This is a genomic window from Amycolatopsis sp. DSM 110486, assembly GCF_019468465.1.
GTDB lineage: Bacteria > Actinomycetota > Actinomycetes > Mycobacteriales > Pseudonocardiaceae > Amycolatopsis.
In genome coordinates, this window is sequence record NZ_CP080519.1 from 7525654 (window position 1) to 7582232 (window position 56579).

Sequence of the window (56579 nt, forward strand, 5' to 3'; positions counted from 1 at the left end):
GCAGGCGCCGCAGCTCGCGTTCACCGCGGCCGATGAGCTCCGTGCCGGCCAGCGTCGCCGACCCCGTCACCTGCGCGGCGGCGGGTTCGAGGCCGAGTAGCGACAGCGCGGTGAGGCTCTTGCCGCACCCGGATTCCCCGACCACGGCGAGGGTTTCGCCGCGGCCGACGGTGAGGTCGACCCCGCGCACGGCGTCACGCCCGGCGCCGAAGGAGACCTTCAGGTCCTGTACTTCCAGCAGCTCAGTCATGACCGGGCCTGCCCAACTCTTCGAGGGGGACTTCGTATCCGGTGCCGTGCTCGCGATGGTGCGCGGCGAGCTCGGCGGCGGTGGGGGTGGCCAGCTCGTTGTCGGCGACGACCGAGGCGAGCAGCGCTTCCAACGTGGCCACGCGGGCGGGCCGGCCCGACAGCCACGGGTGGACGGTGATCATGCACAGCGAGCCGAGCTTCTTGGCCGCCGCGATCTCGGCGGCCCAGCCGGCCAGCACTTCGGGTGTGGTCGTGGGCGGCCGCGGATCCCCGCCGACGTAGCGGTAGTAGGGCGCGTCGTCGGTGGCCCAGTCGACGGGGACCTCCACGAGGTCGTCGACGAGGTAGGGCCGGTCGTCACCCATGAGCGAACTGTCGTAGGTCAGGCCGAGCTCGTGCAGGACCGGGAAGACGTCAGTGGTCATGTCCCAGCTGGGGGAGCGGTAGCCGACCGGCCGTTCGCCGGTGATCGCGGTGAGCGTGTCCGCGGCGCGGGCCAGCGTGCGGCGCAGCTCGTCGCGCGTCAGGCCCGTCGGTGCTTCGTGGCACCAGCCGTGCAGAGCCAGCTCGTGCCCGCGAGCGTGGACCTCGGCCACCTGTTTCGGGTAGCGGTCGGCGATCCAGCCGGGCACGAAGACAGTCGCGCGCAGGTGCAGGTTGTCCATCATGGACAGCAGGTTGTGGATCCCGCGCCGCGGTCCGTAGCGCCGCTGCTCCAGCTCACCAACGGAGGCGGGCGGGTTTTCACGGGTGCGCCACAGGTGCGGTGACTCGCCGTCGAAGTCGAGCGTGAAGCACACGGCCGCGCGGGCGCCGCCGGGCCAGGGGTAGGTCACGACGTGCCTCCGGAGGGGGTGAAGTCGCCGGCGGTGCGGCCGCCGTCGACGTCGAGGGTGGTGCCGGTGACGAACGACGCGGCGCCGGAGCACAGCCAGAGGATCGCCGACGGAGCGTCGCCAGGCCCGGATGTGCGCCCGAGCGGGATGGCCCGGCGCATCTTGGCGACGTGCTCCTCCGGCAGTTCGCTGACCTCACTGCCGGGCGCGAACCCCGGGCCCACGCTGTTGACGCGGATCCCGGCTTCGCCCGTTTCGAGGGCGAGCGACCGGGTGAGCATCTCCAGCGCCGCCTTGCTCGCGGAGTAGACGCCGCCGGTGCGGGTCGGGCGTTTCGCCGCGCCGGACGACAGGTTGACGATGCAGCCCTGGGTACCGGTCGCGGTCATCGTCGCGATCACGTGCCGCGCCAGCTGGTAAGGCGCGAGGACGTTGACGGCGAAGATCGTCTCCACCGTCTCGCGCTCGGTGGTGGCGACCGGCGTGCGCGGGTAGATGCCGGCGTTGTTGACGAGGATGTCGGCTGTCGGCCAGCGCTCGTCGATCGCCGCGATGAGCTCGTCGACGCCGGCGCCGGTGGTCAGGTCGGCCACCGCCGCGTGCGCGCCGAGCCGATCGGCCAGCTCCTTCACCGGCCCGGGCCGGTTGTCGGACAACAACAACTCGGCGCCTTCGGCGTGGAACGCCTCGGCCGTCCACGTGCCGATCAGCCCGGCCGCGCCCGTGATGACGACGCGCTTGCCGGTGAACTCGCCTCGGTAGTCGGGGGTCATGCGGTCTGCCTCGCCATCCTGCGCAGCAGCCGCGGTCGCGGCAGCTCGGCGCGTTTCGCCGGGTCCAGTCGGTCGCGGGCCGCGTCGCCCAGCAGGTTCACGGCCAGCACGAGCAGGAACAACGCGATGCCCGGGAAGGTGGCGAGCCACCACGCCGAGGCGATGTACTGCTGGCCGTCGGAGAGGATCGAGCCCCACGAGGCGGTGGGCGGCTGCACGCCGAGGCCCAGGAACGACAGCGAGGCCTCGTAGATCACCATGAGCCCCAGCTCCAGCGTGGCGACCACAATGGACACCGGCAGCACCTCGGGCAGCACGTGCCGCAGCACGATCCACCACGCGGGCGCGCCGGTCGCCGTCGCCGCGCGGACGAACCCGCGGCCGCGGGCCTGGAGCGTCGCGGAGTGGGCGACACGGGCGTAGCGCGGCCAGCGCACGAGCGCCAGGCACACCACCACGTTGAGCAGGCTCGGCCCGAGCACCGCCACCACGAGGATCGCCAGCAGGAAGAACGGCACCGACAGCACGATGTCGACCACGCGCATGATCACCGCGCCGAGCCAGCCGCCGCGCCAGCCCGCGAGCACGCCGAGCGCGATGCCGACCACACCACCCGCCACGACGGCGCCGATCGCCACGAGCAGCGAGACCTGTGTGCCGTAGATGACGCGGGACGCCACGTCGCGCCCGAGCGCGTCGGTGCCGAGCCAGTGGTGTGCGCCCGGGGGCAGCAGCCGCTGCGCGAGCGTGACCTTGTCCGGGTCGGACGGCGCCAGCACGGGCGCGAACACCGCGACCAGCACGTAGATCGCCAGCACGACCAGGGGAATGACGATCGCTCGCCGCTTCACGCCGCACCTCCGTTGCCACCGGTGGCGACGCGCCGGTCGATCACGCCGTAGAGCAGGTCGGTGAGCAGGTTGATCACGATGTACACCGCCGAGGCGAACAGCACGATCGCCTGCACCACCGGGAAGTCACGCGCCGACACCGACTGGATCGTCAGCTGGCCGATGCCCGGCCACGCGAAGATCACCTCGGTCACCACCGCGCCGCCGAGCAGGTTGGCCAGCTCCAGCGCGGCGACCGTGAGCACCGGGATCGCGCTGTTGCGCGCGAGGTGGCGCAGCACCAGCCGCGTGGTGCTCGCGCCCTTGGCCCGCGCGGTGCGCACGTAGTCCTGGGACAGCTGTTCGAGTACCGCGCCCCGCGTCACCCGCGCGATCGCGGCCGCCGACAGCGAGGCGAGCGTGACGGCCGGCAGCAGCAGGGAAAGCGGCCCGTCGTACCCGGTGGAAGGCAGCCAGCGCAGCGCCACCGAGAACACCAGCACGAGCAGCAGCCCGGTCCAGAACGCGGGCATCGCCTGTCCGATGAGGACGATCGGCATGAGCACGCGTTCCTGCCACCGGCCGCGCTTGAGTGCCGTGACGACCCCGACGACCACGCCGAACACCACCGACAGGATCAGGGCGGCCACCGCGAGGTTCGCGGTGTAGGGCAGCCGCTCGGCGATCAGCGCCGTCGCCGGCCGGTTCTGCACGTAGGAGTACCCGAGGTCGCCGCGCACGGCGTTGCCGAGGAACGAAAGGTATTGGTGCCACAGGGAATCGCTCAGCCCGAGCTGCTCGCGCACCCGCTCGATGTCGGCCGCCGTGGCGCCCTCGGGTACGAGCAGCCGCGCCGGATCGCCGGAGAGGCGCAGCGCGAAGAACACGATGGTGGTCACGCCGAACAGCGCGAGCACGGCCTGGCCCAGCCGGCCCGCGACGTAGCGCGGGGTGGCCGGCAGGCTCCTCGTCCGCCCGCGGCGGGCCGGCACTGCGATCGCCGTCATGTCAGCTCACCTTCATCTGGTCGAGGAACAGGCTTTCCGACGCGTCGGGTGTCCACTGCAGACGCGAGTTCGCGCCGTACACCGCGTACGCCTGGAACAGGCCGATGCCCGGCAGGTCGCGGTTGAGCAGTTCGAACGCCTGCGAGTACAGCTTGGTCCGCTGCGCGGGGTCGATCGTCTCGCGCGCCTGCTCCACGATCTTGTCGAAGTCGGGGTTGCTGTAGGAGCTCCAGATCTCGCCGGTGTGGAACAGCGGGTAGATCACGCCGTCGGAGTCGAGGCACGAGCACGACCACTTGCCGAAGCGGATCGAGCCCCACTCGTGCGACGGGTCCTGCACCTTCTTCAGGTACGTCGCCTGGTCGCTGTTCTGGATCTCCACCTGCAGCCCCACGGCGGCGAGGTCGCCCTGGATCGCCTGCACCACCTGCGGGTCGAACGACGGCGAGGTCGCCATCACCAGCTTCGCGCCGACCGCGTGCGCTTCCTGCAGCAGGCGTTTGGCGTCCTCGGGATCGTGGCGGTTGTCCGGCAACGACTTGTCGTAGCCGAACGCCAACGGCGTGGCCATGGAGTTGATCGGCTTGGCGTAACCGCGCTGGAGGTTCTTGATCAGCGCGTCGTAGTCGATCGCCTCGGCGATGGCCTTGCGCACGCGGGGATCGTCGGTAGCCCCGCCCTTGATCGTGTTGTACGCGAGGTAGGCCACTCGCTCGGTGGGCGTGGACAGGATCGCCAGCGTCGGGTCGCGGCGGATCTGGTCCGCGGCGTCCGGCGTGAGCGTGGTCGCGAGGTCGACCTTGCGCGACTGCAGGTCGGCCACGCGGCTGGCCACGTTGGGCACCGCGCGGAACACGGCCGTGCGGATCTGCGTGGGCGGGCCCCACCATTTCGGGTTGGCGGTGAGCACGACCTCGGACCCCGCCGTCGCCGACTGGAGCACGAACGGGCCGGACCCGATCGGCTTCACGGCGAACTGCTTGTCCCCGACGCGCTGCACGTAGGCCTTCGGCACCACCGAGAGCGTGGTCAGGTAGCTCAGCAGGGTGGGGGAGGGGACCGAAGTGCGCACCACGAGGTCGCTGCCGTCGGCCGTGGCCTTGTCGATGACGGAGAAGTTCGCGTACTGCTGGCTGCCGAACTTCTTGTCCAGGATCCGGCTGATGGAGTACGCCGCGTCTTCGGCGGTGAGCGGGCTGCCGTCGCTGAAGGTCACGCCGGGGCGCATGGTGAAGCGCCAGGTGAGCGGATCGGTCTGCCGCCACTTCGTGGCGAGCCAGGGCACGACCGTGTTCGTCTTCGGATTCCGGCGCAGCAACTGGTCGAAGATGTTGCGGTACACCGAGTACGTGTCGGTGTCGTACTGCTTGCCGGGGTCCAGTGTGGACGGATAGTTGGCGGTGTCGATCGTGATCGTGCCGGGGCCACGGCCCTCGCTCGCCGGCTGGATGCCGCACGAGGCGGCGCCGAGAGCGAGGGCAGTGGCCAGGAGGAGCGCCGCACGGAAACGTCGTTGGTTCATGGGCTCGGTCCTGTCAGATCGGCTGCTGAGGTGGGGACATCAGATCAGATCCAATCGGTGCCGCGAAGGCCTGCGAGCAGAGTTAACGCGCCCGCAACGCACCCCGCGGCGGGATCGCGTCGGTCGTCGCCAGCAGCGGCGCGTCGACCTCCACGGTCTCGGGGTACTTGATGCCGGCGCCGGTGTTGAGGACCACGACCTCGTCGTCCTCGCTCACCCAGCCCGATTCGCGCAGCTGGTCCAGCGCCGCGAAGCAGGCTGCGCCCTCGGGGCAGACGAACGCGCCCTCGAGCGCGGCCAGCCGCCGTTGCGCGGCCAGCAGTTCGTCGTCGGTCACCGCGATCGCGGTGCCTTCGGTGGCCCGGACGGCGTCCAGCACGAGGAAGTCGCCCAGCGCCTTCGGCACGGTGATGCCGAAGGCGACGGTGTGCGCGTCGGGGAACGCGGTGCTTTCAGTGGCACCGGACTTGAACGCCTCGACGATCGGCGCGCAGCCGGTGGCCTGCACGGCGACCAGGCGCGGCAGGTCGCCGGAGATCCAGCCCAGCTCCCGCATTTCCAGCAGCGCCTTGTAGATGCCGATGATGCCGACGCCGCCACCGGTCGGGTAGAGGATCACGTCGGGCACGCGCCACCCGAGCTGCTCGACGATCTCGTAGCCCATCGTCTTCTTGCCCTCGAGCCGGTAGGGCTCCTTGAGGGTCGACACGTCCTGGTAGCCCTGGCGTTCGGCCACGGCGGCGCCGACGAGCTTGCCCGCGTCGCCGATCAGGCCGTCCACCCGGTACAGCTCGGCGCCGGCGGCCAGGCACTCCTTCATGGTGATGGCGGGGGCGTCGTCGGGCATCGCGATGAGACTGTCCATCCCGGCGCGGGCCGCGTAGAGCGCCCAGGCCGCACCGGCGTTGCCGTTGGTCGGCATCGCGACGCCGCGCACGCCGAGCTCGGCCGCGCGGGACACGCCCACCGCGGCGCCGCGGGCCTTGAACGACCCGGTGGGCACGAGGCCCTCGTCCTTCATGAGCAGCTTCGGCACGCCGGACTGCTTGCCCTGGTTCGGCAGCGGCAGCAGGGGAGTCAGGCCTTCGCCCAGGCTCACGATGTTGTCGCGCGAACGCACCGGCAGCACCTCGTGGTAGCGCCAGAGGCTGGGCTCGCGGCCCGCGATGTCCTCGCGCGTCACCGTTTCCCGCACCCGTTCCAGGTCGTACCGGGCGAGCAGCGGGGCGCCCGCGGCCGACGTGCCGGCCACCTGGTCCGCCTCGTACCGATCTCCGGTCCGGGAACACTCCAGGTGACTGAGGAACGAGAACGTCATGCCGCCTCCACGGGTCGGGTCGGAATCCCCGAGAGTTTGGATCCAAAACGGCGGTTCGTCAACCGGGTCCACCCTTCGGTATCGGTTCCGAAGCCTCTTCGGCCCTGCTCGGTCGCGCAGCGGTGATCATGGAAAACGCGTCGACGGAATGCGCGACCACGGCCTCGCGCACCGTGACCATGGCTGCGCGGAATGGTTGAACAGGCCGTGTCAATGGCGGGTAGCCGGAAAGTCAACATCACTGCTGACCTGCATCGATCGGTGTTGATCTGTGCGGACAATCACTCGGCAGTGACATCGCCGTGTCCGATTCGTAATGTCGAGGCCGCTTTGCGTGCGCCGTATCCCCCGAATTCGCGGCGCGCGTTCCCCGAGCGAAGAAAATGGTGCACCAGGATGTCCGGAAGACATCGCTACCGGTCGCTGTCGTGGCGGCTGCCAGTCGGGGTCGGCGTGTTCGCCGCACTCGGACTGGTGGCCCTCGTGTGGCTGACGGGCGCTATCCCGGGCGGTGGGCAGGTCTCGGCCGCCGACCGCCTCGCCCTCAGCGCCCCGCAGCCCGCTTCGAGCGCTTCGCTGTCCGGCGCCCCCACGCCGAGCAGCACGACGCCGAGCAGCCCGACCCAGACGACCCCCAGTACGACCCCGAGCACGTCGAGTCCCCGCATGTCGGTCGCGTCCCCGAAGCCGACGACGACGAAGCCGGTCGCGAAGGTCAAGCCGAACCCCCCGCCCGCGGCGAAGCAGACCTTGTCCGCCGGTAAGGCGTGTTCGTCCACTTTGGCCGGTGCGCAACCCAACGCGGCCCAAGTGGGCAACCACATCCTCACGAAGTTCAAGGTCGGCTCCGTCGGCGGCCGCGCCGGCCGGGCGGGTACGAGCGACCACCCAGCCGGTCTCGCGCTCGACTTCATGGTCGACACCGCGACCGGCAACGCGCTCGCCGCATACGTGCTGGCTCACCAGGGCGAGTTCGGCGTGACGTACGTGATCTGGCGCCAGCGCATCAACACCGGCAGCGGCTGGGACCCGATGGAGGACCGCGGCAGCCCCACCGCGAACCACTTCGACCACGTGCACGTGTCGTTCAAGGCCGGGGCCAAGGTGTCCGTCACCTGCTGAGCGGGTGAGCCGAACACCGGAAACGACAAGGGGTTTCCTGCCCGGCGTGGGCAGGAAACCCCTTGTCTCCCCACTGCGCGCCACGGGAAGGCGCGGCGGGGCACCGAGCCCCGTCGGGCTACGGGGTCGGCTTGCCCTGCTTCTCGATCTGCTGCTGGATCGACGGCCAGAACTGGTACATCTGCGTCGGGTACGGCAGGTTCGGGAAATACTTCTGGTACAGCTTGAGGAACGTGCCGTCGTTCGCGAGCGCACTGAGCTCGGTGTTGTAGGCGTCGAGGAACTTGGTCAGCTTCTTGTTGACCGCCTCGGCGCCCGGCTGGTCCTGCGGTGAGGTCAGCGCGACCTTGAGCTTGCCGGGGTGCTCGGTGAAGATCTGCCCGACGTGCGTCGAGCCGAGCACCATCGCGTCGAGGTTGCCCGCGAGCAGCTGGTTCACACCCGCGCCGTCGGTGGCCTCGGACACGAGCTGCGACGTGGTCATCTTCTTTTTCGCGAAGTCTTCCTGCGTGCTGTTCGCGCCGGCGCCCACGCGCTTGCCGGCCAGGTCCGGAATGGACTTCGCGGTCGAGCTCGCCGGGACCACGACCACGTTCTGGCCCCAGAAGATGGCCTTCGTGAAGGCCACGCTCTTCTTGCGTTCGTCGCTCGCCACCAGGCCCACCGACATCAGGTCGTACTGACCGCTGGTGAGACCGGGGAGTCCGGCTTGGACGGTGGTCGTCTTGTAGACGATCTTGAGGTGCATCCGGTCGGCGATGAGGTTGTTCAGGTCCACGAGCAGGCCGACCGGCTTGCCGCTGGCGTCGGGGGAGACGAACGGGTAGTCGCCCGCCGTGACCGCCGCCGTGATGGTGCCGGGCTGGGCGAGACCGAAGTCGTCGCCGGCCGCGGAGTCGCCGCCGCCGCAAGCGGTGACGGAGGCGGCGGTGAGTGCGGCGAGGCCGAGCGCACCGAGCGCGCGCCGCAGGGGAAGTCGGTTCATGGGTCTCCTTCGCCAGACCGAGAGGTGGGGAGAGAAAGCGGGGAGCGCTGACGATGGAGCGGAACTATAGGCTATAGAACTTCAGAACGTCAACGACCTGTAGTCACGGCTTCAGTACGGCGTCTCTGGGAAGATCAGTGCAGGTCGGAGGCGGTGCCGACGGCCGAGATCCGCTCGGCGAGTGCCGAGATCACGAGTCGGTACGCGTCTCCGGTGAGGTGCAGACCGTCCTCGTGGACCGGCGCTCCGGCGGCGACGAGCGGTGCCACCGCGGCGTCGGTGTCCACCGAGTTCGCGGCCGAGACGACCTCCCGCAGCACCTGCCGGTAGGTGTCGAGCACGGCGTTCGTACGCCCGCGCTTGCCGACGCCGTCGATCTCCTCGATCGAGGGCGGCAGGAACCCGATCAGCGTGGCCGGGGCGAAGGCGGCGGCGATCGTGCGCATGTTCTCGGCGTACGCATCGAGCTCCACGAGCCGGTCGGGCGCGCAGTCGTTGGCGCCGAAGGACAACACCACCACGTCGGGCTCGGTCTTGGCGATCGTGGCCGCGCGGCGCGCCCCGTCGTCGCTCTTCCAGCCGCCCGCGGCGCAGTTGAAGACGAGCACGTCGCCCGCCTCGGCCTCGAGCTGGTCGATGCGGGGCTTGGTGAACCGGCCCAGCATGCTGTCGCCGAACAGGACGATCGTCTTCACTCGTCGCCGCCTTTCACGCGGTTGACAATCTGGTACTTGTAGCTTAGAAAATACCAAAACTCGGAGGCGAGCCGGAAGAGGTGGAGCGGTGGCGCGTGACTGGACCCGCGCCGAGGTCGAGGAGCAGCTCCACGGCCGCAGCAACTGGGGCCGCTGGGGCGCCCACGACCAAGTCGGCGCCGTCAACCTGATCACCGCCGCCAAGCGGGCCGAAGCCGCGCAACTCGTGCGCACGGGCCGCTCGGTGTCGCTCAGCCGGCCGTTCCCGACCCGCCCGCACGTGGACAACCCGCGGCCGGCCTCGCACTACACGACCAAAACGCCCCGCGGCACCGGCGGGATCTCGGGCGACTACTACGGCATCGAGTACCACGGTGTCGCCTCCACCCACGTCGACGCGCTCTGTCACGTCTGGGACGAGCGCGGTTTGTGGCAGGGCCGCGACCCCGACGTCGAGCTCACCTCGCGCGGCAGCCGCTGGGGTTCGGTGGACCACTGGCGCGAGGGCATCGTCACTCGCGGGGTCCTGCTCGACGTGGCGGCCTTCCGCGGCGAGCCGTATGTGACTCTCGACCGCCCGGTGCACGGCGACGAGCTGGAGGAGATCGCCGAGGCGCAAGGCGTCTCCGTCGGCCCCGGCGACGCGGTGGTCGTCCACTGCGGACGCGACGCGTGGGACCGCGAGAACCCGCCTTGGGGCACCGAGGAGAGCCGGCCGGGCCTGCACGCCTCCTGCCTGACGTTCCTGCGCGACCACGACTGCGCCGCCCTGGCGTGGGACATGCTCGACCGGACCCCGAACGACGGGGGAGTGCCGTGGACCGTGCACGGCGCGATCTTCGCCTACGGGCTGGCCGTGGTGGACAACTGCGCGCTCGAACCACTGGCCGCCGCGTGTGCCGAGGAAGGTCGTCACGAGTTCCTCTTCGTAGTGGCGCCGCTCGTGGTCGAGGGCGGGACGGGTTCGCCGGCCAACCCGCTGGCGCTCCTGTGAGCGTGCTCAGGCCTCCAGCGCGGCGATCGCCCGGCGGCCGAGGCTGCCGAGCACATGCTTCTTCATGGTCCGCTCGGCCGTGCGGGCGTCACCCGAGATCACGGCTCGGGCGATCTCGATGTGCTCGCGCCGCACGCGTTCCTGGTCCTGCGGGGAGTCCGGTTTGGACTGCAGGCCGATCAGCCGGTAACGGTCGGCTTTGTCCCAGAGCCCGTCCAGCAGCGTCATCAGCAGCGGGTTGTGCGAGGCCGTGTAGACGCTGCGGTGGAACGCGCGGTGCACGAGCAGCGAGTCGAAGCCGGTGGACGTGCTCAGTGGCTCGAGGTCCTTGAGCGCCGACTCGATCGCCGCGATGTCGGCCTCGGTCCGGCGCGTGGCGGCGAGCTTGGTGGCCAGCGGGTCGAGGCGTTCGCGGACCTCGAAGAGGCTGCGGGCCTCCTCGGCGTTGAGCCGGCTCACCCGCGCGTCGCGGTGCGCGTCGATCGTCACGAGCCCTTCGGCGTCGAGCCGCCGCAGCGCCTCGCGCAGGGGAGTGGTGCTCACGCCGAGCTCGGCCGCGAGCTGCTCCTGGGAGATGGACTGGCCCTGGATCAGCTCGCCGGCCAAGATGCGCCGGCGCAGCTCCTCGTAGACGTACGCGTTCTTCGTGAGGGCTGGGCGGGGGTGGGTCATCGGCCTGACAATCTCTCTGGGCGGACAAAGGGGGACCGCAAGGATATCGGTCTCCCTCCCGCTCGGTGGGCAGGCTGTGGCCTGCGGCCTGCATCCTGTCGTGCCGGTTGAGGCGGCCTCGTGGTCCGCTCGCCCGGAGTTGTCGCATCACACAGTGTCAAACGGTGTCTTCAGGTCCTCGAATGAACCTATAGCCTATATCGTCTGCGTGCGTAGTGCACCGCTTGTGCCCGTCCCCGAACTCTGACCCGCCCCCGAACTCTGAGAGGCCCCGGCTGCCATGACCACCACCGAACCCGACTCGCAGGGAGCCCACTTCGTCGGCGCGACCCCGTTCTTCGCTTCCGGCCACGACCAGCGCCTGTCCTACGGGCTGTTCGTGCCGGAGGACCACACACCCGATGCCGCCCCGTTGCCGCTGGTCGTGGTGCAGCACGGCACGGGCCGCTCGGCCGAGCGCTACCGCAACCAGTGGGCGGACTTCGCGACCCGCAACGGGTGCGTGATCCTCACGCCGCTGTTCCCGGCCGGCATCGGCAAGCGGCGCGAGCTGCACAGCTTCAAGTTCCTGGAGTACGACGGGATTCGCTTCGACGAAGAGCTGCTGCACATCGTCGACGAGGTCGGCGAGGAGTTCAACACCGAGACCGAAACCTTCTTCCTGCACGGTTTCTCCGGCGGCGGGCAGTTCGCGCACCGGTTCTTCTACGCCCACCCCGACCGCCTCGCCGGCATCTCGATCGGCGCGCCGGGCCGCATCACGCAGCTCGATGACTCGCTGCCGTGGTGGCTCGGCACCGGGGGTTTCCGCGAGAAGTTCGGCATCGAGCTCGACCTCGCGGCCCTGCGCCGCGTGCCGGTGCAGATGGTGGTCGGCTCCGCGGACGTGGAGACGTGGGAGATCAACAACGCCGGCGGTCCGAACTGGATGGACGGCGTGGAGAAGACCGGCCGCACGCGCATCGAGCGCATCGAGACGCTGCGTGACAGCTTCGAGCGCAGCGGGCTCTCCGTGCGGTTCGATGTGGTGCCCGGGGTGGCCCACCAGGGCAGCTTGGTGATCCCCGTGGTCCAGGACTTCTTCGCCGGCCTGCTCGCGAGCCGTGTGAAGTGAGCACTTCAGTCGTTGACTATCTTGTCGAATCTGCTACCGTGAGCGCCACGTCACAGTTATAGTCTATAAGACGAACTGCCGGCCGGTACCGTCGCCGACCCCGCTGAGCCCGGGTCCGCGCGCACTCCAGCGGTCCGCGGCCGAACCGAGGTAAGGACACCTGGTCCCATGGGCGATTTCCTGCATTCCTTTTTCGATATCCACCAGATCCTCGCCGTGCTGCCCTCGCTGCTCGGGGAGGGCCTGCGCAACACGCTGATCATCGCGTCGCTCGCGCTGGTCCTCGGGCTGGTGGTGGGCCTGCTGCTGGCGATGCTGCTCATCTCCACGCGCTGGTGGCTGCGAATGCCGGCCCGCGTCTACGTCGACGTGTTCCGCGGCCTGCCCGCCATCGTCACGGTGAGCCTCATCGGCATCGGGCTGCCGTCGGCGGGCGTGCGCTTGTTCGGCCAGTCGCCGATGGGCTACGCGATCCTCGCGGTGGGCCTGATCAACGCGGCCTACATCGCGGAGATCTTCCGCTCGGGCATCCAGAGCGTGCCGCCCGGCCAGGCCGAGGCCGGCCGCAGCCTCGGGATGAGCCACCTGAGCACGCAGCTGCTCGTCGTGGTGCCCCAGGGCATCCGCAACGTGCTGCCGGCGCTGGCGAACCAGTTCATCGTGGCCGTGAAGGAGAGTTCGCTGGTGTACCTGCTCGGCCTGGCCGTCGGTGAGCGCGAGCTGTACTTCATCGCGCAGCAGGCGCAGTCCATTTCGTACAACTCGTCGTCGTTCGTGGCCGCGGGCCTGGTCTACATCGTGTTCACGGTGCCGCTGACGCACCTGGTGAACTGGTTCGACAAGCGGCTCCGCGAAGGCCGCCGTCCGGCGAGCGGCGGTGGCGGCGGCCCGGCCGCGACGCCGCAGCCGCTGGTCCCCGTCGGTGCCACCGGATTCGAAGCGGGAGCGTGAACGTGAACCAGGTAACGACTTCTCCGCAGGCGCAGGACGAGGCGAAGGCCGACGTCCCCGCGATCGAGCTGGTCGACATCTGCAAATCCTTCGGCCTCGTCGAGGTGCTCAAGGGCGTGTCGGCGACGGTCGCGCGCGGCGAGACCGTGTGCCTCATCGGCGCCTCGGGGTCGGGCAAGTCGACGCTGCTGCGGTGCGTGAACCTGCTGTCCCCGCCGACGTCGGGCACGATCCGGTTGCACGGGCAGACGATCACCGACCCGAAGGTGGACCTCAACGCCGTGCGCTCGCGCACCGGCATGGTGTTCCAGCACTTCAACCTGTTCCAGCACAAGAGCGCGGTGGACAACATCGCGCTCGCGCTGCGGCGCGTGCGCAAGATGTCGCGCGAGGAAGCGCGGGAACGCGCGATGCAGCAGCTGGACAAGGTCGGCTTGCGGGCGCTGGCGTCCGCACGGCCCTCGCACCTGTCCGGCGGGCAGCAGCAGCGCGTGGCCATCGCGCGCTCGCTCGCGATGGAGCCCGACATCATGCTGTTCGACGAGGCGACCTCGGCGCTCGACCCCGAGCTGGTGAAGGGCGTGCTCGACGTGATGCGCGACCTCGCGACGTCGTCCGGGATGACGATGATGGTGGTGACGCACGAGATGAACTTCGCCCGCGAGGTCGCCGACCGCGTGCTGTTCGTGGACAGCGGCGTGATCGCGGAGGAGGGGCCGGCCCGGCAGCTGCTGACCGACCCGCAGACGCCGCGGCTGAAGTCGTTCCTTTCGCAGGTCCTGTAATCCGGTAAGAAGTTCCGCACGAGAACGGTGAGCATGAGCAACGCCTTCCACGACCCGGCGCTGGACCCGGGCCCGGTCCACACCCTGCTGCAGACGATGGCCGAGCGCGGGATGCGTGTGCACTCCCTGCTCGTGCACCGCCACGGGCGGACCGTGCTGGACCTGTGGCAGTGGCCGCACGAACCGGGCCTGCGGCACAAGGTGCACTCGGCCACGAAGAGCTTCACGTCCGCGGCCGTCGGTTTCGCCGAGGCCGAGGGCCTGCTCTCCCTCGACGACCCCGTCGTCGGCTTCTTCGCCGACCGGCTGGGCGGCGAGCCGAGCGAGAACCTCGGCCGGATGCGCGTGCGCGACCTGCTGACGATGTGCACGGGTCACGCGCGCGGGCTGTCGGGCGCCACCACGCGGCTGCGGCGCACGGGCTGGGTCGACGAGTTCCTCGAGGAGCCCGTGGTCGAGCTGCCGGGGCGCAACTTCACCTACAGCAGCACCACGAGCCACGTGCTGTCGGCGATCGTGCAGCAAGTCTCAGGTCAGCCGGTCGACGAGTACCTGCGGCCACGGCTGTTCGACCCGCTGGGGATCACGGACTACACGTGGGAACGGGACCCCGAGGGCGTTTCCAGCGGCGGCAACGGGCTTTCGCTGCGCCCGCGCGATCTGCTGAACTTCGGCGTGCTGCACCTGCAGGACGGCGTGTGGGACGGTTCCCGCGTGCTGCCGGCCGGCTGGGTGCAGAAGGCTTCGGCGCTGCACGTGCGCCGCGCGATCAGCGGGGAGTGGAACGGCAAGGAGCTCGTGCCGCCCGCGCCCGACGTCGTCGCCGACGAGGGGTACGGCTACCAGTTCTGGACGACCGAAGCCGGGATCTACAGCGCTTCGGGCATTTTCGGCCAGGAATGCATGGTCTTCCCCCGCCACGACGGCGTGGTCGTGATCACCGGCGCCATGGGCGACGGCAGCTACCACGACCTGCCGGGGATGTTGCGGTCCGCGTTCACCACGGCGTTCGAGAGCCCGGCTCGGGAACAGTCCGAAGTAGACGATCTGGCCGCGTGGGTGGACCGCGTGCAGGAGCCCGAAACCGTCGGCGCCGCGGTCCAGAGGGCCGGGTTCACGGCGACGTACGACTTCGAGCCCAACGAGCAGGGTCTCGTGTCGCTGGCGGTCGAGGTCCGCGACGGCTCGGTGCACGTCGTCGTCGAGGACGAGCTGGGCCGGCACCCGATCGACCACGGCGTGGGCACCTGGACGCGCCAGGACACCGGCGTCAGCGTGTGGCGCCTGCACCACTCCTACCAGGACCCGACGGCTGCCGTCCTCGCCGCCGGGCAGTGGTGGTCGGCCGACGAGCTGCACCTGACGTGGCACTTCCTGGAGTCACCGTTCGTCGACCGGCTCGACCTGGCCTTCGACGACACCGGCGTCACGGTCGGCCACGCCACGAACGTCAACTCCGGGCCGACGACGCTGCCGCCGGCGCGCGGCGAGCTTCGCAAGTAATCCCTCGGCCCCCGGCCGTGAGGTCTGCCGCACCGACGGCGGACCTCACGGCCGGTTTCAGTTGTCAGGCCCGGAGTTCCGCCAGCGCACGCCGCAGCCGCTCCAGGAACTGGCTCACGTGCGTGTCCTCCCACACCAGCGGCGGCCGCACCTTCAGCACGTCACCGCGCGGGCCGGTGGACCCGGCGAGCACGCCCTGCCCGACCAGCTCCGAGAGGAGCGCGCGCGTGACTTCGCGAGACGTCGAGGCACCCGAGCCGAGCACGTCGACACCCGCGAGCAGCCCGGTGCCGCGGACCTCGCCCAGCAGCGGTTCCTCCGCGGCCAGCGCTCGCAGACCCTCCCGCAGGAACGTGCCCGTCGCGGCGGCGCGCGCGGGCAGGTCGGTGAGGCCGAGGACGTCGAGCACCGCGTGGCCGGCCGCGGCCGCCGCCGGAGTGGCGGCGAAGGTGGAGAAGTACTCGTAGCTGCCGGCGAGCGCGTCGGCGATCTCGCGCCGCGTCACGACGGCGCCGATCGGGTAGCCCGCGCCCATCGGCTTGCCCAGCGTCACGAGGTCGGGTGTCACGCCGGCGAGCAGGAAGCGCCACAGCTGCGGGCCGCTGCGGCCGTAGCCCGACTGGACCTCGTCGGCGAGGTACAGCGCGCCCGCCGTGTGGGCGCCCGAGACCAGGCCGGCCACGAACTCGCCGGGCACGTCGAGGATGCCTTCGGAGGTGAACTGCGAGTCCGCGAGCACGAGGGCCGGACGCTCACCGGCGGCGCGCAGGGTCTCGTCCGCCCGGTGGATCCGTTCGGCCGCAACGGTTTCCGTCAGCTCGGGAGCCGGGCCGCGCGGTGCTTCGAACGTCGCGACGTGGGCGGGCCGGTAGCCCGCAGGCCACTCGTTCGAGCTCAGGTCCGCCATCCACTTCGACGCCCCGTGGTAGGCGTGCTCCGCGATTACGGCCGCGCCCGCGCCGGTGTACTCCGTGGCCAGGCGCCACGCCAGCTCGTTGGCCTCGGTGCCGGACGTGGTGAACAGGACTGTGTCGAGCGGTGCCGGCATGGTCGCGAGGATGCGCTCGGAGAGCTCGACGATCCCCGCGTGCAGGTAGCGCGAATGCGTGTTGAGCTGCGCCAGCTGCAGGTTCACCGCCTGCGTCACGGCGGGGTGCGTGTGGCCGATGACCGCGACGTTGTTGTACGCGTCGAGGTACCGCGCGCCGTCGCGGGCGTAGAGCCACGGCCCTTCGCCGCGCACGATTTCCAGCGGCCGCCGGTAGAACAGCGGGGAGAGCTTGCCGCCCATGGCCTGCGCGCGGCGCGCCGGAAGGCTGTCCGGCGAGATCGCCGCCGTGAGGTCCCGCGTGCCCGCCAGCCGCGCCAGCCGGTCGGCGAGCTCCCGCACGGACAACGCCGACAGCAGCTCCAGCGCCTGCTCGCTGTTGGTGTCGTACTGCGTGATGTAGCGGTGGTTGTCCGCGTGCGGCCCGCGCCGGGTCGCCGAGACCGCGAGTGTCGTGAGCAGGCGCGCGATCACCAGCTCGCCCAGCACCGCCACCTCCGCCGGCGACAGCGAGCGGTGCCGCTGGTAGCCGCGCAGCACCGCGTCGGTGAGGCGCCACAGGCGATCCGCGTCGCCGCCGCTGAAGCGCAGCACGGAGGTCAGCGTCACGGCGAGGTCGGCGACGGCGGCCGTGTGGTGCATGTCGCCGAAGTCGATCACGCCGGTCACGCTCGCACGCGAGGCCAGCACGTTGGTGAGGGTCACGTCGGCGTGCTGCACACCCGACGGGAGCGTGGCGGTGGCCGCCAGCGCGGGGGCGACGCGCTGGGCGAGCTCGCCCAGCCGCCCGGTCGCGATCCCGGCCGCCGTCAGGACTTCCGGCATCCGCCGGATGTCCCACATCAGCGTCCGCCCGGCCGAGGGGTGGAAGAACCCTTGCAGCGCCACGGAAACGCGCGCGGCCACCGCGCCGACCTGCGCGGCGAGGTCGGGATCCAGCGGTCCGCCTTCGAGCGGTGACCCGGGCAGCAGCGTGATCAGCCGCGCGAGGCATTCGCGTCCGGCGTCGTCAAGCGGGCGCGCGACGGGTTCGCCCGCCGTGGTCGCGACCGTCTCCGGCACCGGGAGCTCCGGGTCGGCTGCGTGCACGTGCTCCAGCGCGCGGGTCTCCATGTCCACGACGTCAGCCTGTTCGGCGGGGTTGGAGATCTTGAGCACGAACCGGCCGTCGACGAGCACGTTGAGATCGCGTTCGCTGTCGAGCGGCTTGAGTACCGGGTCGGTGAGCGCCCAGTGCTCGCCGAGCACGGCGTGCAGGCCCTCGGTGGAGAACTTCGGAGCCGGCTCGGCGAAGATGCCGGTGGCGGTGGTCATGCTGGGGAGCTTCCTTTCGGCGGAGACCCGCGCCTCAAGACGGCGCGGGCGGGTCGTCGGTCAGCGGGTCGGGCGCGAGCACCTCGAGGTCCACGCGCGGGAACAGGTACCGGCCGGGCAGCCCGGCCTCGATCGTGAACGGCCGGTCGTGGCCGGGGTACACCACGTCGGCCCGGCTCCGCACGAGCTCGATCGACGCGGCGGCCGCTTCCTCGCTCGCCGCTGTGGTGGCGCGGCCGGCACGCAGGGCGCGGGAGGAGGGGACGGCGTCGCCGGTGAGCAGCGCCGTGCCGTCGGCGGTCTCGACGGTGAGGCCGAGCGAACCCGCGGTGTGGCCGGGCAGCCCGGTGATCGTGACGCCGGGCGCCAGCTCGAGCCCGTCGATGCTGCCTTCGTGCAGTGCCAGTCCGGTGAAGATCGCGTCCGTCCACGGAGGAGCCACCGGGTCGCCGGGCGCGCGCCCGCGTTCGGCCGGGTGCAGGAACACCTCGGCGTGGCCGAAGAGGTCGGCGTTCTGCACGTGGTCGTAGTGGGCGTGGGAGAGCACCAGCGTGTCGACGTCGCGCACGCCGAGCCCGTGGCGGGCCAGCGCCCGGTGCAGCGCGCGGCGGCGGCCCGCGTGACCGCAGTCGAACAGGATGCGGCGCCGCGGCGACTGCACGAGGTAGACGCCGCAGAACCCGATGCTGCCCTGGTCGGACGAGAGGCCGTAGCCGAGCAGCAGCGGTTCGACGACGGGCGCGGGATCAGTCAAGCTCACCTCGCAGGATCAGGCGGTGGACGTACGGCAGCACCCCGCCGTTCGCGTAGTAGGTGGCTTCGCGCGGGGTGTCGAGCCGGGCGCGCACGGAGAACTCGAACGCCGGTCGGCCCGCCGGGCGCACGCGCACCGTCAGCGGCCGCGCCGGATCCTCGACGACGTCGGCGATCCCGGTGAGGTCGAACTCCTCCGTGCCGTCGAGCCCGAGCGAGGCCGCGCTGTCGCCGTCGAGGAACTGCAGCGGCAGCACGCCGAGCGCCACGAGGTTGGACCGGTGGATCCGCTCGAACGACTGCGCCAGCACGGCTTTCACCTTCAGCAGCGCGGTCGTCTTCGCCGCCCAGTCGCGCGACGAACCCGTGCCGTACTCCTGGCCGGCGATCACGATCAACGGCACGCCGGCCGCGGCGTAGGACTGGGAAGCCTCGTGGATGGGCACCAGCGCGCCGTCGCGCGTGAAGTCGGGGGTGACGCCGCCGCCGGCGTCCGGGGCGAGCAGGTTGGCCAGCCGCGGGTTGGCGAACCCGCCGCGCACCATCACCTCGAAGTTGCCGCGGCGTGAGGCGTAGGTGTTGAGGTCGGTCTCGCCCAGCGCCGTGAGGTAACGCCCGGCGCTGCTCGCCGCGGGGATGCGGCCGGCGGGGCTGATGTGGTCGGTGGTCACGGAGTCGCCCAGCAGCAACAGCGTGCGCGCGCCGGTCACGTCGGTTGGCGCGGCGACGGTTTCGGTGACCTCGTCGAGGAACGGCGGGCGGCGCAGGTACGTCGAGTCCGGCTCCCACGCGAAGTGGTGGCCGTCGGACTCGGGCACGCCGGCCCAGTGCTCGTCGCCGCCGAACACGTCGGCGTAGGCCTCGCGGAACAGCTCGGGCGTGAGGTGCGCGCGCACGACCTCGTCGATCTCGGCGTCGTCCGGCCACAGGTCCGCGAGCAGCACGGGCTGGCCGTCGGCGTCGACCCCCAGCGGCTCGCTGGTCAGGTCGTGCTTGACCGAACCGGCCAGCGCGTAGGCGACGACGAGCGGGGGAGAGGCGAGGTAGTTGAGGGAGACGTCGTTGTTGATGCGGCCGTCGAAGTTCCGGTTGCCCGACAGCACCGACGCCACCACGGCGCCGCGCTCGGCCACCGCTTCGGCGGCGCTGGGCAGCAACGGGCCGGAGTTGCCGATGCACGTCATGCAGCCGTAGCCCACGAGCTGGAAGCCCAGCTCGTCGAGCGGCCCGGTCAGCCCGGCGCGCGCCAGGTACTCGGTGACGGTCTTCGAACCCGGCGCGAGGCTCGTCTTCACCCACGGCTTCGCGGTGAGGCCCCGCGCGCGGGCGTTGCGCGCGAGCAGACCCGCGGCGACCATCACATGCGGGTTGGAGGTGTTGGTACACGAGGTGATCGCTGCAATGGCTATCGCACCGTCAGCCGCGGCTCCGCCGGGCCCTACGGTGCTATCGCCATCGCTGTGTTTTTTGGCCCCGGCTCCGCCGGGGCGTGCGAGATCGCCTTTGAGCCGGCTTCCGGATTGGGCAGTCGGATCGGCCGGGGGCCGATCGGACCGCCCCATCCGGAAGCCGGCGCGATCTCGCTGGTGGGTCGCGTCGACGGAGTCGGGTTCTTGATGGTGGGGTGGCTCGGGGGACGGTGCTTCACCGCGCGAGGAGCGCACGTGCTCGATTGCGGCCGTGGCGTTGGCCGGCACGGCGGCGAGCGGCACGCGGTCCTGGGGCCGGCGGGGGCCGGCGAGGGAAGCCGTCACAGTGGAGAGGTCGATCCGCAGGCGCTCGTCGTAACGCAAGTCCGCCGAAGGATCGTGCCAGAGGAGCTGTTCCTTCGCGTACTTCTCCACGGAGGCGACGTGGTCCGGCGTGCGGCCGGTGAGGCGCAGGTAGCCGGTCGTCGCGGCGTCGATGGGGAACATCGCCGCGGTGGCGCCGAACTCGGGGCACATGTTGGAGATCGTCGCGCGGTGCGCGAGCGGGATGCGCGCCACGGCGTCGCCGGTGAACTCCACGAACTTCCCGACCACGCCGTGCGCGCGCAGGGTTTCCACGACCGTGAGGACGAGGTCGGTCGCGGTGACGCCGGGGCCGAGCTCACCCGTGAGCTCCACGCCGACCACGGGCGGCACCAGCATGCTCAACGGCTGGCCCAGCAGCGCCACTTCCGCCTCGACGCCACCGACACCCCACGCCAGCACACCCAGCGCGTTGACCATCGTCGTGTGCGAGTCGGTGCCGGCGCAGGTGTCCGGAAACGCCCAGCCGTCGCGGCGTTCCACCACGCTCGCGAGGTACTCGAGGTTGATCTGGTGCATGATCCCGGTGCCGGGCGGCACCACGTGCACGCCGTCGAGCGTCTCGCCCCACTTGAGGAAGCGGTAGCGCTCGGCGTTGCGGGTGTACTCGATCTCGACGTTGCGGCGCAGGGCGTCGGCCCGGCCGGAGACCTCCGTGGCCACGGAGTGGTCCACGGTCAGGTGGCTCGGGATCCGCGGGCGCACGCTGCGGGGATCGCCCCCGGCCGCGGCGACGGCGTCGCGCAGCGCGGCCAGGTCCGTGAGCACGGGCACGCCGTTGGTGTCGTGCAGGAACACCCGCGACGGGGAGAAGGCGACGACGTCGTGGGCCGCGTCGGACCCGCCGTGCACCAGAGCCGTGATGTGCTCGGCCGTGACGGTGTGGCCGTCTTCGTGGCGCAGCAGGTTCTCCAGCAGGATCTTGTGGCTCAGGGGCAGCCGCTCGGAGTCGGGGACGGCGTCGAGGCGGTGCACCCGATAGCGCTCGCCACCGAGGTCGAGGCGGGCGAGGCTGCCGAAGCTGTCGGGTCCTGAGGTGGCTGCGGTGTTCGGCGCCGGGGTGTTCGGCGCGGCGGTATTCGGCGCTGTGCTCAAGGCACTCCTTCCATACAGCTTATAGGCTATAATAAGCTCGGAAGTGAGACCAGTGGCCCTGGCGGAGCGTCCAGGGCCCCATCCGGAGAACCCCCGAGGAGCCCAGCGTGCCCACCCTCTTCGACCGCATTCTCGACGCGCACCAGGGCATCCGCCCGCAGGTGCCGGTGAGCACGCTCGAACGCAGCCGGCTGCTGTCGGACGAGCTCGAGTGCGATGTGTGGCTCAAGACCGAGCACCTCATGCCCACCGGTTCGTTCAAGGTGCGCGGGTCGGCCAACAAGATCCGCGTGCTCGGCGAGAGCGCGAAGCGGACCGGTGTGATCACCGCGTCGACCGGCAACCACGGCCAGGGCGTGGCCCGCGCCGGCAACCTCGCCGGGGTCGGGGTCACCGTGTATGTCGCCTCCTACACCACGCCGGCCAAGATCGCCGCGATCCGGGCGATGGGGGCCGAGCTCGTGGTGGTCGAGGGCGGTGCGCTCGACGCCGAGCAGGAGGCGCGCCGGCAGGCGGAGCGCCTCGGCAAGCCGTACGTGGCGCCCTACAACGACCTCGACACCGTCGCGGGCCAGGGCACGCTCGGCGTCGAGCTGGCCGAGCAGGCGCCCGACCTCGACGCCGTGTTCATCTGCACCGGGGGCGGTGGCCTGATCGGCGGCACGGGCACGGCGCTGAAGCAGCTGAGCCCGCGGACGAAGGTCGTCGGCGTGTGGCCCGAGGCCTCCACCTGCATGCTCGACTCGCTGAAGGCCGGCGAGATCATCGAGACGCCGGAGTTCCCCACGCTGTCCGACGGCTCGGCCGGCGCGGTGGAGCCTGGCTCCGTCACGTTCGGAATCTGCCAGGAAGTGATCGACGAGACGGTCACGGTCACCGAGCCGGAGATCGCCCGTGCCATGCGGAAGATCGCCGAGGGGGAGCGCTGGATCGTCGAAGGCGCCGCCGGTGTCGCGGTCGCGGGTCTGATCCGCACGGCCGAGCAGTACCGGGGCAAAAAGGTCGCGGTCGTCCTTTGTGGACGGAATGTGGCGCTCGAGACGTTCCTGGGCGCGATGGCTCTCGCGCAGGAGTGAGCCGGGTGGGGTGGCGGGCCGACGGCTCGCCACCCGGGCCCTTCAACCGGGCCGCAGGCGCCCGGTCACTCCGGGACCACGGCGGCGGAGCCGTCGGAACGCGGGTCGCTGCCGGCGGTGAGGGTGCCGTCCGGCGCGAGCGAGACGACGTTGGTGTGGCCCAGGAACTCCGTGCGCGCAGGGACTTCCCGCAGCGGGAAGCCGTCGGCGGCGAGGTCCGCCACGGTCTCGGCCGCGAGGTCGGCTTCGTGGTGCACCGTGTCGGAGGCCTGGCCCTCGGCCCGCGCGCCGACGACCCAGCGCGGCGCACTCACGGCTTCGGCCGGCGAGTCGCCGGCCAGCAGCCGCAGCAGCACCTGCGCGTGGATCTGCGGCTGGCCGTGCCCGCCCATCGTCGAGTTCACCCAGCGGACGCGCCCGTCCTCGCGCGTGACGAGCACGGGCATCAGCGTGTGCTTGGGCCGTTTGCCGGGCGCGATCACGTTGGGGGAGCGGGGATCCAGCGAGAAGCTCGTGCCGCGGTTCTGCAGGATGATGCCGGTCTCCGGTTCCAGCACGGCGGCGCCGAAGCTGTCGAACACGCTCTGGATGATCGACACGGCGTAACCCGCGGAGTCGGCCGCCGCCACGCCCACGGTGTCGCCGCGCGGGATCGAGGGAGCCGCCACCGCGTCGGCCGGGCGCGGGTCTCGCAGTCCCGCGATCAGCTCGGCGAACCCGTCGTTCTCCACGTCCGTGGCGGCGAAGGCGGGGTCGGCCAGCAGGGTGTCGCGCACGCGCGTGCCGTCGTGGAACAGGCGGCCCAGCACGGCGGCCGGGGCCGTCCACGGAGTGGCGGCGAAGCCCAGCTCGGCCAGCGCCCGCACGGTCCGCAGCAGCGCGAAGCCCTGCGTGTTGGGCGGGCTGGTGTGCACGCGGAAACCGCTCAGCGGTGCGGAAATCGCGGCCGTGTCCCTGGCCACGTACCCGGCGAGGTCGGCTGTCGTGAGTGGACAGCCGAGGGCCCGCAGGCCACGGGCCAGGGCCGCGCCCACCGCGCCTTCGTAGAACTCGCCGGGTCCGCCGGACGCGATCGCGCGCAGCGAATCCGCGAGACGTGGCTGCACGAGCAGGTCGCCTTCGCGAAGGGACGCACCGAACACCGCGCGCGAGCCGGCGTCGGCGTCGAGGAGCGCCCGGTCCGTCACGAGCGCGGCGGCGAGCGAGCGCGCCACGGGGACGCCTTCGGCCGCGTACCCGATCGCGGCGGCGAACTGGGCGGACCAGTCCAGCGCGGCACCGTGACCGCGCAGGGCCTCCCAGCCGCGTACCGCGCCGGGCACGGTGATGGTGTCGGGCCCGCGTTCCGGCAGCCGCTCACCGTGGCGGGCGCGCAGTGCGGCGAGGTCGCGGGCGGCCGGCGCTGTGCCGGTGGCGTTCACACAGGTGATCGAGCCGTCGGGGGTGCGCACGAGGGCCACGAGGTCACCGCCGAGAGCGGTGTTGTGCGGATAGACGACGGTGAGTGCAGTCGCGGCCGCGAGCGCCGCGTCGATGGCGTTGCCGCCCGCGCGGAAGGCCTGCTCCCCGGCGCGGGTGGCGAGGGCGTGCGGCGAGGCGATGGCGCCGGTGATCGGGGACAAAGCAGCTCCTTCTTCGCGGCGGGCGGGTGTGCGCGGCGAGGCCCGGGGCAGTCCCGGCCCGGCGGGGTAAGCTGCGGTCACTGTAGCAGTGACGACAGAAACGGCACTAGCTGAATTGGATACTTCAGAACCGCGCACCCTCGCGAGCCGGGTCAACCACGAGTGGACCCGGCTGAGCAAGACCGAACGCGTCGTCGCGCGGTACCTCGTCGCGTCGCCGCCGCAGCGGATCATGCTGGCCACCGCCGGCGACATCGGCCGCACCACGGGCACGAGCGACGCCACGGTCGTCCGCACCGCGCGCCGGCTCGGGTACGCCGGGCTCCCGGACCTCAAAGCCGCGCTGGGCGAAAACTTCACCACGACCGCGCCACCCCAGATCAGCGAACGCCTCCAGCTCTCCCGCACGGCGCGGGACTTCTCCGCCACCTCGGAACGGGTCCTGGGTGACGCCCGTGAGCGGATCACCGGGCTCGGCCGCAAGACCGACCCGGCCGCGCTGGCGAAGGCGCTGCAGCTCATCGCGCCCGCGGCCACGGTCTTCTGCTACGGCTGGGGCGTCAACGAGCTCAGCGCCCGCTACCTCGCCCTGAAGCTGAACCGCATCGGCAAGTTCGCGGTCTTCTCCGGCGCCACCGGCTTCACCCTCGCCGACGACCTGCTCAGCCTCTCCGCCCGCCACGCCGTGGTGATCTTCGCGCCCGGCCGCGCCTTGCCGGAGCTGGAGCTGCTCGTGGCTCACGCCCGCGCCGCCGGGGCCGGGCTGATTCTCGTGACCGAGAACCTCGGCGAGGAGCTCACCAGTGCTGTCGACGTCGTCCTGCGCGACGAGGCGTCCGCGGGCGGGCTCACTGCCGAACCGCTCGGCGGGATGCTGCTGGCCGACATGCTCGTGCTCGCCACGATGGCCGTCGGACGCGACCCCGCCGTCGACACCTACGAACTGCTCACCCGCCTGCGCCGCGAACTCGCCCCGGAAGCCTGACCCGTCCCCGAAGGAGAGCCATGCCCCTGATCGCCGACGCCATCCTCGACCAGGCAAGGGAAACGGTCACGCGTAACCTCGCGCCGACCCCGCTCCTGCCCTTTCATGCCGCCGGTCTCGACGTGCCGGTGTTCCTGAAGTACGAGGGCGCGCAGCCCACCGGCTCGTTCAAGGTCCGCGGCGGCGTCACCGCCCTCACCGCGTACGCCGCCGACGGCACGCCGGTCGTCACGGCGTCGGCGGGCAACCACGCGCTCGGCATCGCGCACGCGTCGCGGCTGCTCGGCGCGCAGTCCACAGTGGTCGTTCCGGAAGACGGTTCCCCGGCCAAGATCTCGGCGCTGCGCACCTACCCGGTGGACCTCGTGCTCGCGCCTGGCGGCTACGACGGCGCGGAAGCGAAGGCCCTGGAGCTGGCGGCCGGCGGGATGAAGTTCGTGTCCGCCTACAACGACCCGTACGTGATCGCCGGCCAGAGCACCCTCGTCGGCGAGGTGGCCGACAGCTTCGGCGAGGACTTCACGATCGTCGTGCCCACGGGCTCGGGCGGGCTGCTGGCCGGCACGGCGCTCGGCGCCCGTCGCGCGAAACCGGACGTGCGCGTGGTCGGCGTCGAGTCCGCGGCGTGCCACGCCGTGTCCGCGGCGGTCGCGGCGGGACACCTCGTGACCGTGCCGGTGGGGGACACCATCGCCGATGGGCTGGTCGGCAACCTCGAGCCGGGCACCATCACGCCGGACATCGTGCGCGAGGCCGGCGTCGGGCTGGTCGACGTCGACGAGCCCGCGATCCGCCGCTCGGTCCGCGAGTTCGCGCTCACGGCGGGACTGGTGGCGGAGGGTTCGTCGGCCGCGGCGCTGGCCGCGTTGCGCGAGGGCCTGGTCCCGCTCGACCGGCCGATCGTGCTCGTGGTGTCCGGGCGCAACATCGCCGCCGAGCTGCTCGCCACGATCCTCACCGAGGGCTGAGCGGGAGTTCCGACTTTCGTGGGTGTGCCGGGTTTGTCCCGGGCCGCCACACTGTGCGTTGCGGGACGGTCACCGTCGGTCCGTCCCCCGACGCATCCGTGAGGAGCCCCGATGAAGGTCAGGTCGTCGTGGAAGGCCGCGCTGGCGGCGGTCGGAGTGCTGGTGGCGGGCCTGTCCGCGGGCGCCACCAGCGCCACGGCCGCCGCGCCCGGGTCCGGCGCGCCGGTGTTCTGGCGGGTGCCGGTGACCGCGGACCAGGTGGCGGGGCTCGCGCGCGCCGGGTTCGACGTCGCCGAATCCGACCGTGAAGCCGCGTACGTCGTGGGGGACCAGGCCGTGGCCCGGAAGCTGCGGACGCTGGGGTATCAACCGTCGTACTTCGACACCGTCTACAAGGACGTGCCCGCCGCGTCAGCGCGGGCGGCCGCGGCCGACACCTTCTACGGCGGCTACCGCACCGTCGCCGCGCAGGAAGCACACCTGACCCAGGTCGCCTCGGCGCACCCGGACCTGGCGACCGTGTACACGCTCGGCTCGTCGTGGAAGAAGACCAAGGGCCAGGGCGGACACGACCTGAAAGCCATCTGCCTCAGCAAGAAGCAGGCCGGCGACTGCACGCTGTCCACGGCCTCGGCCAAACCGAAGTTCGTGCTGATGGCCCAGATCCACGCGCGCGAGATCTCGACCGGCGAGCTCGCGTGGCGCTGGATCGACTACCTCGCGAACGGCTACGCCGGTGACCCGACCGCGAAGTCCATTCTGGACACCACCGAGGTGTGGGTGATCCCGATCGCCAACCCGGACGGCGTGGACATCGTGGCCTCGGGCGGCAACTCGCCCAAGCTGCAGCGCAAGAACGCCGACAACACCCGCGGCGGCTGCTCCGGCACCAACGTCGGCATCGACGTGAACCGCAACTCCACTTATCAGTGGGGCGGGGACTCGAACTCGCCGTGCGCCGAGACCTATCAGGGCGCGAGCGCCGGTTCGGAGCCGGAAACCCAGGCGCTGGAGAAGTTCTTCCGGGCGATCTACCCCGTGCAGCGCGGCACCGGCAACAACGACCCGGCGCCCACGACCGCGCGCGGCACGATGATCACGCTGCACAGCTACGGCAACGACATCGTGATCCCGTGGGGCTTCACCCAGGCGACCTCGCCAAACGACGCGCAGTACCGCAAGCTGGGCGCGAAGTTCACCGCCTCCAACGGCTACGTCGTGGGCACCAACCGCGAGACCGTCGGCTACGACACGAGCGGCACGACCGACGACTTCACCTACGGCACCCTCGGCGTCGCGAGCTTCACCTTCGAGGTCGGTGCGTCGAGCGGCACGTGCGGCGGGTTCCTGCCGAAGTACTCCTGTGTGGACAGCACGTTCTGGCCGAAGAACAAGGGCGCGTTCATCACCGCCGCGCAGGCAGCCGCCGCGCCGTACCGGCAGTGAGTGCGGGCTACTATTTCCGTTCACTTCTGTCGTAACCCGGCACGAAGACGGTCCTGAGTCGGGAACCTCCGGGCACTGACCCTGTGATCTGTGGCCGGAGTCACCTGGCGTGGCTCCTGGCATGACAGAGGCTAACGGTCTACGGTTGGGTCATTCACCGGCAGTCGCCCGACGCCGGGACGACCTGATCGGGGAAGATCCATGGCCGAACCGACCGTCTTCGTGCACGGGTTCCTCGACGACCACCGGGTCTGGGACGGGGTCGTCGGGGCGCTCCCGGCCGACGGCGAGTACGTGGCCGTGGACCTCGCCGGCAGCGGCGACCGTGCCGCGGAGGCGGGGCCGTTCACCTACGACCGGTTCACGGCCGACGTGCTGTCCACTGTGGACGCTATCGGCGGCCCGTTCCTGCTGGTGGGCCACAGCATGGGCTCGGCTGTGGCCGAGCTGGTCGCGGCGGCACGGCCCGAGCTGACCAGCGGGCTGGTGCTCGTGAACCCGGTGCCCCTGGCGGGCACGCGCCTGCCCGACGAGGTCATCGAACCGTTCCGCTCGCTGGGCGAGGCCGGAGCCGAGGCGCAGCGCGCGGCGCGGGCGAACCTCTCGCCGAACCTGAGCGCCGAAACCTCCGAACGGATCGGCGCGGCCGGCCTGCGCCTGCGTCCCGAGGTGGTGCGCGCGTTCGCCTCCTGCTGGAACAACGGCGCTCCGGAAGGGCACGCGCCGAGCGGGTACCCGGGTCCGGTGCTCATCGTGCGCGGCGGGGACGACCCGTTCGTCACGGCGGACCTCGTGGCCGGCGCCGTCGCACCCCGCTTCGCCGCGCCCGTCACGGAGGTGGTCGCCGGCGCGGGTCACTGGACGCACGCGGAGGCGCCCGCCCGTCTCGCCGAGCTGATCGCGGGCTTCGCCGGCGGCCAGGCGCGCGGCTGGGCCGCGGGGTTCTCGCGCAAGACCGCCGACGCGTTCGGCGAGACGTTCGCCGAGGACGTGGTCCTCGAAGCCGGCACGCTGCTCGAGCCCGTCGAAGGCCGGGAGAACGTGCAGCGCGTGATGGCCGCCGCCAGCGGGATCTACGAGTCGCTGAAGTTCACGCACCAGACCGAGTCCGGCGAGCGCACCTACCTCGAGTGGGAGGCCGTGGCGTTCGGCGGCGCGACGCTGCTCGGCGTCACCGTGCTGACCAAGGACGAGGCCGGCCGGATCGTGCACGCGGCCATCCACCACCGCCCGCTCGGCGGCGCGCTCAAGTTCTCCGCGGAGCTGGGCCGGCGCCTGCCCGACCTCGCGGCCGCTCACTTCCACCAGGAGGCCTGACATGACCACACGAAGCGACATCGAGTTCGCCGGCGAGGACGGCGTGACCCTGCGCGGCTGGCTGTTCGTGCCGGACGCGCCCGGGCCGCGGCCCGCCATCACCATGGCCCACGGCTACGCCGGCGTGAAAGAACACGGCCTCGAACCCTTCGCCGAGGCGTTCGCCGACGCCGGGTTCGTGGTGCTGGTGCACGACCACCGCACGTTCGGCGCCAGCGACGGCACCCCGCGCCAGGACGTGGACCCCTGGCGCCAGATCGCCGACTGGCGCCGCGCCCTCACCTTCCTCGAAGCCCGCCCCGAGGTCGACCCGGAGCGGATCGGCTTGTGGGGCACCAGCTACGCCGGCGGCCACGCGATCGTGCTGGGCGCGACCGACCGGCGGCTCAAGGCCGTGGTCGCGCAGGTGCCGACGATCAGCGGTGTCGAGCAGGGCCTGCGCCGCGTGCCGCCGGACGGCGTCGCCGCGCTGGAGCACGCGTTCGCCGAGGACGACCGCGCGGTCGGGCGGGGTGAACCCCCGCGCAGCCAGACGATCGTGAGCACGGACCCGGCTGTGCCCGCCTCCTACCGCGCGCCGGACGCGGTCGGGTTCTACCTGCAGGACATCCCCGAGGGCAGTTGGGAGAACCAGGTCACCGTGCGCTCCACGCGTGCCGCGCGGATGTACGAGCCGGGCGCGTGGGTCAGCCGTGTGTCGCCGACGCCGCTGCTGCTGGTCGTCGCGTTGAACGACACGATCACCGTGACCGACCTGGCGCTCGCCGCCTACGAACGCGCCCTGCAGCCGAAGGGGCTCGAACTGATCCCGGGCGGGCACTTCGACCCGTACGTCACCGAGTTCGCCCGCTCCAGCGCCGCCGCGCGGTCCTGGTTCGAGCAGCACCTGTCCTGAGGAGTCCACCGTGCCGCAGCTTTCCCTGACCCGAGACGGTGCCGAGGACGCCGCCGTCGCCGTGCTCACGCTCCACAATCCGCCACAGAACCGCATCGGCGTCCCGATGACGACGGAGCTGGTGGCCGCCGTCGACGAGATCACCGGCAGCGGCGCCCGTGCCGTCGTGCTGCGCGCCGAAGGCCCGGACTTCAGCTACGGCGGCGACATCGTGCCGTGGGAAGGGCAGGACGGGCGGGAGCTGCGCGCGTCGTTCGAGCTCTTCCTGCGCGCGTTCAACGCGTTCGAGCAGCTGCCGGTGCCGGTGATCGCCGCGGTGCACGGGTTGTGCTTCGGCGGAGGCTTCGAACTGGCGCTGCGGGCCGACGTGCTCTTCGCCGGCGAGTCGGCCCGGTTCGGCCACCCCGAGCAGACGCTGGGGATCGTGACGCTGCTGGGCGGGATCCACCGCGTCGCCGCGCGGGCGGGCCGGGCACGGGCGATGGAGTGGGCGCTCACCTCCGAGCCGGTGCCGGCGACGGTGATGGCCGAGGCCGGCGTCGTCAACCGGGTCGTCCCGGACGAGCAGGTGTTCGCCGAGGCGCTGGCGTTCGCGCGCCGCGTGGCGCAGGGCCCGACCCGGGCGCACGCCGTGCACAAGGCGCTGCTGCGCACGTGGGAGGTCGGCGGCACGGCGGCCGCGGACCAGGTGCTGTTCGACCTCTCGATGCCGCTGTTCGAGACCGGCGACGTGCGGCGCGGCCTGGCGTCGGCGATCACCGCATACAAGGCGGGGCAGCCGCGGCCGGTGCTGACGTTCGACGGGCACTGAGTCGTCGGACCGCCGTCAGCCGACGCAGCCGAACGCCGTCCACCTGCGTCGGCCGGGGCGGAATGCCGGTTCTGTCTTGCGTGCAGCTCGGAGGCGGTATAGTCGAGCCGACAGAGTTGATGACGTGATGGCTCTGCCGGGAGGAGTACGGATGAACTGGCCGGCGACGGATCGCTACGAGCTCGAGGTGAGCCCGGGCGGGCTGGGTTTCGTGCACGACCTGCTCAACACGCTCTCGGCCGGCAAGCCCCGCGAAAAAGACCTGCTCGCCGAGGTCGGTGACGCGCAGAAGTGGCTGGACAGCGCGCTGGAACGGTGGGCCGGGGCCACCGAACGCCCGGCCGAACGTGTCCAGTTGTCCGGCGACGACGTCGAGCGCCTGCGCGACCTGCGCGAGGAGCTGCGCGACTTCACCGACCACGACCCCGAAGCCGGCGCGGCGCTGCTGCACAGCGCGCCCGTGCTGCTGCAGCCCGGCGCCGACGGCTGGATCCGGCCCGAGCCCCGCGGCACCGGCTGGCGGCGCGTGGCGTCGATCGTGCTGATCGAGGTGCTGGAGGCACAGCGCGCCGACCGCTGGCGGCGCCTGAAGACCTGCCGCAACAAGCGCTGCGCGGTCGCCTTCTACGACCGCTCCCGCAACAACAGCGGCGTGTGGCACAACGTGCAGATCTGCGGCAACGCGGTCAACCTGCGCGCCTACCGCGCCCGCCGGCGTACCCAGCAGAGCACCTGACCCGCGACGGGTGCCCGGACCTCGAGTCCGGGCACCCGTCGCGGGTCAGTACGGCATCTCGTGGATGTCGGTGATCTGGTCGGCGGCGTTCACGGCGGCGTCGGCGAACAGCCCGCTGCCGCCGTACTGGCTCAGCACGCTCTGCAGCTCGATCCCGGTCGAGCACTCGGTGGGAGGGCATGTCTCGAACGGGAAGCCGGCCGGGTCGACGGACTCGATCGTCGCGTTCGGGGCCAGCGGCAGCCGGTGCGGACCCGGCACGTCGACGAGGTGCGGGCCGGCTCCGCCGTTCGGCGCCAGTGTGACCAGGAAGAACTCCGCCATCCCGCTCGCGCGGTCGTAGCGGTAGAACCGGACCTCGAGGCTCTTGCCCGGGAACTTCAGCCCGGCGGCGGCCGCCGCCACCGGCTGCTGGGACTGGCCCGGCTGCTGCGCGGAAGACGACGGGGCCTGCGTTGCGGTCGGGGCGACGGAGGTGGACAACGGGGCTGACGGAACCGGTGCCGGCGGTGCGGCGGGCGCACCCGAGCACGCGGTGGCGAGCACCGCCGCCGAAACGGAAGCAGCGACGAGAGCGCCTCTGAACACGGTTGTCCGCGTCATGTGATCATTCCCCCAGGATTCGCGAAAAGCTTGCGGTCACGGGCAAAGACGGCTGTGCGCGCCCGGCGTTGCGGCTGTGATCAACCCGTGACTCACGGGTGCCCTCGCGGTGGCCGGCTGTCCGCTCTGTCCGGTGTGGACTGCGCCGGTCGGACGAGCCCGGCCACGGTTCCGACGCGCGTCGAGGAGTGTTCAGGTCGAGTTCGCCCTGAACCAGTTCCGCGACCGTAGGTTTCGGCCGTCCCACGCGCTCTCTCGCGCGTGCCGGCCGTTACCGGAGGTTCTCACCCATGTCCGATCTTTCCCGAAGAGGTTTCCTCGGCGCTGCCGCGGCGGTCACCGGTGCCGCGGTCGTCGGCGGCGGCGCGCTGGCCGCCACCGAAGCCGAGGCGTCGCCCCGGCCGCCCGTCCCGTCGAAGCGGTACGGCGACCTGCGGGACATCAAGCACGTGGTGATCCTCATGCAGGAGAACCGCAGCTTCGACCACTACTTCGGCTCGCTGAAGGGCGTTCGCGGCTTCGGCGACCGCTCGGCGATCACGCTGCCCGGCGGCAACTCGGTGTTCCAGCAGCCGACGACGGCGCCCACCACCCCGGCCGGTGGTACCCAGTTCCCGTGGAAGCTGTCCGACGCCAAGGTGTCGCAGTACCCGGCCAACCACCAGCCGCCCACCTCCGAGGTCGGCGCGCAGGGCTACGGCGGCACCTCGCACAGCTGGGACGACCAGCACGGCGCCTGGTACGGCGGCCTCATGAACGGCTGGTACTACGCCAAGGGCGGCCCGACCACCCTCGGGTACCTCGACCGCTCGGACATCCCGTGGCACTACGCGCTGGCCGACACCTACACCGTCGGCGACGCCTACCACTGCTCCGTGCTCAGCGCGACCGGCCCGAACCGCACCTACCTGTGGAGCGGTTCGATCAACGCCGACAAGTTGCACGGCGACTACGTGGCCTTCAACGGCGGCGACGAGCTCGGCAAGCACCTGCTGTGGGAGAGCTACGCCGAGTCCCTGCAGAAGACCGGCTACTCGTGGAAGGTCTACCAGGGCTCCGACAACTACGGTGACAACGGTGTCGAGTACTTCGACACCTTCGCCAAGCTCGACCCGTCGCAGGGCGGCACCGCCGCGCCCGGCAACGTGTTCTACGACAACGGCGTGGCGATCGTCCCCGAGCCGCACACCGGCCTGAGCGCCAACGCCGACAACCTCACCGACGCCCTGCGCGCCGACGTGGTGGCGGGCAAGCTGGCGAAGGTCTCGTGGATGGTCACGAACCAGGCCTTCTCCGAGCACCCGGACGGTTCGCCGAACGACGGTGCCTACTACGTCAACAACGTCCTCGAGGCCCTCAACGCCGACCCCGAGGTCTTCAACTCGACGCTCGTGATCATCGACTACGACGAGAACGACGGCCAGTTCGACCACGTGCCGCCGCCTGTGCCCGCGCCCGGCGCCGACGAAGACGAGTTCTACCTCGAGTCCTCCGGCGCGCTCGCCAATGCCGGCCTCACCAAGCCGATGCCCGTGGGCCTCGGTTTCCGCGTGCCGCTGCTGCTGATCTCGCCGTGGACCCGCGGTGGCTGGGTCACCTCGGAGGTCTCCGACCACACGTCGGTGATCCAGTTCCTGGAGAAGTGGACCGAGGCGCTCGGCAAGACCGCGCACTGCCCGAACATCAGCGCGTGGCGCCGCAGCGTGTGCGGTGACCTCACCGGCTCGTTCGACTTCCACTCGCCGGTGTACGGCCTGCCGCGGCTGCCGAAGACCACCGTGATCGGCGACCCGGCCGGCGGTTCGTACCAGCCGCCGGTGACCACGAACAAGATGCCGAAGCAGGAGCCGGGCACCAAGAAGGCCCGCGCTCTGCCGTACCAGCCGAACGCGAACCTCGACGGGTTCACCACCTCGCCCGGCTCGACGCAGGCGAAGCTGTCGTTCAGCAACAACGGCAAGCACGTGCGCAAGGCCAGCCACTTCGCCGTGTACGACAACACCCAGGCGACCCCGTCGCTCAAGGACTACCCGGCGAAGTTCCCGGGCCAGTACACGGTCGCGCCGTCGAGCACGATCTGGGACAAGACCGTGCCGGGTGCGGTGCAGCTCGCCGGGAACCGCTACGACATCACGGTGGTGGGCCCGAACCGGTTCCTGCGCCAGTTCACCGGCGACCTCGACGCCGCCGGTCAGACCGCGAAGGTCACCGCCGCCTACTTCGACGGCATCCTCGGCTTCGGCTCGCGGCCGCGGCTGCTGCTGGAGCTGGAGAACAACAGTTCGCGGCCGGTCACCTTCACCGTGAAGCACAACCAGTACTCGGACGACCGCCCGAAGACCTACCGCGTGTCCGCGCACGGCCGCACGCTGCACTCGGTCGACCCGTGCGGTTCGGACCACGGCTGGTACGACGTGACCGTGACCCTGGACGGCGACAAGTCCTGGTCGCGTCGCTACGTGGGCCACCTCGAGGACGGTTCGGACAGCATCACCGGCTGACGCCGGAGGAATGGCAAGGGCGCGGGTGCGCGAGGGAAGGCTCGCGCACCCGCGCCCACACCAGGTCATCGCCCGGGCCCATCGCGGCGCACCCGCCACAGCGGTGGAGTGCCCGTTTCTCGTGGCGGACTGCCCGAAGGACACGTGCGTTTCCCGGCCGCGTGTCACGTGGCCGCAACAGCCGGCCTCAGCCGGGACCGGCCTGGCTCAGCTGGTGATCTCGATGTCGGGCAGCTCGTCGAGCTTGCCCTTCGGCAGCTCCTCGACGGCGGCGAACACCTTCTTCTGGTGCTCCTTGATGCGCTCGTCGAGCAGACGGCTCAGCTCGAAGGCGAGCCGGCCGGTCTGGCGGACGGTGAGATCGTCGACGAGCGGGTGGATCGCCGAGGTGATCACGATGCCCTCGGGGCTCCCGTCGGCCGCCTGCGAGACCCCGATCGAGTAGACCTCGCGCGGGTTGGCCTCGCCGAGCACCAGGTGCTTGCGGATCTTGCGCAGCAACCCGTGCCACTCGAGCACCTCGCCCTGCACACCGGTGGCCTTCAGGTCGTCCTCGGTCAGGCCCATGCCGCGTTCGCCGGGGCGGAAGCAGCGCGCGTAGGAGTTCAGGGCCGAGACCCACAGCGATTCGATCAGCACGGGGTCGCGTTGCGCCTCGCCGCGTTCGAGCTCGACGACCAGGCGTTCGCAACAGCGCAGCGTGAACTGCAGGTCGTCGAAGATCGCCGCGAGGTCGGCCAGCGCGAGCGCCAGCGGAGTCCTGAGCTGGCGCGCGTTCTTGACCGGTGCCGTGGGTTGGGACATCCCGGACGCTCCTGTCCTGCCGGCGGAAGTGTTGCGGCCATCACACCGCACCGCGGCACAGTTGCGTGTCTCAATGTGAAACAGAGTTGTCTGCCTCGGCTCCGCCGAGGCGTGCGAGATCGCCTTTGAATCGGTGTTTCGTCGGGGCGGTCGGATCGGCCTGGCGGCCGATCGAACCGCCCCGACGAAACACCGACGCGATCTCGCTGGTGGGGTTGAGTCGAGACGCTGGAGTGGTCTCGTTGGGGAGCATCGGTCGTTCGGGTGCAGAGTTAGTTGTGTGGGGTTGGTCGCGCTGGGGTGGCGAGGTTCGCGGAAAAGTAGTTCTGTGTGAGAACGAACTGTCGGCGAAGGGGACCGCTGTGGCGATGCTGGTGGAGCGGCCGCGGCCGCGGGTGGTGCGCGAGCACCGGCTCGCGGGCTGGTTCGCGGTGGGCGCGGTGTGCTTCGGCGCGTTCATGGGCCAGCTGGACGCGAGCATCGTCACGCTCACGTTCCCGGCGCTGCAGCGCGAGTTCGGCGAGCCGCTGGCGGCGGTGGAGTGGGTGTCGCTGGCCTACCTGCTGACGCTGGTGGGGCTGCTCGCCGCGGTCGGCCGGCTCGCGGACGCCCACGGGCGCAAGCTCACCTATGTCTACGGCTTCGGCGTCTTCACCGCGGCGTCGATCGCGTGCGGGCTGGCGCCGACGCTGACGTGGCTCGTCGTGTTCCGCGTGGTGCAGGCGCTCGGCGCGGCGATGCTGCAGGCCAACAGCGTCGCGCTGGTGGTGGGCAGCGTGCGCCGCGAGAAGATGCGCGCGGCGCTCGGGGTGCAGGCCGCCGCGCAGGCGCTCGGCCTCGCGCTCGGGCCCGCGGTCGGCGGCCTGCTCGTGGACACCGTCGGCTGGCGGTGGGTGTTCCTGGTCAACGCGCCGGTGGGCCTCGTCGGCCTGATCGCCGGGCGGTACCTGCTGCCGCGCACCCGCGAGCGCACGCCGCTGGGCCGCTTCGACGGCGCGGGCGTGGCCCTGCTGGCCACGGCGTCGACCGCGCTGCTGCTGGCCATCTCGGGTCTGTCGGGGCTGGCGCTGCCCGGCTGGGCGGTGCCGGCGCTGCTCGTGGCGGGCGTGGCGGCGGCCGCCGCGTTCGTGGTGCGGGAGAACTCGGCCGCGAGCCCGATCCTGCGCCTCGCGGTGCTGCGGCCGCCGGTCGTGTCGTTCGGCCTGGCCGGCGCGCTGTGCGGGTACCTCGTGCTGTTCGGGCCGCTGGCGCTGTTGCCGCAGGTCCTGGGCGCGCACGGTGCGACGGGCACGGTGCTCACGAGCCTGCCCGCCGGGTTCGCGGTGGCCGCCGTCGCGGCTGATCGCGTGCTGCCCGCGGGACTCGGCTCCCGCGTTCGCATCGGCGCCGGAGCGGCGCTGGCGGCGGTCGGCTGCGCGGTGCTGATGGGGGTGTCCGGTCCGTGGGAAACAGGCGTGTCGCTGTTCGCGGTGGGGCTCGGTCTGGGAGTGTTCATCCCGGCGAACAACTCGGCCGTCATGGGCGCCATCCCCACCCGGATGTCGGCCACCGGAGGAGGTCTGGTGAACATGGCCCGCGGACTCGGCACGGCGCTGGGCGTGGCACTCGTGACGTTGTGCCTGCACACCGGGGGAACCGGCGGCCGCTCGCTCGCGCTCGCGGCCCTGGCCGTGGCGGCGGTGCTCGCCGCCGGCACGGGTCTCGCCGCCGGCCCCCGCGCACCCCGCACCGCATGACGCCCGAGCCGAACCTCGCCGACGTCGTGGCCCGCCTCCGGCGCGCCATGCGCCGCGCCGCGCGCACGGCTGACCCGGACAACACGCTGTCGGTCGCGCAGCTCGAACTGCTCTCGTGCCTGGCCGAGAATCCCGGCGCCCGCCCGAGCCGCGTCGCGCAGTTGCTGAAGCTCGCGCCGAACTCCGTCACGACCATGGTCACCGGGCTGCGAGCGCGTGATCTCGTCACGCGCACCAGCGGCAGTGAGGACCGGCGGACGGTCGAGCTCGAACTGACCGAGAGCGGGCGCGCGGCCGTGGACCGCTACAAGCACCACAACGCCGAGATCCTCGCCGCGGCGATCGACCGGCTGCACCCGGCGTGGCGGCACCTGATCGCGTCGGCGATTCCGGCGCTGGCCGAGCTCGTGGGCGCCATCGACCAGCTCGCCGAGACCGGCGCGCCGCACACCGAGCGTCCCTGAAGGACGGTCAGGCGCGGGCGATCGCCAGCGGTACCAACAGTTCTTCGTCGGTCACCGAGCCGTGCTGGCCCGTCATGCGGCTCAGCCGCGGCTCGGCTTCGGTGCGGACGACGGCGGCGGTCCCGCGGGCCGCGACGACGACGTCGCCGATGCGGGGGAGCACGGCGCCGTCGACGCGCGGGCCGAACCAGCCCGCCGTGACAGCCTCTTCGCGGCCCAGCACCCACGCGCGGTCGCCGAGGGTTTCGCGCCACGCGGCTCGCACGTCGGGTGCCGCGCCCTCGACGGTGTAGACGTGGCGCGCGCGGGCCTCGCCGCCGACGGTGCGGACGCCGGCCCGCAGCGCGGGTTCGGCGTCGTAGTCGACGCGCTCGCCGACGGTGACCATGCCGTGGTCGGCCGTCACGATCAGCGCCGCGCCGGCCGGGAGGCTGCCCGCGATCGTCTCGGCGAGGCGGTCGACGTAGGACAGCTGGTAGAGCCACGGGGTGCTGCCGGGGCCGTGGACGTGGCCGAGCAGGTCGAGGTCGGCGTGGTAGGCGTAGCAGAGACTCCGCGGGTGTTTCAGCGCTTCGGCGACGGCCGCGGTGAGGTCGCCGAGAGCGTGCACGCCCTGGAATTCCCCGCCGCGCAGCGCAGCCCGCGTGAGACCGCTGTCGCGCTGGTCGCGAGGCCCGACCACGCGCACGGCGACGCCGGCTCCTGCCGCGCGTTCGAACGCCGTCGGGCGCGGCTGCAGCTCCTCCGGCACAACGCGCTCGCGCAGGTCGATCGGCTTGCCGCCGGTGTGGCGGCGCCAGCCGAGGACGTTGAGCACGTCGCGTCCGGCCTCGAACGCGTACCCGACCACGCCGTGCTCGCCCGGCGTCAGGCCGGTGCCCAGAGATGCGACGCTGGTCGCGGTGGTGCTGGGGAAGCCGGCCGTCAACGGCCGGGCGGACAGCTGCGCCAGAAACGGCGCGGCATCGGCGTGCGCTCGGAGCGAGGTCCAGCCAAGGCCGTCGACGAGCAGCACGCACACGCGGTCGGCGGCGGGCAGTCCGAGCGGGTTGCGCTCACCGTCGACGCCGAGCCCGGCGAGCGCCGAGGGGATGACGTCGGCGAGGGTGCCCGCGGCGTAGCGCTGCGCGAGATCTTCCATGCGCCTCACCCTAAGGCGACAGGCGCGGCGTAAGGATTCGGAAACGGGGCGACGCGGTTTCGTGGCGTACAAAGGGACCGTGGAAGGGGACTCAGAGGTGATGCCGGTGTCCGTCGTGCGTCGTGAGCGCGGTCTTCGCTGGGCGGTGGTCGCCGTCGTGGCGATCGCGCTGGTGGCGCTGCCGTCGCTCGTCGCGGCCCTGCGGCCCGCCGGGCCGGTCGCCGACGCCGGGCACCTGCGCGACCTGGTGCTGAGTTCGGCCGGGAAGCCGTACCAGGGGCTGGCGCAAAGCCGGGGCTCGCTGGCGATCCCCGAGCTGCCGGATCTCGCCGACGTGTCGGCCCTGTTCTCCACCACCACGACCACGCGTGCCTGGTACGCCGGGCCCGACCGCTACCGCGTGGCGGTGCTGACCACGACGGGGGAGCACGACGTCTACCACCTGCCCGAAGGCGAATACACCTGGGACTACGGGGCGAACATGCTGACCCAGCTGACGGGTGACCCGGCCGTGCGGCTGCCGCGCGCGGGTGACCTGCTGCCGCCGGAGCTGGCACGGTGGGCGCTGCGGTCCGCGCCCACGGATCCGGTGAGCGCGCTGCCGCCGCGCAACGTCGCCGGCATCCCGGCCGCCGGGTTCCGCCTGGTGCCCGCCGATCCGGAGACGACGATCGGCGGCGTCGACGTGTGGGCCGATCCGGAGAGCGGGCTACCGCTTCGCGTCGAGGTGACCGCGCGCGGCCAGCAGGCGCCGATGCTCACGACGGAGTTCGAGGACGTCGAGCAGACCGCACCCGTCGTGACCACCCCGGTTCCCGCGCCGGGCAGCGGGTTCACGGCCACCAACGCGCCGGATTTGACGAACGCGCTGGGCGCTTTGGGCCGCGTCCGCCTGCCCCCGACGCTCGGCGGCCGGCCGGTGCGCACCGCGAACTTCGGTGGCGTGCAGGGCGCCGCGCTCTACGGCTCGGGGCTCGCGACGTTCGCCGTGGTCGCCGTGCCGCGCGCGGTCGCCGACGGCGCGGCGGACGCGGCCGGCAAGGCGGGCGGTACCGCGATCACGCTGCCGCGGGGCACGGCCGTGCAGCTGTCGGTCACGCCGCTGTCGCTCGCGATCGTGCGCCCGCCGAGCTCGCGGCGCGGTTACCTGCTCGCCGGGCTGGTCGCGCCGTCGGTGCTGGCCTTGGCCGCGGCCGATCTGGCCACGCTTCGCCGGAGCGGCCGATGATCGTCACGAGGGGGCTGACCAAGCGGTACGGCCGGACCGTGGCCGTCGACGCGGTCGACCTGGAGGTCCGCGAAGGCGACCGCTACGGCTTCCTCGGCCCGAACGGATCCGGCAAGACCACGCTCGTGCGGATGCTGCTCGGGCTCGTCTACGCCACGAGCGGTGAGATCGAGGTGCTCGGCCAGCCGGTGCCGAAGCGGCTCGCCGACGTGCTGCCCGACGTCGGCGCCCTCGTCGAAGGCCCGGCCGCCTACGGGCACCTGTCGGGCCGGCGCAACCTGGCGCTGCTCGACGCCGCCGGCCGCCACCGCGGAAGGCGGACCCGGCGGCGGCGCATCGAGGAGGCCCTGGAACGCGTGGGGCTCGCCGGCGTCGACCGGCGGCCGGTCAAGGCGTACTCGCTGGGCATGCGCCAGCGTCTCGGCCTCGCCGGCGCCCTGCTCGACCGCCCGCGGCTGCTGGTGCTCGACGAGCCCACCAACGGCCTCGACCCGCAGGGCATCAAGGAGATCCGCGAGCTGCTGCTGGAGCTCAACCGCGACGGCACCACCGTGTTCCTCTCCAGCCACCTGCTCGCCGAGATCGAGCAGCTGTGCACCCGCGTCGGCATCGTCGACCACGGCCGCCTGGTGCTCGACGGCGACGTCGCCGCCCTGCGCGCCGCGACCGGCCGCGTCCTCCTGCGCACCCCGGACCCCGCCGCGGCCGCCGCCGTGCTCGACGGCCACCTCGAACACCGCGACGGCGAACACCTCGTGGTCCGCTACGCCGACGCCGCGGAACTCAACACCCGCCTCGTCAGCGCGGGCGTGCGCGTGAGCGACCTGCGGGAGGAGCACCGCACTTTGGAACAGGTCGTGCTCGAAGTGACGGGCCACGGTTCGGACCGCTTCGGAGGCACGCGGTGATCGGCGTCGAACTGCGCAAGCTCGCCTTGCGGCCGCGCGTGTGGGTGAGCGTGCTGCTGTTGTGCCTGCTGCCGGCGATCGTGGCGGTGTTCCTGGCGACCGCGGACTTCGCGCCGCCGCCGGGGCAGGGCGGGGCGTTCCTGTCGGCGGTGGTGAGCGACGGGTCGCTGTACCCGGCGGCCGCGCTCGCGTTGGTGCTGCCGCTGTTCCTGCCGATCGCGGTGGCGGTGGTGGCGGGGGACTCCGTGGCGGGGGAGGCCTCGGGCGGCACGTTGCGGTACCTGCTGGCGCGCCCGGCCGGGCGCACGCGCCTGCTGACGGCCAAGCTCGTGGCGCTCGCGGTGTACGTGACGGCGGCGATCGCGATCGTGGTCCTCACGTCGCTGGTGATCGGGATCCTGTTGTTCGGCACGGGCGGCGAGGTCGGGGCAGGCGGCCAGGCGGCCCAGGTCGTGACGTTGTCGGGCACGTCGCTGAGCTCGTCGTCGCTCGCGTTGCGGTTGCTGGGGGCCGTGGCCTACATCGTGTTGTCGATGCTCGGGTTCGCGGCGATCACGATGTTCCTGTCGACGCTCGCGGACTCGGCGCTCGGCGCCGCGCTCGGCGGGCTGGCCGTGCTCATCACGAGCTCGGTGCTGGAAACGCTCGACGCGGCCGCGCCGGTGAAGCCGTACCTGCCCACGCACTACTGGCTCTCGTGGCTCGACTTCTTCCGCGATCCCGTGCTGTGGCACAACATCGACCACGGGCTGCTGCTGCAGGCCGGCTACATCGTGGTGTTCTTCGGCGCCGCGTGGGCGAACTTCGCCACCAAGGACGTCACCAGCTGACCGGCATCACTCGCTGAGGTCCGCGCACGAGGCCGGCGTGCTCAGCGGCGCGGTGCCGATCGCGTTCAGCACGAGACCGGTCACGGCCGGGTCCGTCGGCAGGTCGCCGTGCGCGGCGGTGTCTGCGGGACACACCTGCTGCAGCGCCACGTTCACCGCGCCGTCGAGGCGCGCCGACTCCGGCGGGGTCACGGTCCGGTCCAGCCGCGTCCACACCGAAAGCCACGGCAGGCCCGGCGGGATCGGCGGCAGCTGCCGCAGCAGCGCGCTGCCGGGCGTGAGCTGGCGGCAGGCCGTGGGACACGCGCTGGGCGCCAGCACTCCGCCGGCGGTTGCGAGTGTGGTGCCGTGCATCGGCGCGCCGAGCGTGATCACGCGCCGCGCCTGGTGCTCGCCGCCCTCGCGCGCGACCCACAGCCGCGCGACGACCCCGCCCGCCGAGTAGCCGATCACGTCCACCGACGGGGCTCCGCCGGCATACGCGCGTTCGACGGCTTCCGCCAGCACGTCCACCTGCTGCAGCAGGTCGCCGGTCCCGTCGCCGGCGAGGGTGAGCACCTCGGTGTCCCGGCCCGTGGCCCGGTGGATGCGGTCGGCCAGCTGTTCGAGCGAGTCCCGGCCACCGCCGTAGCCGGGCACCAGCAGCACCGGCCCCGGTGTGTCCTGCGCGGGGCTTCCGGCACGGGGTACGCCGGAACTCCCGCCGACGGACACCGCCGTGACCACGCCGGCGGCCACGACCGCGAGCGCCACCCCGGCGACCAGCAGCCGTCGCCGCGGGCTCAGCCCTCGCACACCCGGCCACCGCATGGCTCCATGATGATCCCCGGCGTGCGGGACCTCCGTGAACTCAGTGGTCGGGCGTGACGATGCCGTACTCGTGGATCTTGCGGTAGATCGTCGCGCGCGAGATGCCGAGCAGCTGTGCCGCGCGCGGTTTGTTGCCGTGGGCCTCCTCGAGGCTGCGCACGATCGCGTCGCGCTCGATCGACTCGAGACCTTTCAGCGGCCGTTTCGCGATGGCCTGGTACTCGGCCGGCAGGTCGCTCGGCTGGATCGCGCCGAGCCGCCGGTGCTGCGCGACCTTCTTGAGCACTTGGTAGAGCTGCGCGGTGTTGCTCGGCCAGTCGGCGCGCATCAGCAGGTGCAGCGCCGTCGGCGAGCACGAGAGCCGGCTGCCGCGCGAGAGCTTCGCGAGGAAGAACGGCACGAGCTCGGTCAGGTCGTCGATGTGGCGGCGAAGCGGCGGCACGGTCACCGTGCGCGGGAAGAACGCCAGCGACTCGGCCAGGTCCGGCGTCGTCTCGGCCTCCGGGGCGAGGGTGACCGCGAGCCACGGCGCGTTGGCGCCGTACGCGGTACGCACTTCTTCGAGCACTGCCGAGAACGCCTTCAGGTTCTCGCCGCTCAGCGACTCCAGGTGCTGCACCACGAGCGTGTCGACCGGATCGTCGATCAGGTCGCGCCGAAGGTCGCAGAGCCAGTCGTCCTCCACCGCGTCGCGCGCGTCGAGCGTGTGCAGCCGGCCGGTCGGGTTGCGCCGCTGGTGCACGCCCTTCGCCAGGCTCAGCTTCCCGGTGCCCGGCTCGCCCGCGAGCACGAGCCACTCGCCGCGGCTGTAGCCGGCGTCTACGTCGTGCGTGCAGCGCAGCCAGGACGGCGTCGAACCGACCAGGCCCGGCAGGAACATCGGCAGCATCGGCACGGGCACGCCGCTCGACTCGGCCTCCGAGACGATCAGCTTCACCGAGAGCACGCCGCCCACGACGTCGTCCTCGTGCTGGCCCGGCACGCGCCGGCAGTGCATCTTGACCTTGCCCCCGCCCGAGAGCGTCACGGTCGCGGTGTTGCGCCGGTACTCCGACAGCGCCTGCGCGGCGTGCCCGAGCAGGATCGACTGGTCGGCGGAGTTGAGCAGCTGGCGCGCGCTGTCGTTCATCATCACGATGTCGTCGTTGAACGCCATCACGATGCCGGTCGTGCGGCGGCACGCCTGCAAGTAGGACTGGAAGAGGATCAGCTCGCGCAGGTTGCTGTGCGTCAGCAGCGCTTGCTGGATCTGCTCGGCCGTGCTGCGCGCGAGCGCGATCAGCAGCCCGCCCGCGTCCTTGCGCCAGCACGTGAGGTCGACGGCGCCGATCATCTTCCCGGAGATCGGGTGGTGGATCGGCACGCCCGCGCACGCGAGGTTCTCGAGGTGCTCGGCGTAGTGCTCGTGGCCGAACACGTGCGTCGGCTGGTCGTCCTCCAGCGCGGTGCCGATGCCGTTGGTGCCCACGAACTTCTCGCCGTAGCTGAAGCCGGGGACCAGCTCCACCCGTTCGAGGTGGCGGTGCAGGTCGGTGTCGCCGGAGCGCTGGCTCAGCACCGTCCCGGTCGGGTCGGCGAGGATCATGCTGATCGGCTGCCCGTCCAGCTGGTCGCCGAGCCGTTGCATGACGAGTTTCGCGCTGTGGATCAAGGGAGTGTCGAGGTTGACCTCGCCGAGGTAGGGCAGGTCGATGCGATCGGCTGGCACGCGGAAGTGCCGCGACCGCCACCACGAAGCGAGGATCGCCTCGCGGACTTGGTCCGGCTCAATGGTTTCCGACGTCAGAAAGCGAATCCGGGTCCTGGCCAGACCGTCTTCGTCGGGCAGGATCGCGGCCGGGTTCGGTGCGACCTGGCGGGCGGGTGGACTCTTCACCACGGCTCGACCTCCTGTCGCTGCCCACATCTTTGTGTCGCAGTACCGGGTCGTGCCCAGCTTAGGACACGTGTCCAGCGCGGGTCTCACCTTGAGACGCGCTCCCCGCGCGCGCGGGGTTCTGATGGGGGAGTCCGGACGAGCGCGCAGGAGGACCCGAATGGATGAACAAGCCGAGGAAACGTACAACCCGTGGACGGTTGTCGACCTGGTATTCCGCCACCTCGTGGACATCGGACTGCACCCGACACTCGGCTCCGGCGGCCCGCCCGGCGAGCCCGCCGCGGAACTGCTGCGGGCGCTGGGGATCACGCCCACGGCCGAGGGTGACGTGCGGCTGCAGCACGAGAAGGAGTCTCAGCTGGCCGCGCTGCGGGCCGCGATGATGGAGGACGGCTGAAAAAATCTCCGCCGCTTGTCTCGTATTGAGACTCGCGGTTCGGCGGGCCGCCCCCCTAATCGTCTTCGCAGGACTTGACGTCCCGGTCCGGCCGGGTGACCGGGTACCGCGGTACGGGCAGGGCGAGCCAGCAGCCGTCGTGGCGCGACGGGTAAGGAGAGACCATGAGCCGCCAGAGCGTGGCGAAAGCCCACCAGAAGATCCAGGAGCTGTCGTGGGAACCGGTGTACCACCAGCCGGTGTCGCACTACGGGACCGATTACACGTTCCAGAAGGCCAAGAAGAAGGACCCGCTCAAGCAGGTGCTTCGTTCCTACTTCCCGATGCAGGAAGAAAAGGACCACCGCGTTTACGGGGCCGAGGACGGCGCCATCCGAGGCAACATGTTCCGGCAGGTCCAGGAACGGTGGCTGGAGTGGCAGAAGCTGTTCCTGTCCATCATCCCGTTGCCGGAGATCTCCGCGGCGCGGGCCATGCCGCTGCTGTTCCGCACGGTGCCGAACCCGGAACTGCACAACGGCCAGGCGATCCAGATGATCGACGAGGTTCGTCACTCGACGATCCAGCAGAACCTGAAGCGCCTGTACATGAACAACTACATCGACCCGGCGGGTTTCAACTCGAGCCTGCGCAACTTCCAGAACGACTACTGCGGCACGATCGGCCGGCAGTTCGCCGAGGGCTTCATCACCGGTGACGCCATCACCGCGGCGAGCATCTACCTCACGATCGTGGCCGAGACGGCGTTCACCAACACGCTGTTCGTCGCGATGCCTGCCGAGGCGGCGGCCAATGGCGATTACCTGCTGCCGACGGTCTTCCACTCGGTGCAGTCCGACGAATCGCGCCACATCAGCAACGGCTACGCCACGCTGTTGATGGCACTTTCCGACGAAAGCAACCACCAGCTGCTCGAACGCGACCTGCGTTACGCGTGGTGGAACAACCACCGGGTGGTCGACGCGGCCATCGGCACCTTCATCGAGTACGGCACGAAGGACCGCCGTAAGGACCGCGAGAGCTACGCGGAGATGTGGCGCCGGTGGATCTACGACGACTACTACCGCAGCTATCTCGTCCCGCTCGAGAAGTACGGTCTGGTCATTCCGCACGACTTGATCGAAGAAGCGTGGAAGCAGATCTGGGACAAGGGCTACGTGCACGAAGTCGCGCAGTTCTTCGCCACCGGGTGGCTCGCCAACTACTGGCGCATCGACCCGATGACGGACGAGGACTTCGAGTGGTTCGAGTACAAGTACCCGGGCTGGTACGACAAGTACGGCAAGTGGTGGGAGAACTACAGCCGCCTGTCGGTGCCGAACGGGCACAACCCGATCGCGCTGGAAGACGTCGACTACGTCTACCCGCACCGGTGCTGGACCTGCATGGTCCCGTGCCTCGTGCGTGAGGACATGGTCATGGCGGAGGTCGACGGGCAGTGGCGGACGTACTGCCACGAAGCCTGCCGGTGGACCGACGTCGAGGCGTTCCGGCCCACGTACCAGGGTCGCGAGACCCCGAACATGGGCCAGCTCATCGGGTCCCGCGAGTGGGAGACGCTCTACCACGGCTGGAACTGGGCCGATGTGGTGTCCGACATGGGCTTCGTCCGGGACGACGGCAAGACCCTGGTCGCGCAGCCGCACCTCGACCTGGACCCGAAGAAGATGTGGACACTGGACCACCTGCGCCGGTGCCCGCCGCTGCAGAGCCCGAACGTACTGCTCAACGAGATGAACGCCGAGCAGCGGGCCGCGTTCCAGGACGACTACAACCGCCAGGGTCCGGCGGGACGGCCCGCGAGGGCAACGTCCTGATCGGACGGACGACCGGCTTCCACCGGCGATCGGGTGCCGCCTTCGCGGCGGCCCCGGTCGCCGACGGAGGCGACCCGGGATGCGTGCGAGCTCCAGCGTTCAGGCAGGGAAGCGAATGGGAAACAAGCACCACGTGCGCTTCGAGCCGGTCGGCATCGAGATCGAGGTCGACGAGGACCAGAACATCCTGCGTGCGGCCGCCGAGCAGGGCGTCATGCTCATGCACGGTTGCAAGGAGGGCCAGTGCGCCTCCTGCAAGTCGTTCATCCTCGATGGCGACGACGTCGACCACGACCGGTATTCCACGTTCGCGTTGCCCGACTTCGAAAAGGAGGAGGGCTTCACGCTGCTGTGCCGGGCGCACGCGTACGAGGACCTGACGATCGAACTGCTCAACTACGACGAGGAGATGATCCACTCCGGACTGCCGATCCAGGAGGCGGTGGCGGAAGTGGTGTCGCTCGATGAGATCACGCACGACCTCCGGCGGCTCGTGGTCCGGCTCGTGGACGCCGAGTCGTTCAAGTATTTCCCCGGCCAGTACGTCGACTTCGCGGTCCCGGGACACGAGGCCACCCGGTCGTTCTCGATGGCGAACACCCCGGGCCGGGATTCCGGCCTGCTGGAGTTCGTGATCAGGATCTACCCGGACGGGTTGTTCTCGCACTTCCTGGACACCGCGGTCTCGATCGGGGACCGGCTCGACGTGGCGGGTCCGTTCGGGGTCTTCACCCTGCGGGACGCACCCGAGCGGGATCTGGTGTTCCTCGGTGGCGGCGCCGGCATGGCGCCGATCCTCTCGTTGCTGCGGTCCATGGCCGAACGCGGCATCGAGCGGAAGGCGACCTATTACTACGGCGCCCGCCGCAAGAGGGACCTGTGCTTCGAGAACGAGCTGACGGCTCTCGAGGACAAGATCCCGGGTTTCCGGTTCGTGCCGGCCCTGTCCGAGCCCGACGAAGACGAGGAGTGGGATGGCGAGACGGGCTTGATCACCGATGTGGTGCGGCGGCTCGAGACCGACCTGGGCCGCACCGACGTCTACGTGTGCGGGCCGCCGCCCATGGTGGAGGCGGCCCTGGAACTGCTGCCGGCGCTCGGTGTGCCGGAGAAGCGGATCTTCTACGACAAGTTCACCACGACCGGCGACGCGGATGAGACGTGAGTCCGGCTGAGACACCGAGGTAACGACGAGGCCAGTGCCCGACGCGAAGGATGAAAACCGATGACATCAACGGCAGAACGCAGCGTCCCCAAGCCCGTCTTCACCGATGCTGAGGCGGGCGCCCGGGACTTCCCGGACTCGACGGAGCGGCACTTCAACTACTTCACCCCGAAGAAGCGCAAGCAGAGCCACTACGAGGACGTCACCGTCGAGGTACAGCCCGACCCGCGGCACTACCTGAGCCAGGGCTGGCTGTACGGCTTCGCCGACGGCAACGGCGGCTACCCGCTCGAGTGGACCGCGCTCAAGGCGTGGGGCTCGGATCGGCCCGAGCCCGTGCGCAGCCCCGGTTCGGGTGGCCAGGGCTACCCGTGGCCCGCGCTCGGCTGGCACGAGTTCCGCGACCCCAACGAGGAGTGGGAGCTCACGCTCTACCGTTACAACGCGAACGTGGTTCGGCAGCTGAACCAGAACATCGACGCGGCCCGCCAGTCGAAGGCGTTCGAGCAGTGGAACCCCAACTGGGTCACCTTCGTCTCGCACCACATCGGTGCGTGGATGCACGTGGACCAAGGCCTGGGGCTGTACCTGTACGCCAACGCCAACCGGCGGGCGCCGACCAACATGCACAACAACGCCATCTCCGTGAACAGCATGCACCGCATCCGCGCGGCGCAGGACCTGGCGCTGTACAACCTCACGCTGTCCGAAGAGATCGACGCGTTCGACGGCACCGCGCACCTGACGACGTGGAACGAGGACCCGGCGTGGCAGGGCGTACGGGAGACGGCCGAGGCGCTCACCGAGATCTGGGACTGGTGCGAGGCGATCTTCGCCGCGAACATCGTGTTCGAGCCTCTGATCGGTGAGCTCTTCCGCAGTCGGCTGGTGCAGCAGGCGGCACCCGCCAACGGCGACTTCGTGACGCCGACCCTGATCGGTGCCGAGGAGTTCGACTACTCCGAGCGCGACCTGCGCTACACGAAGGCGATGTTCGACCTGTTGGTCAACGACAAGGAATTCGCCGACCACAACCGGCAGCTCATGCAGCAGTGGCTGTCCGCATGGGTGCCGAAGTGCATCTTGGCCGCGCGGACGCTGCAGCCGCTGTGGTCGCAGCCCGACGCGAAGCCCATGCGGTTCGAAGACAGCCTCGACCGCGCCAAGAGCCGCTTCGGCGGCATCCTGTCCGACCTGGGTCTGCAGGCACCGAAGGAGCTGAGCCAGTGACTCTCTTCAAAACGGCGGAAAGCCCGTACAAGTCCAACAACACCGCCTCGAACCGGTGCGGGTTCACCCTGATGAACAACCAGGTCGGCGTCATCGTGGCCGAGGTCATGGGTGGCAAGAAAAACGTGACCATCACGCCGCTGCCCTCGATGATCCGCGTGGATGCCGACGGCCGCATGGACGTCGTCTACTCCGAGATCGACGAGGCGGCGGGCGAGGAGGAGGGCTGGTTCAACTCGGCGGAATTCGAGGAGAACATGTCCACCCACTACGGGCGCATGGTCCACCTCGACGACCGCACCATCATGTTCGCCAACCCCGAGGACGCGGCCGAGTACCTCGACTTCGACCTCGTGGCACGCTCGTAACAGCACCGGTCGCAGCAGGACCGGTCGGAGAAGCACTCGATTCAGTCCGGGAGGAGCACCGTGTACGAAAAGGACGGCGAGAAGTACTTCGTGGTCGACAGCCACACCCACTTCTGGGATGCCAGCCCCGCCAACTGGGTTTCGGGTCAGGAGGAGTACGCCAAGGGCTGGATCGAGTGCTTTCACGCATACCAGAGCCTTGGTCCGGCGGAAACACACTGGCCGATCGAAAAGTTCCAGAAGTACGACGAAGAAACGATGATGCACGACCTGTTCGACGCGGGTCACGTGGACATCGCCATCTTCCAGCCCACCAGCCTCCGGCAGTGGTACAAGGAGGGTTTCAACACGACGGAGGCCAATGCCGCGCTGGCCGAGAAGTACCCAGGCCGGTTCATCGTGAACACGAACTGGGACCCGCGGGACGGCGATCCGGGGCTGAGGGCGCTCGAAGAGCGCGTGAAGCGCTACGGCTGTAAGGGCGCGAAGCTCTACACCGCCGAGTGGCACGGTGACTCGCGCGGCTGGAGCCTGCGGGACCCGGAGGCCGCGTACTACCTGGAGAAGTGCCAGGAACTGGGCGTGAAGAACATCCACGTCCACAAGGGACCGACGATCTGGCCGCTCGACAAGGACGCATTCGACGTCAAGGACGTGGACTACGCGGCCACGAACTTCCCGGAGCTCAACTTCATCGTCGAGCACGTGGGGCTGCCGCGGATCGAGGACTTCTGCTTCATGGCCACGCAGGAGCCCAACGTCTACGCCGGCCTGTCGGTGGTCATCGGCGGGCTCATGCATGCGCGGCCGCGGTTCTTCGCGAAGGTGATGGGAGAGCTGCTGTTCTGGGTCGGTGAGGACAAGATGCTCTTCGGCGCCGACTACGCCATCTGGGAACCCAAGTGGCAGGTCGAGGGTTTCGTCGACTGGCAGATGCCCGACGGCGAGGAGTTCTCCGACTACGGGAAGCTCACGGTCGAGACCAAGAAGAAGATCCTCGGGCTCAACGCGGCCCGCCTCTACGGCATCGACGTGCCCGAGGGGCTCGGGATCGAAGCGCCCAAGACCGTCGAAGCCGTCGGGGTCCCGTCACCGTGACCTCGGCCGGAACCGCCGGCGCGCGCACCGACCAGACCGCCGCGATCACCGCGGCGGTCTGGTCGGCGCTGGGGACCGTGCGCGATCCCGAGCTCGACCGGCCGCTGACCGACCTGGGTTTCGTGGCGAGTTCCACGGTGGACCCGGGTGGGGAGGCGGTCGTCGAGCTGTGCCTGCCGACGTACTTCTGCGCACCGAACTTCGCGTTCCTGATGGTGGCCGACTCCTACGACGCCGTGTCGGCGGTGCCGGGTGTCACCAGGGCCGTGGTGAAGTTGAAGGATCACTTCGCCGCCGACGTGATCAACAAGGGGGTGGCGGCGCGGGCCGGTTTCGTCGGCTCCTTCGGCGACGAGGCGGCGGACGAGCTCGACGGGCTGCGCGCAGACTTCCTGCGCAAGGCCGTGCTCGCCGGCACCGACCGCGTGTGCCGGTCGGTGGTGTCCGGCGGCGTGGCCCGGGAACGCCTGGCGGACCTGACGCTCGCCGACGCACCGCCGACGCCGGACCGCGAGCGGCTGCGGGAACGCCGCCGTGAGCTGGGCCTGCCCGGCGGCGACGCGGACCCGCTCGTGCTCGACCCGGGCACCGGCGAGGCCGTGACGGCGGACGAGCTGCACCGGCACCTCGGCCTCGCACGGCTCACGCGCGTGAGCCAGGACGCCAACTCGGGGGTGTGCCGCGGGATGCTGCGCGCCCGTTACCCGGAGGCCACCGACAACCCCGATACGGAGGAGACGCCATGAAGGCGGTCCGGTTGCACGCGTACCACCAGCAGCCCGTGATCGAGCAGGTGCCGGAGCCGAAGGTCACCGGGCCGCTCGACGTGGTGGTGAAGATCGGCGGGGCCGGCGTGTGCCGCACGGACCTGCACATCATCGAGGAGCAGTGGGCCGCGAAATCCGGCGTCGCGCTGCCTTACACGATCGGGCACGAGAACGCGGGCTGGGTGCACGAGGTCGGCTCCGCCGTGACCAACGTGGCCGTCGGCGACACCGTGATCCTGCACCCGACGCCGACGTGCGGGCTGTGCCACGCCTGCCGCGCCGGCAATGACATGCACTGCGAGAACAACGCCTTCCCCGGCATCGACTCCGACGGCGGGATGGCCGAGTACCTGCTCACCTCGGCGCGGGCGTGCATCAAGCTCGACCCGGACACGCGCCCCGAGGACGTCGCGGCGCTGGCCGACGCCGGCATCACCGCCTACCACGCCGTGCGCAAGGCGGTGCCGCTGCTGCCACCGGGCACGGTGTGCGTCGTCAACGGCGCGGGCGGGCTCGGGCACATCGGCATCCAGTCACTGCGGGCGCTCACCGCGACGACCGTGGTGGTCGTGGACCGCAATGTCGAGGCGCTCAAGCTCGCCGCGGAGCTCGGGGCCGACCACACCGTGGTCGCCGACGGCACCCACGTCGACGCGGTCCTCGACCTCACTGGCGGCCACGGTGCCGAGGTGGTGCTGGACTTCGTCGCCGAGCAGGGCGCGCAGCAGGAAGCGTTCGCCATGACACGCCGCGCCGGTTCGCACTTCGTGATCGGGTACGGCAGCAACATCGACGTGCCGACGATCGACATCATCTCCACGGAACGCAACATCGTGGGCAATCTGGTGGGCACCTACAACGACCTCGTGGAGCTGATGGTGCTCGCGCAGGCGGGCAAGGTCACCTTGCACACCAGGCAGTACCCGCTCGACGCGGCACTCGACGCGCTGGCCGATCTCGACGCCGGCCGCGTCCGGGGCCGCGCCATTCTCGTCCCCTAGCCGATCCAGTCCCATCACACAGGAGGAGCAGCATGGCCAAGGAACTTCGCTTCGGCTCGGAAGCCCGCGACCTGCTGGTGGCGGGGGTGGACAAACTCGCGGAGGCCGTGAAGTCGACGCTGGGCCCCAAGGGGCGCAACGTGATCATCGAGAAGATCACCGGTTCGCCCGTGGTCACCAACGACGGCGTGACCATCGCGCGCGAAGTCCACTTGCGCAACCAGTTCGAGAACATGGGCGCGCAGCTGGTGAAGGAAGCGGCGATCAAGACCAACGACGTGGTGGGCGACGGCACCACGACCGCGACCGTGCTCGCGCAGGCGATCATCGGCGAGGGCATGCAGGCGATCGCCCACGGCGGCAACCCCGTGCTCGTCAAGCGCGGCATCGACGCGGCGGTGGGCCGGCTCGTCGAGCACCTGGAGACGATGGCGCACCCGGTGAAGTCCGAAGAGGACTACGCGCGGGTCGCGGCGATCTCCGCCAACGACGACGGGGCCGTCGGCTCGGTGATCGCCAAGGCGCTGCACACGGTGGGGGAGAGCGGCGTCGTCACGATCGAGGAGTCGCCGCGCATCGGCATGTCGGTGGAGTTCGTGGAGGGCTTCGAGTTCGACAACGGTTACCTCTCGCCGTACCTCGTCACGGATCCCGGGCGCCTGGAAGCGGTGCTCGACGACCCGTACATCCTCATGTGCAGCGAGAAGATCAGCAACGTGCAGCAGCTGATGCCGGTGCTGGACAAGGTGATGCGCAACCCGCGCCCGCTCGTGCTGATCGCGGAGAACGTGGAGGGCACGGCGCTGTCGATGCTCGTGCACAACCACGTGAACCGCACGTTCCAGGCCGTCGCGATCCGCGCGCCCGGCTTCGGCGACCGCCGGCTGCACAAGCTGGAGGACCTGGCGGCCGTGGTCGGCGGGGCCGTGCTGTCGAAGCACTCGGGGTTCTCGCTGGAGACGATGAAGCTGGAGCACCTCGGCCGTGCGAAGCAAGTGCGGGTGACGGAGAACGCGACCCAGATCGTCGGGGGCGCGGGGTCCGCCGAAGCGATCGAGTTCCGCGTGAACCAGCTGCGGGCCGAGCGTGAGCGCGCGCAGTTCGGCATCGACGACGACGTGCTGACCGAGCGGATCGGCGCGCTGACCGGCAAGGTCGCGGTGATCCGCGTCGGCGCGGCGACGCCGGCCGAGCTCAAGGAGCTGCAGCACCGCGTGGAGGACGCGCTCTCGGCCACTCGGGCCGCGATCGCGGAGGGCGTGGTCGCCGGTGGCGGCGCGACCCTGCTGCACGCGGAGAAGGTGCTGACCGGACTCGACCTCGAAGGCGACTACGCCATCGGCGCCGACATCGTGCGGCGCGCGCTGAGCGCACCGGCGCTGCTGATCGCCAGCAACGCCGGGTACGCGGCCGAGGAGATCGTGGAGCAGACCCGGAAACTCGGCGACGACGAAGGGTTCGACGCGCTGGTCGGGCGCTTCGGCGACCTCGTCGAGCTCGGCATCATCGACCCGTTGCGGGTGTGCCGTTCGGCGCTGCAGAACGGCGCTTCGGTCGCCGGCCTGCTGCTGACGACGAACTCGCTGATCGCCGAGGAGCAGACGCCGTGGGGCGGCAGCGCGGCGCTGATGACCGAGTTCGGGCCGCTCGACGAAGGCCTGCACCAGCCCTCACCCGACGCGAGCACTCCGCAGTCGCTCGGGATGGGGCCGTCGGTCGGCTGATCCGCTTTTGATCCGGGTAACTTGACCCCCGCGCACCTCACCCCCGTACGGGTGCGCGGGGGTCTTCCCGTTGAGTGGCACGGAAAGCCGCGAGTGCCCCGGTGAGCGCGAACCGGCCGGGTCCGGTGAACGCGAGCACCAGCAACGTCCAGCAGAACAGCGCGGCCTGCTCGCCGCCGTTCTGGATCGGCAGCACGTCGTTCGGCGCGTGGACGGTGAAGTAGGCGAAGGCCATCGACCCGGAGCCGATCAGCGCGGCCGCGCGGGTGCCGATGCCGAGGAACACCAGCGTGCCCGCCACGAGCTGGATGAGCGCCGCCCACCAGCCGGGCCACGAGCCGACCTGCGCGGGGGCGTGGGCGCCGAGGAGGCCGAAGAGGGTTTTCACGCCGTGGCAGGCGAAGAGGAACCCCACGACGATGCGGAAAAGTCCGATCGCGTGGTCGCGGATCGCGTCCAGCCGGTGCATGGTACCTCCACAAAGGACGGTGCCGGGGCGCGGCCGGGCCGACACCCCGGTCGGCTGCCGTAATGGTCCAGACCTATCGGTGCGTGGGACCAGGTATACCGGCTGTGACGTCCGACGCGGTACCTGCGAAAGTGGGGCCTCGCGCGTTCGGGGTGCTCAGACGGGCCGCGGTGGCCAGCCGGGCTCGAGGAGATCGAACACGGCGTGCATCGCGGCGACGGGGTCGGGCTCGGTACCGGTGAGGTCGGGGATCTCCAGCACGTAGCGGGCCAGCGCCCTCGCCGCCATGTCGGTCGCGGGCACCTCGCTCGCCTCGGCGATCGCTTCGGTCAGCGCGTCTTCGCTCGCGATCCAGAGCTTGCGCGCGTACCCGCGCAGGGCCGGCGTGGTGACGATCAGTGTGCGCTTGCGTTCGTACTCGGGCGGCAGTTCGGCGGCGAACGGCCCGCGGTTCGCGAAGTACCGGCGCAGGGCAGCGAGGACGGGTTCGCCGGCTTCCCGCTCGCGCACAGCGGCGACGAGACCTTCGCGGCGCTCGGTGCCGTCGTCGAAGATCAGGGCTTCCTTGCCGTCGGGCACGTGGGCGAACAGCGTGGCGACGGAGACGTCGGCCTCCTCGGCGATCTGCGCGACGGTGACGTGGTCGTAGCCGTGCTCGAGGAACAGGCGCAGGGCGGCTTCGTCGAGTGCCTGGCGGGTGCGGGCCTTCTTGCGTTCGCGTCGGCCGGGGGTGGCGGGCATGAGGCTCATGATAGCTGAAGTTATTCTGGAATTGTAGGTACTCTGTAATCAGAGTGACTACAGAAATGAGTGCGCACCATGGCGAACCAGTCCACGATCGCGCTGGTGACCGGCGGTAACGCCGGCATCGGCTACTTCGTCGCCGAGCAGCTCGCCGCGGCCGGCGCCGCCGTGGTGCTCGGCAGCCGCGACCCCGCGAAGGCCGCCTCCGCGATCGGGGCGATCCAGGCGCGAGTGCCCGGCGCTCGGGTCACCTCCGTGCGCCTCGACCTCGCCGACCTGGCCTCGCTGAAAGCCTCGGTCGACGCGCTGGACGCGCCCCGGCTCGACGTGGTCGTCCTCAACGCGGGGGTGCTCCTCGAAGGTCCCGAGCGGCGAGAGACCCCGGCCGGCCACGAGCTGATGTTCGGCACCAACCACCTCGGCCACTTCGCCCTCACAGCCCTGCTGTGGCCCCGGTTGCCGGCCGGCCGCGTGGTGACCACGGGCAGCTTCACGGCCCGCTCCGCTCACCTCGACTTCGACGACCTGCAGAGCACCCGCGCCTTCGCGCCGAAGCAGGCCTACGAGCGCGCCAAGCTCGCTCAGATGCTGTTCGGCTTCGAGCTCGCCCGCCGGCTCGAGGAGGCGGACAGCGCTGCCCTCAGCGTTGTGGTCCACCCCGGTGGCGCCCTGAACGCCCTGACTCCCTCGCGGCCGCCGGTGCACTCACGCACCACCGGGCAGCTGCTCCGCGCGGTGCCCGCCGGCGTGCTGCTGCAAGGAAAACACGCGGGCGCCCGGCCGTCCGTGCACGCGGCGCTCGCCCCGTCTGTCCGCAATGGACAGCTGTGGGGCCCGCGGTTCTTCGGCCTGCGTGGAAAACCGCGCCTCGAAACTCCGAAGGGACCGCTCGCCGACTCCGCGACCGGCCGTCGGCTGTGGGACCTGAGCGCGGAACTCACGGGCGTGGACCCGGAGTTCGTGACCGCGCCGGTCACCGAACCTCGGTGACCGGCGCAGGGTTCAGGACGCCGGCGTCACGTCGATGAGGATCTTGCCCGTCACGCCGTTCTCCGAGGCTTCGTGGGCTTGTGCCGTCTGCTCCAGGGGGAAGCGGTGCACCGGCAGGCCGCGCTCCTCGCCCAGGCGCAGGGCGCCGTCGGCCAGCGCCGCGGTGACGTCCTCCGCGCCGGCGCGGAGCTTGTCGAGGCCGACGGTGTAGAGGACCAGGAACTGGTAACGCGAGTTCAGCCACAGGTTGCGGCCGAACTCGAGGGTGATCGTGCCGGTGCCGCGGTCGTCGCCGTACGCCGCGACGGTGCCGCGGGTGCGCAGGACGTCGGCGTGCAGCCCGGTGTTCGTGCCGGCGGCGACCTCGACCACGAGGTCCACGCCGTCGGGGGCGATCGCCCGGATCTCGGCCGCCAGGTCGCCGGAGGTGTAGCGGAGCGCGTGGTGCGCGCCGGCTGCCCGGGCCAGCGCGGCCTTGGCCTCGGTGCTCACGGTGGTGAGCACCGTCGCGCCGGCCCAGCGGGCGAGCTGGATCGTGGCGTTGCCGACGGCGCCCGCCCCGCCGGTGACCAGGACGGTGCGGCCCGAGAGTGCGCCCGGGGCGAGCCGCGTCGGCCCGTCCTCGGCGACGGTCAGGGCGCGGTGCGCCGTGAGCGCGGGGATGGCGAACCCGGCGCCCTCGTCGAA

General features: G+C 70.9%; 52 protein-coding genes (2 of these 52 only partly in view). 30 read left to right on the forward strand and 22 right to left on the reverse strand.

What is annotated here, in order from left to right; all coding sequences use genetic code 11:
• The 7 genes from K1T34_RS36465 to K1T34_RS36495 form a co-directional block, all read right to left on the reverse strand.
• Positions 1 to 250: the 5' portion of an ABC transporter ATP-binding protein gene (locus K1T34_RS36465; RefSeq protein WP_220239266.1), read on the reverse strand. Its footprint begins 704 nt before the window's first position; only the first 250 of its 954 coding nucleotides appear in the window; the start codon lies at positions 248 to 250; the stop codon falls past the left edge of the window.
• Positions 243 to 1088 carry a polysaccharide deacetylase family protein gene (locus K1T34_RS36470; protein WP_220239267.1) on the reverse strand — a complete coding sequence of 282 codons (846 nt, stop codon included), beginning with the start codon at positions 1086 to 1088 and terminating at the stop codon, positions 243 to 245. The genes K1T34_RS36465 and K1T34_RS36470 overlap by 8 nt, the downstream gene beginning before the upstream one ends.
• Positions 1085 to 1861, reverse strand: coding sequence for an SDR family NAD(P)-dependent oxidoreductase (locus K1T34_RS36475; protein ID WP_220239268.1), 777 nt, complete (start codon positions 1859 to 1861; stop codon positions 1085 to 1087). The genes K1T34_RS36470 and K1T34_RS36475 overlap by 4 nt, the downstream gene beginning before the upstream one ends.
• The gene (locus K1T34_RS36480; protein WP_220239269.1) at positions 1858 to 2712 is read right to left on the reverse strand and encodes an ABC transporter permease; all 855 of its coding nucleotides are present in this window, start codon (positions 2710 to 2712) and stop codon (positions 1858 to 1860) included. Before K1T34_RS36480 ends, K1T34_RS36475 begins: the two co-directional genes overlap by 4 nt.
• Complete coding sequence (locus K1T34_RS36485; protein ID WP_220239270.1) at positions 2709 to 3698, reverse strand: ABC transporter permease; 990 nt, start codon at positions 3696 to 3698, stop codon at positions 2709 to 2711. The genes K1T34_RS36480 and K1T34_RS36485 overlap by 4 nt, the downstream gene beginning before the upstream one ends.
• A 1-nt stretch (position 3699) precedes the next feature.
• Positions 3700 to 5220 carry an ABC transporter substrate-binding protein gene (locus K1T34_RS36490; protein WP_220239271.1) on the reverse strand — a complete coding sequence of 507 codons (1521 nt, stop codon included), beginning with the start codon at positions 5218 to 5220 and terminating at the stop codon, positions 3700 to 3702.
• An 82-nt stretch (positions 5221 to 5302) separates the two neighbouring features.
• The gene (locus K1T34_RS36495; protein WP_220239272.1) at positions 5303 to 6538 is read right to left on the reverse strand and encodes a threonine synthase; all 1236 of its coding nucleotides are present in this window, start codon (positions 6536 to 6538) and stop codon (positions 5303 to 5305) included.
• A 396-nt stretch (positions 6539 to 6934) separates the two neighbouring features.
• Here K1T34_RS36495 and K1T34_RS36500 point away from each other — a divergent pair, with 396 nt between their 5' ends.
• A complete protein-coding gene (locus K1T34_RS36500) occupies positions 6935 to 7660 on the forward strand; it encodes a hypothetical protein (protein WP_220239273.1) in 726 nt (241 codons plus the stop codon).
• A gap of 118 nt (positions 7661 to 7778) precedes the next feature.
• On the opposite strand, the gene K1T34_RS36505 is transcribed toward K1T34_RS36500, so the two are convergent.
• Positions 7779 to 8645 carry an ABC transporter substrate-binding protein gene (locus tag K1T34_RS36505; protein ID WP_220239274.1) on the reverse strand — a complete coding sequence of 289 codons (867 nt, stop codon included), beginning with the start codon at positions 8643 to 8645 and terminating at the stop codon, positions 7779 to 7781.
• 134 nt (positions 8646 to 8779) lie between these two features.
• Complete coding sequence (locus tag K1T34_RS36510; protein WP_220239275.1) at positions 8780 to 9340, reverse strand: GDSL-type esterase/lipase family protein; 561 nt, start codon at positions 9338 to 9340, stop codon at positions 8780 to 8782.
• Between the two features lie 88 nt (positions 9341 to 9428).
• On the opposite strand from K1T34_RS36510, the gene K1T34_RS36515 reads away from it, so the two are divergent.
• On the forward strand, positions 9429 to 10334 hold the full coding sequence (locus tag K1T34_RS36515) for a cyclase family protein (RefSeq protein ID WP_220239276.1): 906 nt from the start codon (positions 9429 to 9431) through the stop codon (positions 10332 to 10334).
• Between the two features lie 6 nt (positions 10335 to 10340).
• On the opposite strand, the gene K1T34_RS36520 is transcribed toward K1T34_RS36515, so the two are convergent.
• Complete coding sequence (locus K1T34_RS36520) at positions 10341 to 11006, reverse strand: GntR family transcriptional regulator (RefSeq protein ID WP_220239277.1); 666 nt, start codon at positions 11004 to 11006, stop codon at positions 10341 to 10343.
• A gap of 280 nt (positions 11007 to 11286) precedes the next feature.
• Here K1T34_RS36520 and K1T34_RS36525 point away from each other — a divergent pair, with 280 nt between their 5' ends.
• From K1T34_RS36525 to K1T34_RS36540, 4 genes are all read left to right on the forward strand, one after another.
• Positions 11287 to 12120 carry an alpha/beta hydrolase gene (locus K1T34_RS36525; RefSeq protein WP_220239278.1) on the forward strand — a complete coding sequence of 278 codons (834 nt, stop codon included), beginning with the start codon at positions 11287 to 11289 and terminating at the stop codon, positions 12118 to 12120.
• Positions 12121 to 12288: 168 nt separating this feature from the next.
• Positions 12289 to 13071, forward strand: a complete 783-nt coding sequence (locus K1T34_RS36530) for an amino acid ABC transporter permease (protein ID WP_220239279.1) — start codon at positions 12289 to 12291, stop codon at positions 13069 to 13071.
• A gap of 2 nt (positions 13072 to 13073) precedes the next feature.
• The gene (locus K1T34_RS36535) at positions 13074 to 13856 is read left to right on the forward strand and encodes an amino acid ABC transporter ATP-binding protein (protein ID WP_304504295.1); all 783 of its coding nucleotides are present in this window, start codon (positions 13074 to 13076) and stop codon (positions 13854 to 13856) included.
• A 33-nt stretch (positions 13857 to 13889) separates the two neighbouring features.
• Complete coding sequence (locus K1T34_RS36540) at positions 13890 to 15359, forward strand: serine hydrolase (RefSeq protein ID WP_220239280.1); 1470 nt, start codon at positions 13890 to 13892, stop codon at positions 15357 to 15359.
• A 64-nt stretch (positions 15360 to 15423) separates the two neighbouring features.
• On the opposite strand, the gene K1T34_RS36545 is transcribed toward K1T34_RS36540, so the two are convergent.
• The 3 genes from K1T34_RS36545 to K1T34_RS36555 are packed head-to-tail and all read right to left on the reverse strand — an operon-like array spanning position 15424 to position 21362.
• Complete coding sequence (locus K1T34_RS36545) at positions 15424 to 17721, reverse strand: aminotransferase class III-fold pyridoxal phosphate-dependent enzyme (protein ID WP_220239281.1); 2298 nt, start codon at positions 17719 to 17721, stop codon at positions 15424 to 15426.
• Between the two features lie 34 nt (positions 17722 to 17755).
• The gene (locus K1T34_RS36550) at positions 17756 to 18475 is read right to left on the reverse strand and encodes an MBL fold metallo-hydrolase (protein ID WP_220239282.1); all 720 of its coding nucleotides are present in this window, start codon (positions 18473 to 18475) and stop codon (positions 17756 to 17758) included.
• Positions 18468 to 21362 carry an aconitate hydratase gene (locus tag K1T34_RS36555; protein WP_220239283.1) on the reverse strand — a complete coding sequence of 965 codons (2895 nt, stop codon included), beginning with the start codon at positions 21360 to 21362 and terminating at the stop codon, positions 18468 to 18470. Before K1T34_RS36555 ends, K1T34_RS36550 begins: the two co-directional genes overlap by 8 nt.
• 107 nt (positions 21363 to 21469) lie before the next feature.
• Between K1T34_RS36555 and K1T34_RS36560 the strand changes: the two genes are divergently transcribed.
• On the forward strand, positions 21470 to 22438 hold the full coding sequence (locus K1T34_RS36560) for a threonine/serine dehydratase (protein WP_220239284.1): 969 nt from the start codon (positions 21470 to 21472) through the stop codon (positions 22436 to 22438).
• 65 nt (positions 22439 to 22503) lie between these two features.
• On the opposite strand, the gene K1T34_RS36565 is transcribed toward K1T34_RS36560, so the two are convergent.
• Entirely contained in the window at positions 22504 to 24060 is a 1557-nt protein-coding gene (locus tag K1T34_RS36565; RefSeq protein WP_220239285.1) for a gamma-glutamyltransferase family protein, read from the reverse strand.
• A gap of 115 nt (positions 24061 to 24175) precedes the next feature.
• On the opposite strand from K1T34_RS36565, the gene K1T34_RS36570 reads away from it, so the two are divergent.
• The 7 genes from K1T34_RS36570 (at position 24176) to K1T34_RS36600 (ending at position 31218) form a co-directional block, all read left to right on the forward strand.
• Positions 24176 to 25045: a MurR/RpiR family transcriptional regulator gene (locus tag K1T34_RS36570; protein ID WP_220239286.1), complete on the forward strand. Its 870-nt coding sequence runs from the start codon at positions 24176 to 24178 to the stop codon at positions 25043 to 25045.
• Positions 25046 to 25065: 20 nt separating this feature from the next.
• Positions 25066 to 26013, forward strand: coding sequence for a threonine/serine dehydratase (locus K1T34_RS36575; protein WP_220239287.1), 948 nt, complete (start codon positions 25066 to 25068; stop codon positions 26011 to 26013).
• Between the two features lie 111 nt (positions 26014 to 26124).
• Entirely contained in the window at positions 26125 to 27459 is a 1335-nt protein-coding gene (locus tag K1T34_RS36580) for a M14 family zinc carboxypeptidase (RefSeq protein ID WP_220239288.1), read from the forward strand.
• A gap of 201 nt (positions 27460 to 27660) precedes the next feature.
• Positions 27661 to 28776, forward strand: a complete 1116-nt coding sequence (locus K1T34_RS36585) for an alpha/beta fold hydrolase (protein WP_220239289.1) — start codon at positions 27661 to 27663, stop codon at positions 28774 to 28776.
• A gap of 1 nt (position 28777) precedes the next feature.
• Positions 28778 to 29671 (forward strand): alpha/beta hydrolase, encoded by an 894-nt coding sequence (locus K1T34_RS36590; RefSeq protein WP_220239290.1) that lies wholly within the window; start codon positions 28778 to 28780, stop codon positions 29669 to 29671.
• A 10-nt stretch (positions 29672 to 29681) separates the two neighbouring features.
• Positions 29682 to 30482 carry an enoyl-CoA hydratase/isomerase family protein gene (locus tag K1T34_RS36595; protein WP_255637808.1) on the forward strand — a complete coding sequence of 267 codons (801 nt, stop codon included), beginning with the start codon at positions 29682 to 29684 and terminating at the stop codon, positions 30480 to 30482.
• 151 nt (positions 30483 to 30633) lie between these two features.
• Positions 30634 to 31218, forward strand: coding sequence for a CGNR zinc finger domain-containing protein (locus tag K1T34_RS36600; protein ID WP_220239291.1), 585 nt, complete (start codon positions 30634 to 30636; stop codon positions 31216 to 31218).
• Positions 31219 to 31263: 45 nt separating this feature from the next.
• Here the strand turns inward: K1T34_RS36600 and K1T34_RS36605 are convergent, their stop codons facing one another.
• Positions 31264 to 31821: a hypothetical protein gene (locus tag K1T34_RS36605; protein WP_220239292.1), complete on the reverse strand. Its 558-nt coding sequence runs from the start codon at positions 31819 to 31821 to the stop codon at positions 31264 to 31266.
• A gap of 290 nt (positions 31822 to 32111) precedes the next feature.
• Here K1T34_RS36605 and K1T34_RS36610 point away from each other — a divergent pair, with 290 nt between their 5' ends.
• Positions 32112 to 34322, forward strand: coding sequence for a phosphocholine-specific phospholipase C (locus tag K1T34_RS36610; protein WP_220239293.1), 2211 nt, complete (start codon positions 32112 to 32114; stop codon positions 34320 to 34322).
• A 207-nt stretch (positions 34323 to 34529) separates the two neighbouring features.
• On the opposite strand, the gene K1T34_RS36615 is transcribed toward K1T34_RS36610, so the two are convergent.
• Positions 34530 to 35126, reverse strand: coding sequence for a hypothetical protein (locus tag K1T34_RS36615; protein ID WP_220239294.1), 597 nt, complete (start codon positions 35124 to 35126; stop codon positions 34530 to 34532).
• A gap of 368 nt (positions 35127 to 35494) precedes the next feature.
• On the opposite strand from K1T34_RS36615, the gene K1T34_RS36620 reads away from it, so the two are divergent.
• Together K1T34_RS36620 and K1T34_RS36625 are read left to right on the forward strand one after the other, a co-directional pair.
• Positions 35495 to 36862 (forward strand): MFS transporter, encoded by a 1368-nt coding sequence (locus tag K1T34_RS36620; RefSeq protein WP_255638821.1) that lies wholly within the window; start codon positions 35495 to 35497, stop codon positions 36860 to 36862.
• Entirely contained in the window at positions 36859 to 37326 is a 468-nt protein-coding gene (locus K1T34_RS36625; protein WP_220239296.1) for a MarR family winged helix-turn-helix transcriptional regulator, read from the forward strand. The genes K1T34_RS36620 and K1T34_RS36625 overlap by 4 nt, the downstream gene beginning before the upstream one ends.
• A 7-nt stretch (positions 37327 to 37333) precedes the next feature.
• On the opposite strand, the gene K1T34_RS36630 is transcribed toward K1T34_RS36625, so the two are convergent.
• Positions 37334 to 38467 (reverse strand): alkaline phosphatase family protein, encoded by a 1134-nt coding sequence (locus K1T34_RS36630; protein ID WP_220239297.1) that lies wholly within the window; start codon positions 38465 to 38467, stop codon positions 37334 to 37336.
• Positions 38468 to 38567: 100 nt separating this feature from the next.
• Here K1T34_RS36630 and K1T34_RS36635 point away from each other — a divergent pair, with 100 nt between their 5' ends.
• The 3 genes from K1T34_RS36635 to K1T34_RS36645 are packed head-to-tail and all read left to right on the forward strand — an operon-like array spanning position 38568 to position 41433.
• Complete coding sequence (locus K1T34_RS36635) at positions 38568 to 39695, forward strand: hypothetical protein (RefSeq protein WP_220247591.1); 1128 nt, start codon at positions 38568 to 38570, stop codon at positions 39693 to 39695.
• Positions 39692 to 40603 (forward strand): ABC transporter ATP-binding protein, encoded by a 912-nt coding sequence (locus K1T34_RS36640; RefSeq protein ID WP_220239298.1) that lies wholly within the window; start codon positions 39692 to 39694, stop codon positions 40601 to 40603. The genes K1T34_RS36635 and K1T34_RS36640 overlap by 4 nt, the downstream gene beginning before the upstream one ends.
• Positions 40600 to 41433, forward strand: a complete 834-nt coding sequence (locus K1T34_RS36645; protein ID WP_220239299.1) for an ABC transporter permease — start codon at positions 40600 to 40602, stop codon at positions 41431 to 41433. Before K1T34_RS36640 ends, K1T34_RS36645 begins: the two co-directional genes overlap by 4 nt.
• A gap of 6 nt (positions 41434 to 41439) precedes the next feature.
• Here K1T34_RS36645 and K1T34_RS36650 read toward each other — a convergent pair whose 3' ends face one another.
• Both K1T34_RS36650 and K1T34_RS36655 read right to left on the reverse strand, forming a co-directional pair.
• A complete protein-coding gene (locus tag K1T34_RS36650; RefSeq protein ID WP_255637809.1) occupies positions 41440 to 42243 on the reverse strand; it encodes a triacylglycerol lipase in 804 nt (267 codons plus the stop codon).
• A 40-nt stretch (positions 42244 to 42283) separates the two neighbouring features.
• The gene (locus K1T34_RS36655; protein ID WP_255637810.1) at positions 42284 to 44119 is read right to left on the reverse strand and encodes a sigma-54-dependent Fis family transcriptional regulator; all 1836 of its coding nucleotides are present in this window, start codon (positions 44117 to 44119) and stop codon (positions 42284 to 42286) included.
• Between the two features lie 160 nt (positions 44120 to 44279).
• Here K1T34_RS36655 and K1T34_RS36660 point away from each other — a divergent pair, with 160 nt between their 5' ends.
• The 9 genes from K1T34_RS36660 (at position 44280) to groL (ending at position 53689) form a co-directional block, all read left to right on the forward strand.
• Positions 44280 to 44519 (forward strand): hypothetical protein, encoded by a 240-nt coding sequence (locus tag K1T34_RS36660; RefSeq protein ID WP_220239301.1) that lies wholly within the window; start codon positions 44280 to 44282, stop codon positions 44517 to 44519.
• A gap of 164 nt (positions 44520 to 44683) precedes the next feature.
• On the forward strand, positions 44684 to 46336 hold the full coding sequence (locus K1T34_RS36665) for a methane monooxygenase (RefSeq protein WP_220239302.1): 1653 nt from the start codon (positions 44684 to 44686) through the stop codon (positions 46334 to 46336).
• A 115-nt stretch (positions 46337 to 46451) separates the two neighbouring features.
• Positions 46452 to 47501, forward strand: coding sequence for an NADH:ubiquinone reductase (Na(+)-transporting) subunit F (locus K1T34_RS36670; protein ID WP_220239303.1), 1050 nt, complete (start codon positions 46452 to 46454; stop codon positions 47499 to 47501).
• 60 nt (positions 47502 to 47561) lie between these two features.
• Positions 47562 to 48731: a toluene hydroxylase gene (locus tag K1T34_RS36675; protein ID WP_220239304.1), complete on the forward strand. Its 1170-nt coding sequence runs from the start codon at positions 47562 to 47564 to the stop codon at positions 48729 to 48731.
• On the forward strand, positions 48728 to 49099 hold the full coding sequence (gene mimD / locus K1T34_RS36680) for a propane 2-monooxygenase effector subunit MimD (RefSeq protein ID WP_220239305.1): 372 nt from the start codon (positions 48728 to 48730) through the stop codon (positions 49097 to 49099). The genes K1T34_RS36675 and mimD overlap by 4 nt, the downstream gene beginning before the upstream one ends.
• A gap of 60 nt (positions 49100 to 49159) precedes the next feature.
• The gene (locus K1T34_RS36685) at positions 49160 to 50197 is read left to right on the forward strand and encodes an amidohydrolase family protein (protein ID WP_220239306.1); all 1038 of its coding nucleotides are present in this window, start codon (positions 49160 to 49162) and stop codon (positions 50195 to 50197) included.
• A complete protein-coding gene (locus K1T34_RS36690) occupies positions 50194 to 50943 on the forward strand; it encodes an iron-sulfur cluster assembly protein (protein ID WP_220239307.1) in 750 nt (249 codons plus the stop codon). The genes K1T34_RS36685 and K1T34_RS36690 overlap by 4 nt, the downstream gene beginning before the upstream one ends.
• Positions 50940 to 51965, forward strand: a complete 1026-nt coding sequence (locus tag K1T34_RS36695) for an NAD(P)-dependent alcohol dehydrogenase (RefSeq protein WP_220239308.1) — start codon at positions 50940 to 50942, stop codon at positions 51963 to 51965. Before K1T34_RS36690 ends, K1T34_RS36695 begins: the two co-directional genes overlap by 4 nt.
• Positions 51966 to 51997: 32 nt before the next feature.
• On the forward strand, positions 51998 to 53689 hold the full coding sequence (gene groL / locus K1T34_RS36700) for a chaperonin GroEL (protein WP_220239309.1): 1692 nt from the start codon (positions 51998 to 52000) through the stop codon (positions 53687 to 53689).
• 37 nt (positions 53690 to 53726) lie between these two features.
• Here the strand turns inward: groL and K1T34_RS36705 are convergent, their stop codons facing one another.
• On the reverse strand, positions 53727 to 54158 hold the full coding sequence (locus tag K1T34_RS36705) for a DoxX family protein (protein ID WP_220239310.1): 432 nt from the start codon (positions 54156 to 54158) through the stop codon (positions 53727 to 53729).
• Positions 54159 to 54314: 156 nt separating this feature from the next.
• Complete coding sequence (locus K1T34_RS36710; protein ID WP_220239311.1) at positions 54315 to 54899, reverse strand: TetR/AcrR family transcriptional regulator; 585 nt, start codon at positions 54897 to 54899, stop codon at positions 54315 to 54317.
• A 78-nt stretch (positions 54900 to 54977) separates the two neighbouring features.
• Here K1T34_RS36710 and K1T34_RS36715 point away from each other — a divergent pair, with 78 nt between their 5' ends.
• Positions 54978 to 55892 carry an SDR family NAD(P)-dependent oxidoreductase gene (locus tag K1T34_RS36715; RefSeq protein WP_220239312.1) on the forward strand — a complete coding sequence of 305 codons (915 nt, stop codon included), beginning with the start codon at positions 54978 to 54980 and terminating at the stop codon, positions 55890 to 55892.
• A gap of 12 nt (positions 55893 to 55904) precedes the next feature.
• Here K1T34_RS36715 and K1T34_RS36720 read toward each other — a convergent pair whose 3' ends face one another.
• Positions 55905 to 56579, reverse strand: the 3' portion of a protein-coding gene (locus tag K1T34_RS36720; RefSeq protein WP_220239313.1) for an NADPH:quinone reductase. 351 nt of this gene lie beyond the right edge of the window; 675 of the gene's 1026 nt are visible here — the last part of the coding sequence; its start codon lies off the right edge, out of view — the gene reads right to left on this strand; its stop codon occupies positions 55905 to 55907.

Excerpts from the sequence above, each read along its gene's own strand:
- K1T34_RS36475 (WP_220239268.1), bottom strand. The coding sequence starts at position 1,861 with ATGACCCCCGACTACCGAGGCGAGTTCACCGGCAAGCGCGTCGTCATC.
- K1T34_RS36485 (WP_220239270.1), bottom strand. The coding sequence starts at position 3,698 with ATGACGGCGATCGCAGTGCCGGCCCGCCGCGGGCGGACGAGGAGCCTG.
- K1T34_RS36490 (WP_220239271.1), bottom strand. The coding sequence starts at position 5,220 with ATGAACCAACGACGTTTCCGTGCGGCGCTCCTCCTGGCCACTGCCCTC.
- K1T34_RS36495 (WP_220239272.1), bottom strand. The coding sequence starts at position 6,538 with ATGACGTTCTCGTTCCTCAGTCACCTGGAGTGTTCCCGGACCGGAGAT.
- K1T34_RS36500 (WP_220239273.1), top strand. The coding sequence starts at position 6,935 with ATGTCCGGAAGACATCGCTACCGGTCGCTGTCGTGGCGGCTGCCAGTC.
- K1T34_RS36505 (WP_220239274.1), bottom strand. The coding sequence starts at position 8,645 with ATGAACCGACTTCCCCTGCGGCGCGCGCTCGGTGCGCTCGGCCTCGCC.
- K1T34_RS36520 (WP_220239277.1), bottom strand. The coding sequence starts at position 11,006 with ATGACCCACCCCCGCCCAGCCCTCACGAAGAACGCGTACGTCTACGAG.
- K1T34_RS36525 (WP_220239278.1), top strand. The coding sequence starts at position 11,287 with ATGACCACCACCGAACCCGACTCGCAGGGAGCCCACTTCGTCGGCGCG.
- K1T34_RS36530 (WP_220239279.1), top strand. The coding sequence starts at position 12,289 with ATGGGCGATTTCCTGCATTCCTTTTTCGATATCCACCAGATCCTCGCC.
- K1T34_RS36540 (WP_220239280.1), top strand. The coding sequence starts at position 13,890 with ATGAGCAACGCCTTCCACGACCCGGCGCTGGACCCGGGCCCGGTCCAC.
- K1T34_RS36545 (WP_220239281.1), bottom strand. The coding sequence starts at position 17,721 with ATGACCACCGCCACCGGCATCTTCGCCGAGCCGGCTCCGAAGTTCTCC.
- K1T34_RS36575 (WP_220239287.1), top strand. The coding sequence starts at position 25,066 with ATGCCCCTGATCGCCGACGCCATCCTCGACCAGGCAAGGGAAACGGTC.
- K1T34_RS36580 (WP_220239288.1), top strand. The coding sequence starts at position 26,125 with ATGAAGGTCAGGTCGTCGTGGAAGGCCGCGCTGGCGGCGGTCGGAGTG.
- K1T34_RS36585 (WP_220239289.1), top strand. The coding sequence starts at position 27,661 with ATGGCCGAACCGACCGTCTTCGTGCACGGGTTCCTCGACGACCACCGG.
- K1T34_RS36590 (WP_220239290.1), top strand. The coding sequence starts at position 28,778 with ATGACCACACGAAGCGACATCGAGTTCGCCGGCGAGGACGGCGTGACC.
- K1T34_RS36600 (WP_220239291.1), top strand. The coding sequence starts at position 30,634 with ATGAACTGGCCGGCGACGGATCGCTACGAGCTCGAGGTGAGCCCGGGC.
- K1T34_RS36605 (WP_220239292.1), bottom strand. The coding sequence starts at position 31,821 with ATGACGCGGACAACCGTGTTCAGAGGCGCTCTCGTCGCTGCTTCCGTT.
- K1T34_RS36610 (WP_220239293.1), top strand. The coding sequence starts at position 32,112 with ATGTCCGATCTTTCCCGAAGAGGTTTCCTCGGCGCTGCCGCGGCGGTC.
- K1T34_RS36615 (WP_220239294.1), bottom strand. The coding sequence starts at position 35,126 with ATGTCCCAACCCACGGCACCGGTCAAGAACGCGCGCCAGCTCAGGACT.
- K1T34_RS36620 (WP_255638821.1), top strand. The coding sequence starts at position 35,495 with ATGCTGGTGGAGCGGCCGCGGCCGCGGGTGGTGCGCGAGCACCGGCTC.
- K1T34_RS36625 (WP_220239296.1), top strand. The coding sequence starts at position 36,859 with ATGACGCCCGAGCCGAACCTCGCCGACGTCGTGGCCCGCCTCCGGCGC.
- K1T34_RS36630 (WP_220239297.1), bottom strand. The coding sequence starts at position 38,467 with ATGGAAGATCTCGCGCAGCGCTACGCCGCGGGCACCCTCGCCGACGTC.
- K1T34_RS36635 (WP_220247591.1), top strand. The coding sequence starts at position 38,568 with ATGCCGGTGTCCGTCGTGCGTCGTGAGCGCGGTCTTCGCTGGGCGGTG.
- K1T34_RS36640 (WP_220239298.1), top strand. The coding sequence starts at position 39,692 with ATGATCGTCACGAGGGGGCTGACCAAGCGGTACGGCCGGACCGTGGCC.
- K1T34_RS36650 (WP_255637809.1), bottom strand. The coding sequence starts at position 42,243 with ATGCGGTGGCCGGGTGTGCGAGGGCTGAGCCCGCGGCGACGGCTGCTG.
- K1T34_RS36660 (WP_220239301.1), top strand. The coding sequence starts at position 44,280 with ATGGATGAACAAGCCGAGGAAACGTACAACCCGTGGACGGTTGTCGAC.
- K1T34_RS36665 (WP_220239302.1), top strand. The coding sequence starts at position 44,684 with ATGAGCCGCCAGAGCGTGGCGAAAGCCCACCAGAAGATCCAGGAGCTG.
- K1T34_RS36670 (WP_220239303.1), top strand. The coding sequence starts at position 46,452 with ATGGGAAACAAGCACCACGTGCGCTTCGAGCCGGTCGGCATCGAGATC.
- K1T34_RS36675 (WP_220239304.1), top strand. The coding sequence starts at position 47,562 with ATGACATCAACGGCAGAACGCAGCGTCCCCAAGCCCGTCTTCACCGAT.
- K1T34_RS36695 (WP_220239308.1), top strand. The coding sequence starts at position 50,940 with ATGAAGGCGGTCCGGTTGCACGCGTACCACCAGCAGCCCGTGATCGAG.
- groL (WP_220239309.1), top strand. The coding sequence starts at position 51,998 with ATGGCCAAGGAACTTCGCTTCGGCTCGGAAGCCCGCGACCTGCTGGTG.
- K1T34_RS36705 (WP_220239310.1), bottom strand. The coding sequence starts at position 54,158 with ATGCACCGGCTGGACGCGATCCGCGACCACGCGATCGGACTTTTCCGC.
- K1T34_RS36710 (WP_220239311.1), bottom strand. The coding sequence starts at position 54,899 with ATGCCCGCCACCCCCGGCCGACGCGAACGCAAGAAGGCCCGCACCCGC.
- K1T34_RS36715 (WP_220239312.1), top strand. The coding sequence starts at position 54,978 with ATGGCGAACCAGTCCACGATCGCGCTGGTGACCGGCGGTAACGCCGGC.